The 56738-nt window shown below is 64.4% G+C and carries 54 protein-coding genes and 1 pseudogene (1 of these 55 running past the window's edge); 21 read left to right on the top strand and 34 right to left on the bottom strand.

From position 1 onward, the window contains the following. Positions 1 to 394, bottom strand: the 5' end (the start) of a protein-coding gene (locus ACM43_RS00295; RefSeq protein WP_271537267.1) for a pyridoxal-phosphate-dependent aminotransferase family protein. 809 nt of this gene lie to the left of the window's left edge; only the first 394 of its 1203 coding nucleotides appear in the window; it begins with the start codon at positions 392 to 394; its stop codon lies beyond the left edge, outside the window. Positions 395 to 527: 133 nt separating this feature from the next. Between ACM43_RS00295 and ACM43_RS00290 the strand changes: the two genes are divergently transcribed. From ACM43_RS00290 to ACM43_RS00280, 3 genes are all read left to right on the top strand, one after another. Continuing rightward, positions 528 to 1274: a GntR family transcriptional regulator gene (locus ACM43_RS00290; protein ID WP_271537265.1), complete on the top strand. Its 747-nt coding sequence runs from the start codon at positions 528 to 530 to the stop codon at positions 1272 to 1274. Positions 1275 to 1378: 104 nt separating this feature from the next. Next, a complete protein-coding gene (locus ACM43_RS00285; RefSeq protein ID WP_271537263.1) occupies positions 1379 to 4354 on the top strand; it encodes an FAD-binding and (Fe-S)-binding domain-containing protein in 2976 nt (991 codons plus the stop codon). Continuing rightward, positions 4347 to 4775 carry a GlcG/HbpS family heme-binding protein gene (locus tag ACM43_RS00280; RefSeq protein WP_157285577.1) on the top strand — a complete coding sequence of 143 codons (429 nt, stop codon included), beginning with the start codon at positions 4347 to 4349 and terminating at the stop codon, positions 4773 to 4775. Before ACM43_RS00285 ends, ACM43_RS00280 begins: the two co-directional genes overlap by 8 nt. A gap of 133 nt (positions 4776 to 4908) precedes the next feature. On the opposite strand, the gene ACM43_RS00275 is transcribed toward ACM43_RS00280, so the two are convergent. After that, on the bottom strand, positions 4909 to 5691 hold the full coding sequence (locus ACM43_RS00275) for an enoyl-CoA hydratase/isomerase family protein (protein ID WP_128266774.1): 783 nt from the start codon (positions 5689 to 5691) through the stop codon (positions 4909 to 4911). Between the two features lie 166 nt (positions 5692 to 5857). Between ACM43_RS00275 and ACM43_RS00270 the strand changes: the two genes are divergently transcribed. Beyond that, positions 5858 to 7237 carry a caspase family protein gene (locus ACM43_RS00270; protein WP_271537256.1) on the top strand — a complete coding sequence of 460 codons (1380 nt, stop codon included), beginning with the start codon at positions 5858 to 5860 and terminating at the stop codon, positions 7235 to 7237. Here ACM43_RS00270 and ACM43_RS00265 read toward each other — a convergent pair. The 8 genes from ACM43_RS00265 to ACM43_RS00230 form a co-directional block, all read right to left on the bottom strand. After that, entirely contained in the window at positions 7210 to 9336 is a 2127-nt protein-coding gene (locus ACM43_RS00265; RefSeq protein WP_271537254.1) for a molybdopterin oxidoreductase family protein, read from the bottom strand. The genes ACM43_RS00270 and ACM43_RS00265 overlap by 28 nt on opposite strands. 166 nt (positions 9337 to 9502) lie before the next feature. Then, positions 9503 to 10309 (bottom strand): SDR family NAD(P)-dependent oxidoreductase, encoded by an 807-nt coding sequence (locus ACM43_RS00260; protein ID WP_271537252.1) that lies wholly within the window; start codon positions 10307 to 10309, stop codon positions 9503 to 9505. Positions 10310 to 10332: 23 nt separating this feature from the next. Then, positions 10333 to 11625, bottom strand: coding sequence for a TRAP transporter large permease (locus tag ACM43_RS00255; RefSeq protein ID WP_271537250.1), 1293 nt, complete (start codon positions 11623 to 11625; stop codon positions 10333 to 10335). Continuing rightward, on the bottom strand, positions 11616 to 12167 hold the full coding sequence (locus ACM43_RS00250; protein WP_271537248.1) for a TRAP transporter small permease: 552 nt from the start codon (positions 12165 to 12167) through the stop codon (positions 11616 to 11618). Before ACM43_RS00250 ends, ACM43_RS00255 begins: the two co-directional genes overlap by 10 nt. Before the next feature lie 65 nt (positions 12168 to 12232). After that, positions 12233 to 13204 carry a TRAP transporter substrate-binding protein gene (locus ACM43_RS00245; protein WP_271537246.1) on the bottom strand — a complete coding sequence of 324 codons (972 nt, stop codon included), beginning with the start codon at positions 13202 to 13204 and terminating at the stop codon, positions 12233 to 12235. Between the two features lie 319 nt (positions 13205 to 13523). Further along, positions 13524 to 14252, bottom strand: coding sequence for a Crp/Fnr family transcriptional regulator (locus ACM43_RS00240; protein WP_271537244.1), 729 nt, complete (start codon positions 14250 to 14252; stop codon positions 13524 to 13526). Positions 14253 to 14555: 303 nt separating this feature from the next. Further along, on the bottom strand, positions 14556 to 14681 hold the full coding sequence (locus tag ACM43_RS00235; RefSeq protein WP_271537242.1) for a hypothetical protein: 126 nt from the start codon (positions 14679 to 14681) through the stop codon (positions 14556 to 14558). A gap of 95 nt (positions 14682 to 14776) precedes the next feature. Further along, positions 14777 to 15490, bottom strand: coding sequence for a helix-turn-helix domain-containing protein (locus ACM43_RS00230; RefSeq protein WP_271537240.1), 714 nt, complete (start codon positions 15488 to 15490; stop codon positions 14777 to 14779). 151 nt (positions 15491 to 15641) lie between these two features. Between ACM43_RS00230 and ACM43_RS00225 the strand changes: the two genes are divergently transcribed. Further along, positions 15642 to 15959, top strand: coding sequence for a c-type cytochrome (locus tag ACM43_RS00225; RefSeq protein ID WP_271537239.1), 318 nt, complete (start codon positions 15642 to 15644; stop codon positions 15957 to 15959). 7 nt (positions 15960 to 15966) lie between these two features. On the opposite strand, the gene ACM43_RS00220 is transcribed toward ACM43_RS00225, so the two are convergent. The 3 genes from ACM43_RS00220 to ACM43_RS00210 are packed head-to-tail and all read right to left on the bottom strand — an operon-like array spanning position 15967 to position 18980. Further along, the gene (locus ACM43_RS00220) at positions 15967 to 17070 is read right to left on the bottom strand and encodes an ABC-type transport auxiliary lipoprotein family protein (RefSeq protein WP_271537237.1); all 1104 of its coding nucleotides are present in this window, start codon (positions 17068 to 17070) and stop codon (positions 15967 to 15969) included. A gap of 3 nt (positions 17071 to 17073) precedes the next feature. Continuing rightward, the gene (locus tag ACM43_RS00215) at positions 17074 to 17841 is read right to left on the bottom strand and encodes an ABC transporter ATP-binding protein (protein ID WP_271537235.1); all 768 of its coding nucleotides are present in this window, start codon (positions 17839 to 17841) and stop codon (positions 17074 to 17076) included. A gap of 2 nt (positions 17842 to 17843) precedes the next feature. Further along, complete coding sequence (locus ACM43_RS00210; protein ID WP_271537233.1) at positions 17844 to 18980, bottom strand: ABC transporter permease; 1137 nt, start codon at positions 18978 to 18980, stop codon at positions 17844 to 17846. 167 nt (positions 18981 to 19147) lie between these two features. On the opposite strand from ACM43_RS00210, the gene ACM43_RS00205 reads away from it, so the two are divergent. Together ACM43_RS00205 and ACM43_RS00200 are read left to right on the top strand one after the other, a co-directional pair. Continuing rightward, entirely contained in the window at positions 19148 to 19423 is a 276-nt protein-coding gene (locus ACM43_RS00205; protein ID WP_271537231.1) for a hypothetical protein, read from the top strand. Continuing rightward, a complete protein-coding gene (locus ACM43_RS00200; RefSeq protein WP_271537229.1) occupies positions 19424 to 19912 on the top strand; it encodes a phage holin family protein in 489 nt (162 codons plus the stop codon). 570 nt (positions 19913 to 20482) lie between these two features. Here ACM43_RS00200 and ACM43_RS00195 read toward each other — a convergent pair. Beyond that, the gene (locus ACM43_RS00195; RefSeq protein ID WP_271537227.1) at positions 20483 to 23176 is read right to left on the bottom strand and encodes a bifunctional acetate--CoA ligase family protein/GNAT family N-acetyltransferase; all 2694 of its coding nucleotides are present in this window, start codon (positions 23174 to 23176) and stop codon (positions 20483 to 20485) included. Positions 23177 to 23209: 33 nt separating this feature from the next. On the opposite strand from ACM43_RS00195, the gene ACM43_RS00190 reads away from it, so the two are divergent. From ACM43_RS00190 to ACM43_RS00175, 4 genes are all read left to right on the top strand, one after another. Next, positions 23210 to 23437 carry a hypothetical protein gene (locus tag ACM43_RS00190; RefSeq protein WP_271537225.1) on the top strand — a complete coding sequence of 76 codons (228 nt, stop codon included), beginning with the start codon at positions 23210 to 23212 and terminating at the stop codon, positions 23435 to 23437. 186 nt (positions 23438 to 23623) lie between these two features. Further along, a complete protein-coding gene (locus ACM43_RS00185) occupies positions 23624 to 25162 on the top strand; it encodes a bifunctional aminoglycoside phosphotransferase/ATP-binding protein (RefSeq protein WP_271537474.1) in 1539 nt (512 codons plus the stop codon). Further along, positions 25162 to 26145 carry a CHAD domain-containing protein gene (locus ACM43_RS00180; RefSeq protein ID WP_271537222.1) on the top strand — a complete coding sequence of 328 codons (984 nt, stop codon included), beginning with the start codon at positions 25162 to 25164 and terminating at the stop codon, positions 26143 to 26145. Before ACM43_RS00185 ends, ACM43_RS00180 begins: the two co-directional genes overlap by 1 nt. A gap of 131 nt (positions 26146 to 26276) precedes the next feature. Next, on the top strand, positions 26277 to 27005 hold the full coding sequence (locus tag ACM43_RS00175) for a CBS domain-containing protein (protein WP_271537220.1): 729 nt from the start codon (positions 26277 to 26279) through the stop codon (positions 27003 to 27005). 12 nt (positions 27006 to 27017) lie between these two features. Here the strand turns inward: ACM43_RS00175 and ACM43_RS00170 are convergent, their stop codons facing one another. From ACM43_RS00170 to ACM43_RS00160, 3 genes are all read right to left on the bottom strand, one after another. Then, entirely contained in the window at positions 27018 to 27476 is a 459-nt protein-coding gene (locus ACM43_RS00170; RefSeq protein ID WP_404546166.1) for a RidA family protein, read from the bottom strand. 21 nt (positions 27477 to 27497) lie between these two features. Further along, positions 27498 to 29189, bottom strand: a complete 1692-nt coding sequence (locus ACM43_RS00165) for a benzoate-CoA ligase family protein (RefSeq protein WP_271537216.1) — start codon at positions 29187 to 29189, stop codon at positions 27498 to 27500. A gap of 144 nt (positions 29190 to 29333) precedes the next feature. Beyond that, on the bottom strand, positions 29334 to 29852 hold the full coding sequence (locus ACM43_RS00160) for a MarR family winged helix-turn-helix transcriptional regulator (protein WP_271537214.1): 519 nt from the start codon (positions 29850 to 29852) through the stop codon (positions 29334 to 29336). A 251-nt stretch (positions 29853 to 30103) separates the two neighbouring features. Here ACM43_RS00160 and ACM43_RS00155 point away from each other — a divergent pair, with 251 nt between their 5' ends. After that, the gene (locus ACM43_RS00155; protein ID WP_271537212.1) at positions 30104 to 31279 is read left to right on the top strand and encodes an ABC transporter substrate-binding protein; all 1176 of its coding nucleotides are present in this window, start codon (positions 30104 to 30106) and stop codon (positions 31277 to 31279) included. Between the two features lie 30 nt (positions 31280 to 31309). Next, positions 31310 to 31765, top strand: a complete 456-nt coding sequence (locus tag ACM43_RS00150; protein ID WP_271537210.1) for a cupin domain-containing protein — start codon at positions 31310 to 31312, stop codon at positions 31763 to 31765. A gap of 9 nt (positions 31766 to 31774) precedes the next feature. Here the strand turns inward: ACM43_RS00150 and ACM43_RS00145 are convergent, their stop codons facing one another. From ACM43_RS00145 to ACM43_RS00135, 3 genes are all read right to left on the bottom strand, one after another. Beyond that, the gene (locus tag ACM43_RS00145; RefSeq protein WP_271537208.1) at positions 31775 to 33025 is read right to left on the bottom strand and encodes a flavin-dependent oxidoreductase; all 1251 of its coding nucleotides are present in this window, start codon (positions 33023 to 33025) and stop codon (positions 31775 to 31777) included. Between the two features lie 295 nt (positions 33026 to 33320). Next, positions 33321 to 34157 (bottom strand): enoyl-CoA hydratase family protein, encoded by an 837-nt coding sequence (locus ACM43_RS00140; protein ID WP_036043936.1) that lies wholly within the window; start codon positions 34155 to 34157, stop codon positions 33321 to 33323. A gap of 41 nt (positions 34158 to 34198) precedes the next feature. Next, on the bottom strand, positions 34199 to 34960 hold the full coding sequence (locus ACM43_RS00135) for an SDR family NAD(P)-dependent oxidoreductase (RefSeq protein WP_271537206.1): 762 nt from the start codon (positions 34958 to 34960) through the stop codon (positions 34199 to 34201). Positions 34961 to 35171: 211 nt separating this feature from the next. Between ACM43_RS00135 and ACM43_RS00130 the strand changes: the two genes are divergently transcribed. From ACM43_RS00130 to ACM43_RS00110, 5 genes are read left to right on the top strand one after another with little or no spacing between them, the layout of a single operon-like run. Then, complete coding sequence (locus tag ACM43_RS00130; RefSeq protein ID WP_271537204.1) at positions 35172 to 35969, top strand: alpha/beta fold hydrolase; 798 nt, start codon at positions 35172 to 35174, stop codon at positions 35967 to 35969. Positions 35970 to 35981: 12 nt separating this feature from the next. Next, complete coding sequence (locus tag ACM43_RS00125) at positions 35982 to 37271, top strand: acyl-CoA dehydrogenase family protein (protein WP_271537202.1); 1290 nt, start codon at positions 35982 to 35984, stop codon at positions 37269 to 37271. Between the two features lie 2 nt (positions 37272 to 37273). Continuing rightward, the gene (locus ACM43_RS00120; RefSeq protein WP_271537200.1) at positions 37274 to 38809 is read left to right on the top strand and encodes a class I adenylate-forming enzyme family protein; all 1536 of its coding nucleotides are present in this window, start codon (positions 37274 to 37276) and stop codon (positions 38807 to 38809) included. Then, positions 38806 to 39894, top strand: coding sequence for an NAD/NADP-dependent octopine/nopaline dehydrogenase family protein (locus ACM43_RS00115; RefSeq protein WP_271537198.1), 1089 nt, complete (start codon positions 38806 to 38808; stop codon positions 39892 to 39894). Before ACM43_RS00120 ends, ACM43_RS00115 begins: the two co-directional genes overlap by 4 nt. 3 nt (positions 39895 to 39897) lie before the next feature. Continuing rightward, the gene (locus ACM43_RS00110; RefSeq protein WP_271537196.1) at positions 39898 to 40890 is read left to right on the top strand and encodes a 3-hydroxybutyryl-CoA dehydrogenase; all 993 of its coding nucleotides are present in this window, start codon (positions 39898 to 39900) and stop codon (positions 40888 to 40890) included. Here the strand turns inward: ACM43_RS00110 and ACM43_RS00105 are convergent. From ACM43_RS00105 to ACM43_RS00080, 6 genes are all read right to left on the bottom strand, one after another. Further along, positions 40887 to 41933 carry a peptidase M29 gene (locus ACM43_RS00105; RefSeq protein ID WP_271537194.1) on the bottom strand — a complete coding sequence of 349 codons (1047 nt, stop codon included), beginning with the start codon at positions 41931 to 41933 and terminating at the stop codon, positions 40887 to 40889. The genes ACM43_RS00110 and ACM43_RS00105 overlap by 4 nt on opposite strands. 32 nt (positions 41934 to 41965) lie before the next feature. Next, complete coding sequence (locus ACM43_RS00100) at positions 41966 to 42733, bottom strand: ABC transporter permease (protein ID WP_271537192.1); 768 nt, start codon at positions 42731 to 42733, stop codon at positions 41966 to 41968. Then, a complete protein-coding gene (locus ACM43_RS00095; protein WP_271537191.1) occupies positions 42730 to 43515 on the bottom strand; it encodes an ABC transporter permease in 786 nt (261 codons plus the stop codon). The genes ACM43_RS00100 and ACM43_RS00095 overlap by 4 nt, the downstream gene beginning before the upstream one ends. Further along, positions 43512 to 44357 (bottom strand): ABC transporter ATP-binding protein, encoded by an 846-nt coding sequence (locus ACM43_RS00090; protein WP_271537189.1) that lies wholly within the window; start codon positions 44355 to 44357, stop codon positions 43512 to 43514. The genes ACM43_RS00095 and ACM43_RS00090 overlap by 4 nt, the downstream gene beginning before the upstream one ends. A 94-nt stretch (positions 44358 to 44451) precedes the next feature. Continuing rightward, the gene (gene ilvD / locus ACM43_RS00085) at positions 44452 to 46146 is read right to left on the bottom strand and encodes a dihydroxy-acid dehydratase (RefSeq protein ID WP_271537472.1); all 1695 of its coding nucleotides are present in this window, start codon (positions 46144 to 46146) and stop codon (positions 44452 to 44454) included. Between the two features lie 73 nt (positions 46147 to 46219). Continuing rightward, positions 46220 to 47203, bottom strand: a complete 984-nt coding sequence (locus tag ACM43_RS00080; RefSeq protein ID WP_057028661.1) for an ABC transporter substrate-binding protein — start codon at positions 47201 to 47203, stop codon at positions 46220 to 46222. Positions 47204 to 47363: 160 nt separating this feature from the next. On the opposite strand from ACM43_RS00080, the gene ACM43_RS00075 reads away from it, so the two are divergent. Continuing rightward, the gene (locus tag ACM43_RS00075) at positions 47364 to 48272 is read left to right on the top strand and encodes an NAD(P)-dependent oxidoreductase (RefSeq protein WP_157285611.1); all 909 of its coding nucleotides are present in this window, start codon (positions 47364 to 47366) and stop codon (positions 48270 to 48272) included. Positions 48273 to 48280: 8 nt separating this feature from the next. Here ACM43_RS00075 and ACM43_RS00070 read toward each other — a convergent pair whose 3' ends face one another. The 6 genes and pseudogenes from ACM43_RS00070 to ACM43_RS00045 form a co-directional block, all read right to left on the bottom strand. After that, a complete protein-coding gene (locus tag ACM43_RS00070) occupies positions 48281 to 48844 on the bottom strand; it encodes a flavin reductase family protein (protein ID WP_271537183.1) in 564 nt (187 codons plus the stop codon). Positions 48845 to 48853: 9 nt separating this feature from the next. Then, positions 48854 to 50059, bottom strand: coding sequence for an acyl-CoA dehydrogenase family protein (locus ACM43_RS00065; protein ID WP_271537181.1), 1206 nt, complete (start codon positions 50057 to 50059; stop codon positions 48854 to 48856). A gap of 89 nt (positions 50060 to 50148) precedes the next feature. Beyond that, positions 50149 to 51417 (bottom strand): CaiB/BaiF CoA transferase family protein, encoded by a 1269-nt coding sequence (locus ACM43_RS00060; protein WP_271537179.1) that lies wholly within the window; start codon positions 51415 to 51417, stop codon positions 50149 to 50151. A gap of 213 nt (positions 51418 to 51630) precedes the next feature. Beyond that, positions 51631 to 52059, bottom strand: a complete 429-nt coding sequence (locus tag ACM43_RS00055; protein WP_271537470.1) for a GNAT family N-acetyltransferase — start codon at positions 52057 to 52059, stop codon at positions 51631 to 51633. 412 nt (positions 52060 to 52471) lie between these two features. Further along, positions 52472 to 53086, bottom strand: a pseudogene (locus tag ACM43_RS38540) (PBSX family phage terminase large subunit); the annotation flags it as partial. Between the two features lie 114 nt (positions 53087 to 53200). Beyond that, positions 53201 to 53587 (bottom strand): hypothetical protein, encoded by a 387-nt coding sequence (locus ACM43_RS00045; RefSeq protein ID WP_442869233.1) that lies wholly within the window; start codon positions 53585 to 53587, stop codon positions 53201 to 53203. Positions 53588 to 54152: 565 nt separating this feature from the next. Here ACM43_RS00045 and ACM43_RS00040 point away from each other — a divergent pair. Together ACM43_RS00040 and ACM43_RS00035 are read left to right on the top strand one after the other, a co-directional pair. Next, on the top strand, positions 54153 to 54362 hold the full coding sequence (locus ACM43_RS00040) for a hypothetical protein (RefSeq protein ID WP_271537175.1): 210 nt from the start codon (positions 54153 to 54155) through the stop codon (positions 54360 to 54362). A 187-nt stretch (positions 54363 to 54549) separates the two neighbouring features. After that, on the top strand, positions 54550 to 56085 hold the full coding sequence (locus tag ACM43_RS00035) for an FAD-dependent monooxygenase (protein ID WP_271537173.1): 1536 nt from the start codon (positions 54550 to 54552) through the stop codon (positions 56083 to 56085). A 91-nt stretch (positions 56086 to 56176) separates the two neighbouring features. On the opposite strand, the gene ACM43_RS00030 is transcribed toward ACM43_RS00035, so the two are convergent. Both ACM43_RS00030 and ACM43_RS00025 read right to left on the bottom strand, forming a co-directional pair. Next, positions 56177 to 56422: a hypothetical protein gene (locus ACM43_RS00030; RefSeq protein ID WP_271537171.1), complete on the bottom strand. Its 246-nt coding sequence runs from the start codon at positions 56420 to 56422 to the stop codon at positions 56177 to 56179. A gap of 120 nt (positions 56423 to 56542) precedes the next feature. Beyond that, on the bottom strand, positions 56543 to 56738 hold a 196-nt coding region (locus ACM43_RS00025; protein WP_271537169.1), incomplete at its 5' end, for a hypothetical protein.

Genomic DNA, 56738 nt, shown 5'->3' with positions numbered 1-56738 from the left:
TGCGCGCGGCGTCTTCGGAGAGCTTGGCCTCGATCACCGTGGGATCGGCGCCGCGGCGCCAGTCGCCCGGGACGAAATCGACCTCGATGCCGAAGCGGGCGGCCATCTGCCGCCACATCGTGGCGAAGTGGCCGGTCTCGACCATCAGCACCTTGTCGCCCGGCGACAGCGTGTTGACGATCGCGGCTTCCCAGGCGCCGGTCCCGGATGAAGGGAAGATCACGACCGGCCCCTTGGTCTGGAAGATCTTCTGGCTGCCTTCGAGTACCGTCCGGCCGAGTTCGCCGAATTCGGCGCTGCGGTGGTCGATGACGGGCATGTCCATCGCGCGCAGGACGCGCTCGGGGATCGGGCTCGGGCCCGGAATCTGCAGGAAATGGCGTCCCTGAGGCATGCAAAGCTCCCTTCCGGCGAGTTACGGCCGGCTCTTCCAGCTATTTTGCATTCATTTTTTGTCCCTTCAATCAAAATCTGGTATTCGATTTCGAACATCGACGCGACCAATCGGGCAAATTACCGTACTGCAAATGAAATCCACGATTCCCGACAATGGAGTTCCGATCACCCCGCTCGCCGGCAATGGCGATCGCCAGGAAAACCGTCACGAGGCCTCGCTGCATGGCGAGATCCTGCTGCGGCTGCGCGATTACGTGGTCGAAGGCAATATTCCCGAAGGTGCGCGCGTTCCCGAGCGGCAGCTTTGCGAGATGCTCGGCATCTCCCGCACGCCATTGCGCGAGGCGCTCAAGGTGCTCGCCGCCGAGGGCCTGATCGAGCTATTGCCCAACCGCGGCGCACGGGTGCGCCAGCTCAGCCAGCGCGATATCGAGGAACTGTTCGACGTCATGGCAGGCCTGGAAAGCCTGGCAGGGCGCCTCGCCTGCGAAGCCATAACGGATGCGGAAATCACGGCGATCGAGCAGCTGCACTACGAGATGTACGGCCATTACCTGCATCGCGACATGCACGGCTATTTCCAGGCCAACCAGCGCATCCACGAGAGCATCGTCGCGGCCGCGCGCAACGAGACGCTGAAGATCGCCTACGCCAATTTCGCCGGCCGGATCCGACGCGTCCGCTACTCCGCCAATTTCGCCCGCAAGCGGCAGCGCTGGGCGGAAGCCATGCGTGAGCACGAGGCCATTCTCGATGCATTGCGCCGCCGCGCCGGGAGCGAGCTTAGCGACATCCTGTTCCAGCATCTGCGCAACAAACGGACGGCAGCGATCGAGCACCTGACCGAGCCCCAAGAGGGCGCGCCGGCATCGCCTTGAGGGGCGCCCGGCTTGCCCATTTTGCATTCGCAATATAGTCGGTCAGGAACCACAATGAATATCCCAGCAAGGCTGAGCCTGGCCGGGTCAGTCCGGAATCAGGGATGACGAACGCCTCCTCGCTCGAACGGCGCCTGCGGTCGGAATTGACCGGCGACGTGCTGTTCGACGGCTTCAGCCGCGGCCGCTACGCCACCGACGCCTCGTTCTACCAGATCATGCCATCAGGCGTGGTCGTCCCCAAGACCATGGACGAGGCCCTGCGGGCGCTGGCGATCGCGCGCGACGAGGGGCTGAAGGTCACCCCGCGCGGCGGCGGCACCTCGCAATGCGGCCAGACCGTCAATGACGGCCTCGTGATCGATCTGTCCAAGCACCTCAACCGGATCCTGTCGCTCGACGTCGAAGGCCGCACCTGCGTGGTCGAGCCCGGCATCGTGCTCGACGACCTCAACCGTCAGCTCAAAAAGCACGGCCTGTGGTTTCCGGTTGACGTCTCCACGGCCTCCCGCGCCACCATCGGCGGCATGGCTGGCAACAATTCCTGCGGCGGCCGCTCGCTTCGCTACGGCACGATGCGCGACAACACGCTGTCGATGGAGGCATCGCTCGCCGACGGCACGCTGAGCCGTTTTGGCGAGGTCGCGCGCGATCTCTCCGACCTCGAGGCCGGCGACAGCACCCGCGCCCTGTTCCGCGACATGCTTGACCTCGGCACCCGCGAGGCCGACGAGATCGCCGCGCGCTTCCCAAAAGTGCAGCGCCGCGTCGGTGGCTACAATCTCGATGCGCTGGTGCCGCGCAATGCGCCGAACAACATGGCGCATCTGTTGGTCGGCTCGGAAGGCACCCTCGCCTTCACCACCAAGGTCGAGCTGAAGCTGTGGCCCGTGATCCGCAACAAGGCGCTCGGCGTCTGCCATTTCGGCAGCTTCTACGAGGCGATGGATGCGGCCCAGCACCTCGTCAAGCTCAAGCCGATTGCGGTCGAGCTGGTCGACCGCACCATGATCGCGCTCGGCCGCGATATCGCGATGTTCAGGTCAATCATCTCCGCGGCGATCAAGGGCGATCCGGACGCCGTGCTGGTGGTCGAATTCGCCGAAGAGGACCACTCGGATAATCTGGTGCGCCTCAAGCAGCTCAGCGAGCTGATGGGCGATCTCGGCTTCGGCTGGCACAACGACACGCGCAAATGGGGCGGCGTGGTCGAGATCACCGAACCCGCGCTGCAGAGCGGCATCGCCGATTTCCGCGCGGCCGGCCTCAACGTGATGATGTCGATGAAGCAGGAGGGCAAGCCGGTCTCCTTCGTCGAGGACTGCGCCGTGCCGCTGCCGCACCTCGCCGACTACACCGCGCGGCTGAACGAAGTGTTCGCCAAGCACGGCACCAGCGGCACGATGTATGCGCACGCCTCGGAAGGCTGCCTGCATGTGCGCCCCGTTCTGAACCTGAAGCTGGAGAAGGACGTCAAGGCGATGCGCGCCATCGCCGAAGAGGCCTTCGCCCTAGTGCGCGAGTACAAGGGCTCGCATTCCGGCGAGCACGGCGACGGGCTGGTGCGCTCCGAATTCCACGAGGCCATGTTCGGCGAGCGCCTCGTCGCCGACTTCAGGGAGGTGAAGCAGCGCTTCGATCCCGCCGGCGTGCTCAATCCCGGCAAGATCGTCGATGCGCCCAGGATGGACGACCGCTCGCTGTTCCGCTTCAAGCCGGACTATCGGGTCGGCGAGCTGAAGACGAAGCTCGACTGGTCCGCTTATCCCGGCGCCGGCAGCGGCTTCCAGGGCGCAGTCGAGATGTGCAACAACAACGGCGCCTGCCGCAAGCTGGAGGGCGGCGTGATGTGCCCGTCCTATCGCGCCACGCGCAACGAGAAGGACGTTACCCGCGGCCGCGCCACTACGCTGCGGCTTGCGATCTCCGGCCAGCTCGGCCCGGATGCGCTCTCTTCCGACGAGATGATGGAGACGCTCAAACTCTGCGTCTCCTGCAAGGCCTGCCGCCATGAATGTCCGACTGGCGTCGACATGGCCAAGATGAAGATCGAGGTGCTGGCCGCGCGCGCCGCTTCTCACGGCCTGACGCTGCGCGACCGGCTCGTCGGATATCTGCCGCGCTATGCCGGCCTTGCTTCGCGCTTCGCGCCGCTGGCGAATTTGCGAAACAGCAGCCCGCTGCTGCGAAGGCTGTTCGAGCGCTTCGCCGGCATCAGCGCACGCCGGACCCTCCCCGCCTTCCGCCGCGATGTGTTCGTGCCGCCCGCCGAAAGCATCGGCCCGGAGACCGGCCGCGAGGTCGTGCTGTTCGCCGATACCTTCAACTGCATCTATGAGCGCGAGAATCTGGACGCCGCTCTGCGCGTGCTCACGGCCGGCGGCTATCGCGTGCATCTGCCAAAACTTGCGAGCGGCAGCCGTCCGCTGTGCTGCGGCCGCACATTCCTGTCAGCCGGCCTCGTTGACGAAGCCAAGGTCGAGCTCGACCGGCTGGTCTCGGCCTTCGCGCCATACGCGGCGCGCGGCGTGCCGATCGTCGGCCTCGAGCCGAGCTGCCTCCTGACGCTGCGCGACGAGCTCGCTTCACTGCGCAAGGACGACGAGGCCAAGGCGATCGGCGCCCACGCGCTGACCTTCGAGGAGTTTCTGGTGCGCGAGGCCGAGGCCGGAAGGCTGCAACTGCCGCTCGGCATCGTCGCCGACAAGGCCGTGGTGCATGGCCATTGCCATCAAAAATCCTTCGGCGCCTTCAAACCGGTCGAGCAGGTGCTGCGCCTCGTCCCGGGGCTGAAGGTCGAGACCATCGAGTCGAGCTGCTGCGGCATGGCTGGCGCGTTCGGCTATGGCGCGGACACCTACGATGCGTCGATCGAGATGGCCGAGCTGTCGCTGCTGCCGGCCGTGCGACGCGCGGACCCGGATACGCTAGTCGTCGCCGATGGCACCTCCTGCCGGCACCAGATCCACGACGGCACCCAGCGCGAAGCGCTTCACGTCGCGCGCGTGCTGGCCATGAGCCTCGATCGCGCCAAATCCAACGCCACCTCTCCAGCTGCAAAGGAAACCAGCCATGGCTGACCTCACCCTCGACACCGCCCGAAAAATCCTCGACGCAGCCTTCGCGAAGGCCGGCGAGCTGAAGCTGAAGCCGCTGGTCGTCACCATCCTGGACGCGCGCGGCGTGCTCAAGCTCGCGGCGGCGCAGGACGGCACCAGCCTGATGCGCGCCGAGATCGCGCATGGCAAGGCCTATGGCGCGCTCGCCATGGGCATGGGCTCGCGCGCTTTGTTCCAGCGCGCGCAGGAGCAGGCCTATTTCGTCGATGCCGTGAACACGATCGCCAAGGGCGCACTGGTGCCGGTCCCCGGTGGCGTGTTGATCATGGACGGCGCGACCCTGCTCGGCGCGGTCGGCGTCTCCGGCGATACGTCCGACAATGACGAGGCCTGCGCGGTGGCGGGGATCCAAGCGGCGGGGCTGAAGGCGAACGCGGGGTGAGATCGTCATTCCGGGGCGCGCGCAGCGCGAGCCCGGAATCCATCGTGCAGCAGATCATATCGACAAATGGATTCCGGGCTCGCGCCAAATGGCGCGCCCCGGAATGACAGCAGAGAGCAGTGCCCCTGCCTCCTCACCTCCCCGTCCAGACCGGCTTCCTCTTCTCGCTGAACGCCTTCAACCCTTCCTTGGCGTCCTCGGTCATCGCGAGCAGCGCGATCTGGCTTTCGGTGTAGGCGATGCTCTCGTCGAACGACATCGAGGCGATCGCGCGCATGGCGTATTTGCCGCGGCGGATCGCGGTCGGGGATTTGTCGACGATGCGGCCGATCAGCCAGTCGACCTTGGCATCTAACTCGGCGGCGGGCACGACGTAGTTGAGCAGCCCCGCGGCCTGCGCGGCCCTGGCGTCGAACGGCTCGCCCGTAAGCGCCCATTCGTTGACGAGACGGGGCGGAGCGATGCGCTGGAGCAGGCTCAGCACCTGCATCGGGAACACGCCGACCTTCACCTCCGGCAGGCCAAAGACGACGTGATCGGCCGCAACCGCCATGTCGGTCATGCACAGAAGGCCCATGCCGCCGGCCATGCAGACGCCATTGAGGCGCGCAATCGCGGGCTTGGTGGCGTTCTGTGACAAACGTAACAGATCGGCATAGTCGACATTTGGTTTGGAATGATCCATCGCGAAAGCCGCGCCGGAATTCTGCAAGTCGGCGCCCGCGCAGAACGCCTTGTCGCCCGCGCCCGTCAGCACGATGACGCGGACGTCTTTGTCCTCATGCGCGTCGCGATAGGCTCTTGTGATCCCGGCGATGACCTCGCCGTTCAGCGCGTTGCGTTTCTCCGGCCGGTTGATGGTGATCCAGAACGCCTGCCCGCGCTTCTCGGTGATGACGGCTGTGGTGTCGGTCATGACATGCTCGCTCGCTTGGTCCCGTTTTGCAGCCATTTGCGGCAGGACCGGCGGCGCGCGCAAGGGCAATCTGCAGGGTCGCCTCACCATAGCGTGTGGGCGCAACTTCGCTTCGCGATTGAACTGGGGCTTGCGCGCGTTATCCTGACCGGAGATTTGATCACCGATGAGCCATTTCATGCGCGCCGCATTGATGTTGTTGCTGGCAGGATTGGTCGTGCTGAGCGGCGGTGCCGCATGCCATGCGGCCGACACCGCGAAGATCGCGCTGGTGATCGGCAACGCGAAATATCCCGACAATGAGTTCGTCCTGAGCGAGGTCGCCAACGATGCCCAGGACGTCGCCGAGGAATTGAAGCGCGGCGGCTTCGTCGTCGACAGGCAGAGCAATCTCACCGGCGATGCCATGCGGCAGGTGCTGGGCCGCTTCTACGACCGCATCGAGCGCGGCGCGGTGGCGCTGATCTTCTTCGACGGCTTTGCCATCCAGTCCAACCGTCAGACCTATCTGCTGCCGGTCGACGCCCAGATCTGGACCGAGCCGGACGTCTCGCGCGACGGCTTCGGCCTCGACACCATCCTCGCCGAGATGAACACGCGCGGTGCCGCCATCAAGATCGCGCTGATCGACGCCTCCCGCCGCAACCCGTTCGAGCGGCGCTTCCGCCGCCATTCGGCCGGCCTGGCACCGGCGATCGCACCGAGCAATACGCTGGTGCTCTACTCCGCTGCGCTCGGCGCGGTCACGGCGACCGGAAAGACCGATCGCAGCCTCTTTGTCGCCGAGCTGCTGCGCGAAATGCGCGCGCCGAACATCAGCGCCGAGCAGGCCCTGACCAACACCAAGAACGGCGTGGTTGCCGCCACCAACCGCGAGCAAGTGCCCTGGCTGTCCTCCTCGCTGACGACGGAGTTCTCGTTCGCAAGCCCGGCAACGCGGCCGCGGGACGACGCGGCCAAGCCTCAGGTGCAGACACCCGAGCCGCAAAAGCCGGTCTGCGAGGTACCGCAGGCGGAGCCCGCCCCGAATACGGACGAACTGGCACGAGATCCTGTCATCGCCGATCTCAGCCGAAAGATCACCGCCAACGCCAACGACGTCACCTCGCGCTACAAACGCGGCCAGGTCTACGCGATCAAGCGCGCCTATGCGCTCGCGATACAGGATTTCGACGCAGTGCTCCGCCGCGCGCCCAGGGACGCGGAAGCCCTGAACAACCGCTGCTGGAGCCGGGCTGCGACGGGCGACCCGCAAGGCGCGCTCGCCGACTGCAATCTGGCGCTCCAGATCAACCCGGGCTTGAGCGATGCACTCGACAGCCGCGGGCTCGTCAACCTCAAGCTCGGGCGCAATGCGGAGGCGATCAAGGATTATGCCGACGCGATCCAGCGCAATCCGCGCTCCTCGTCCTCGCTGTTCGGCCGCGGCATCGCTGCGCGCAGAAGCGGCGGCGACGGCGCCACCGATATCGCGCAGGCGAAGTCGATGAACCCGAACATTGCGAAGGAATTCGCAGGCTACGGCGTCACGGAGTGCACGCCTTGAGCTGAGGCCGCCTTCCTGATCCAAACCTTGTTGTCGTGGAACGCCGCGCCGCCGATCGGCGCGATGGTGTCCGCGCCGGTCAGCACGTTGATGCCACGGCCGCCGATATGGTTGCTGTTGGGATGGACGGATTCGGCGATCAGGACACCGCGCCGCACGCCCTCGAACAGCGTCGCGATCAGCGTGGTCTCGCCGCGGCTGTTGCCGAGCGTCACCGCATCGCCATCGGCGATGCCGAGCGCGGCGGCGTCGAGCGGGTGGATCATCACGCTGGCCCGGCCCTCGCGCGCCTGCGAGGACGGCGTCTCGTTGAAGGTGGTGTTGAGGAAGCTGCGCGAGGGGCTGGTCGCGAGCCGGAACGGGTGGGCCCGGTCGGCGTGCTCGATCACCGCCCAATGATCCGGCAGACCAGGCATTTTGTCGAAATCGCCCATCGTCTGCCCGAACGGCGGGTGCGCCCAATCGGCTTTAAAATGGAACTTGCCGTCGGCGTGAGCGAAGCCGTCGAGATAATGCGAGGTGCGGAAATCCGGCTGCAGGTCGCGCCAAATGTCGGCTTCGAGGCCGGCGATGTCGCCGTGATTGCTCAGCCTCAAGGTCGCGTCGATCAATTCGCGCGGGCTCATCTCGAAGCCCGGATGCCTGGCGCCCAGCCGCGGCGCCAGCGCCTGCAACACCTCGTGGTTGGAGCGGCATTCGCCCGGCGGGTCGATCAGCTTCGGCCCGACCGAGATGTGCTGATGGCCGCCGCCGTAGTAGAGATCGTCATGCTCCATGAACATGGTCGCCGGCAGCACGATGTCGGCGATCTGCGCCGTCTCGGTCATGAACTGCTCGTGCACCGCCACGAACAGATCCTCGCGCGCGAAGCCCCGCCGGACCAGCGCCTGCTCCGGCGCCACCGTCATCGGATTGGTGTTCTGGATCAGCATCGCCTTGACCGGACCCTTACCCTGCAGAGCTTCGGCATCGCCGGTGAGGATGCGTCCGATCTGCGACTGGTCGAGTGCGCGCGTCGACTTGTCGATGGCGTCGTGGCCTTCGATGATGGTTTCGTTGAAGTGCCACAGCGCGTAATTGTTGAAGAAGGCGCCGCCGCCTTCATACTGCCAAGCGCCGGTCACCGCGGGAATGCACAGCGCCGCATGCATCTGCGTCGCGCCATTGCGCGAGCGGGTGAAACCATAGCCAAGACGGAAGAAGGTCCGCTTGGTCTCGCCGACCGCCTTGGCGAAGGCCTCGATCTCCGACACCGGGACGCCGCAAATCGCCGAGGCCCATTCCGGCGTGCGTGATTTCAGATGTGCCTCGAGCTCGTCCGGGCAATCGGTGTACTTGTCCATGTAGGCACGGTCGGCATAGCCATCGCGGAACAGGACATGCATGACGGCGCAGGCGAAGGCGCCGTCGGTGCCGGGCCGCAGGATGATCCTGATGTCGGCCTGCTTCATGGTCTCGTTGTCGTAGATGTCGATCGCCGCGATTTTCGCGCCGCGCTCCTTGCGGGCGCGCGAGGCGTGCGTCATCACGTTGACCTGGGTATTGACGGGATTGGTGCCCCAGATCACGACGAGATCGGACAGCGCCATCTCGCGCGGGTCGACCCCGGCGATCTTGCCGGTGCCGATCGCAAAGCCGATGCGCGCAACATTGGCACAGATGGTCTGATAGAAGCGCGAATATTTCTTCACATGCGTGAGACGGTTGAGCCCGTCGCGCATCACGAGCCCCATCGTCCCCGCGTAGTAATAGGGCCAGATCGATTCCGCACCGAACTCGCGCTCGGCCGCATTGAATCGGTGCCCGATCTCGTCCAGCGCCTCGTCCCAGGAGATCCGCGCGAACTGACCTGAACCCTTGGGGCCGGTGCGGCGCAGCGGATAGATCAGCCGTTCGGGGTGATGGATGCGTTCGGCATAGCGGGCGACCTTGGCGCAGACGACGCCGGCGGTGTAGGTCTGCTTCTTCGAACCGCGGACGCGGCCGATGCTGCGGCCTTCGACCACCTCGACATCGAGGGCGCAGGCCGAGGGGCAATCATGCGGACAGGTCGAATGGCGGATCTCGATCTTCGGGCTGATCTTGGCGTGCTGGTTCATGTCCCAGTTCGTAACACCAAAATACCGGCCAGCCGAGCGCATTTATCCGGCAAGCTCCATGCGATTTGCTCAAGCCGCGCGCGCCGGAGCTTCCTGCTGCGGTTGCGAAGGAGGCTCGGCCAGTAAGCCGCCCGACGTGCAAGCGCAACCCGAGCTACAACCTTTGCTATTTGTGCAACTGGGTGAGACCGGTCGGCGGGCCGTCGACGGCAGTCCAGCCGCCGTCGACGAACAGCGTGCTGCCGCTGACATAGCTTGCGGCATCCGAGGCGAGATAGGCGACGGCGGTCGCGACCTCGTCGGCGCTGCTCCAGCGGTTGAACACGGTGTGGCCGGCATAGAGATTGTAGATGTCGGGGCGCTGCTTGAACGGGCCGGTCAGCGCGGTCTCAACGATGCTCGGGGCGATCGCGTTAACGCGAACGCCGGCGTGCCCGACCTCGGAGGCAAAGCCCTTCACCAGCAGGCCGATCGCCGCCTTGGTCGAGCCGTAGATGCCGAGGCCGGGCTCGATGGTCACCGCGCGAACCGAGGAGCAGGCGATGATGCTGCCGCCCTTCTGCGCAACCATGATGCGGCCGAAGGCCTGGAAGAAAAAGACCGTGCCCTTGACGTTGAGGGTGAAGACGCGGTCGAGATCCTCCTCGGTGTAGTCGAGGATGGTCTTGCGGATGTTGAGCCCGGGTGTCGTCACGGCGATGTCGAGCCGCGGAAACTTCTGCATCACGGTTTGGGCGAGCGCGTTGACGTCCGCGGCGCTTGCGGCGTCGCAATCAGCTGCTTCCGCCCAGCCGCCCTTGTCGCGAATGCCGGCGGCGGTCGCCTCCGCTGCGTCGAGCGCACGATCGGCGCAGACGACCCGCGCACCGAGACCGGCAAGCGCTTCGGCCGACGATTTGCCGATGCCGGATGCGGCGCCGAGAACGAGCGCGGTCTTGCCGGTGAGATCGAAGAGCTTGCGATAGTCCGTCACTGACAGAGTCTCCCCTGGTGCTGCTAGCCCTTGTAGCCCATCAAGAGGCGCGGCAGCCACAGCGAGAATGCAGGGACGTAGGTCACGAACATCAGTGCTGCGATCAACGCAGCATAGAACGGCAGGATGGTGCGCATCACCGCACCGACCGAGATGCCGCCGATGGCGCAGCCGACGAATTGCGTCGTTCCGACCGGCGGCGTGTTGAGCCCGAGGGCGCAATTGATCAGCATCAGCATGCCGAACTGCACCGGGTCCATGCCCGCCTTCATCGCGATCGGCAGGAAAATCGGGGTGCAGATCAGGATGGTGGCCGCCATGTCCATGAACGTGCCGAGCACGAACAGGATGATGTTGATGAGCAGGAAGATCACCCAGGGCTGCGTCGACAACTTGTTCATCATCGCGCCGGCGAGATCCGCCACCTCGTAAAGTCCAATCAGGTACTGGAACATGGTGGAGACGCCGATCAGCAGCAGCACCACCCCGGTCGTCTTCACCGCCTTGGCGGCGGCGCGCAGGAAGTTGCCCCAGGTCATGGTGCGATAGATGAAGAACGTCAGCAGGATCGAGTAGGTGACGGCGATGGCCGCCGATTCGGTTGCCGTGAAGACGCCGGACAGGATGCCGGCCAGGATAATGCCGACGATCAGAAGCCCCGGCAGCGCCGCCGCCAGCGAGCGGACCACCTCGGCCCAGCCCGGGAACTTGCCGGCGGGATAGCCGCGCTTCACCGCGACCGCGTAGGCGGCAACCAGCATGCAGACCATCAGCACCAGCGCCGGCAGCAGGCCGGCCGCAATGAGCGCGCCGATCGAGACCTTGCCGCCGGCCGCCAGCGCATAGATGATCATGTTGTGGCTGGTCGGCATCAAGGCGCCCACGAGCGAGGCATGGGTGGTGACGTTGACGGCGTAGTCGGTATCGTATCCCTCCTTCTTCATCATCGGGATCATCACCGCGCCCATCGCCGACACGTCGGCCACGGGCGAGCCCGAGACGCCGCCGAACAGCGTGCAGGCGACCACGTTCGACATGCCGAGCCCGCCGCGGATGTGCCCGACCAGATTCTTGGCGAGCTGCACGATCTTGTCGGCCACGCCGCCATGCAGCATCAGCTCACCGCTGAAGACGAAGAACGGAATTGCGAGGAAGGAGAAGATGTTCATCCCCGACATCATCTGCTGGAAGATGACGGCGACCGGCAGGCCTTCGTAGAGGATGGTGCAGATGGCCGACAGGCCGATCGCGAAGGCGACCGGTACGCCGAGGATCAGAAAGCCGAAGAAGGTAGCGCCGAGGATGATCAGTTCCATGAGGGGACGACCTCTTCGCCGCGCAGGAGAGCAATGATGTGCTCGATGGAAAACGAAACGATCAGGATGCCGGAGGCGAACAGCGGCACGTAGCGGATCACCTCGGGCAGGCCGAGATTGGGGATCTTCACGGTGCCGACCGACGCGCCGAGGATCCAGCCGTTATAGGCCATGGCGAGGCCGAACGCGGCGACCAGAACGTGGATCACGATCTCGATCTTCTCCCGCGCGTGATCGGGGAGCATGACCAGCAGGCTGTCCATGCCGATATGCCCGGCATCGCGTACGCCGACGGCGGCGCCGATCAGCGTGACATAGAGGATCAGGACCAGCGCCAGGTTCTCCGTCCAGGTCGGGCTGGAGTTGAGCACGTAACGTCCGAACACCTGGTAGAAGACGATGGCGACGATGACGAGCAGGCCTGTCACCGACAGGTACATGCCGAGGCGCGCAATGGGGGCATTGACCCGCGACAGCAAGCCGGTGGACGGGCGTGCTGCTACGGCCCCCTGCTCGTGACTTGCGACGTGTGGGTCTGTCATCCCGCGCCTCCCTGGAGGTCCGGTGCCGCCTCGCGGCAGCACCGGACCCCGATTCCCGAATTGTCCTACTTCGTGTCCTGGATACGCTTGACGAGGCTCTGCAGCTTCTCGTTCCCGGCGAACTTCTGGTAGACCGGCTTCATCGCATCGACGAACTCCGCCTTGTTGCCGATCGTGACCACCTGAACACCAGCGGCTTCGACGGTCTTGCGGGCGGCCTGCTCGCGCGCGTCCCAGAGCTTGCGCATGACGGGCACCGATTCCTTGGCGGCCTTGCGGACCATCGCCTGGTCCTCCTTGCTCAGCGTGTCCCAGACCTTTTTCGAGATCACGAGAACTTCGGGCGCGAGGGAGTGCTCGGTGATGTTGTAGAACTTGGCGGCTTCGAAGTGACGGGAGGATTCGTAGGACGGCCAGTTGTTCTCGGCAGCGTCGACGAGGCCGGTCTTGAGCGCGGTGTAGACCTCGCCATAGGGCATCGGCGTCGGGTTGGCCCCCAAGCTCTGGATCATGCCGACCCACAGGTCGGATTGCTGGACGCGGATCTTCAGGCCCTTCAGATCGGCCAGCGATTTGACCGGTCCCTTGACGGTATAGACCGAGCGCGCGCCGCTGTCGTAATAGGCAAGGCCGACCAGGCCCGCGGGCTCCATGGCCGCCAGGATCTCATCGCCGATCGGACCATCGAGGACGGTGCGCATGTGCTGCGTGTCCCGGAAAACGAAGGGCAGGCACAACGCGATGGTCTCGGGCACGAAATTGTTCAACGGCGATGCGTTGATCCGCATCATGTCGAGCGCGCCGATCTTGAGTTGCTCGATCGTGTCCTTCTCCGAACCCAGGGCGCCGTTCGGAAACACCTTCACGCCAAGCTTGCCGCCGCTCGCCGCCGCGAGTTGCTGGCCCATGAACTTGACCGCCTCGACGGTCGGATAATCGGCGGGGTGAACGTCAGCCGAGCGGAAATCGCGTGCAGTGGCCAGGGGTGCTGAGACCGCCAGTGCAACGGCTGTGATGATACCGGTGAGCGTCTTCATGTGGGCTTCCTCCTGGGTTGATTGGATTGATTATATCGTTGTCGGACCGGCTGCAGGCCGCCTTGGGTCGCTCCGCTTCAGGTGTGAAGTCAAGCGCCAATGTCGTCCCTAGGGCGGGCGGCATTCTCTGTCCAAGCCTAATCCGGCATCGATCGATGCAAGACTTGCATCGATCGATTTCTGGCGCAATTCGCACTATGGTGGGTATGGCGGGCTGGCTCGACGTCGCTGGCCCGTGATGTGACGCCTCCAAAGATCGAGCGGGCCTCCGCGGGCTGGACCTGCGCGGTCGCCCTCATCGACGATTAGGCCGACGGCGTCACTCGCCGCCGAGGCCGCTCTCGGCGAGCTCGCGCAGCGCGTCCGTATCGAGCACGACGATGGCGCCGTGCTCGAGGCGGACCCAGTTGCGGCCGGCCCAGGCGCGCAATTGCTTGTTGATGCTCTCGCGCGTCATCCCGACCATCTCGCTGATCTCCTGCTGCGTGATGGCGAGCGTGCCGCTGCCGGAAGCCAGCTTGCGCTCTTCGGTGAGACCGAGCAGCGCACTGGCAAGCCGGCCCGGCAAATTCTGCAGGATCACCTGCTCGACCTGCTGACTGGTCCAGCGCAGACGCGCGCACAGCAGCTCGATGAACTTCATCGCCAGCGCCGGCTGGCTCTTCACGAACGGCAGGAAGTCCCGGCGATCGATGACGTAGAGCTCGCAATTGGTGTTGGCGGTCGCATCCGCCGACCTGGGCGCGCCGTCGAGCACGGCGATCTCGCCGAAGATTTCTCCCGGGCCGATGAGATTGAGAATGGCGTTCCGCCCATCAGGCGATGAGGAGGAAATCTTGACTGTTCCCGCGATCACCGCGAAGAGATTGTTGCCGGGATCGCCCTTGGCCGCGATCGTCGCCCCACGCTTGACGGTGGTGTGCTTGGCGTAGCGGCAGAGTTGATCGAGCGCTTCCGGCTCCAGATCCGCGAAGATCGGGTGCTTGCGCAGGACCGATAGTTTGTTGCCCGCCGGTTGTCGGGGATCGCCGGTCTTGTCCTGAGGCACGCCGCGGGGCTCCTAAGACTACGAGGCACTGAGTTCCTGCGTAGTCAACGTTACCAGGCATTTCAACCGGAAAGCACGCGCGCGATTTGAGGCAAATGCCACGAAAAGGCCGGTAACGGGGAAGTCAGCAGCCAAAAGCTGCGGCGATGCGTCTTCTTCGACGCAGAGTTGCGGATTACGCAAACCGCGATTGCGTCGAGACGCTGCCGAGGGCCAGCGCCCGCCTGGGCGAACATCGACCCTGGCGCGCCGGACTCGGACCTAAACTTGGACTTGGACTTGGACTTGGACCTGCAGAAGGCTTCAATGCCTGGAATCCGGATCGCGCCGGGCCGCCCTGGTTTGCCGGTCAGCCCAGGCCAGAACTGCGGCGAACACGACAAAGATGGCGACGACGACAACGGTCACCAGCAACGTGTCAGCAGGCATCATCTCCTCCCGGATTTCTCTCCGGCGTTATTTTGCGGGGCATGGCCGCCGTCATTGATCGGGATCAAATTGCCGAGAGAGTCCCGGAGATGAGGTTAGGCTGCGGCCATAGCCGCGACACGGGCCGGATCGAGCAGGCTGATGCCGCCGTGAATGATCTCGATCACGCCGTGACGCTCAAGCTTGGTAAAGGTGCGGCTGACGGTCTCGATGGTCAGGCCGAGATAATCGGCGATGTCCTGACGGCTCATCGGAAGCGCGACCATGTCGGACGGACCGTTGAGCGCGACCAGCCGCTCGCGCCAGCCGAGCAGAAAGGTCGCGACCTTCTCGTCGGCCGAGCGTCGGCCGAGCAGGACCATATGATTGCGTGCCTGGCTCAACTCGCGAATGGCCAGCTCGTTGATCCGCCTGAGCAATTGCGGCCGGCTCTCGATGAAACGGCTGAAGGGCCCTTTTGGGAATTGGCAAACGTTCACCGCGCCGATCGCATCGGCCGAAAAATTGTGCCGGCCGGACAGATTCATCCCCAGAAAATCACCGGGCAAGGCAAAGCCGACGATCTGCCGCCGGCCGTCAGGCAGCAGCTTGTACAGCCGCATGACGCCTTCGAGGACGTTGTAGAACGAGGTCGTGATGTCCTCCTCGGAAAACACGGTCTCGCCCGAATCGAAATGGACGCGGCGGCCGAGATGCTCGAACTCCCGGAGTTCGGCTGCATCGAGCGACGAGCAGACCGCCGCTCCACGCACGGCACAATCGTCGCAATGATGTCCGTTCGGCTCACTCGTGACCACGGAAGGCTTCATCCATCGCTCCCCACGCCGGCCGCTCCCGACGTCAGGCCGAGTCCACCGCGCGGCTGCATTTTACTGCACCGTGCCGCAGCCGATTGACCCAGATCAAATTTGGCTGGCATCCCGCTCTTATTCTGCGTCCACGGTTCGACGGGATGATTCCATGCTGCAAAGCGCACTGCGTCACGGCCTGATTGGGCTGCTTCTGATCACGCCTGCGCTCGCGGCCCCGGCCGCCGAACAACGCGGCAAGGCTTTCGCCCGAGCAAATTGCGCACGCTGTCACGCGATCGACCGCGCCTCCAAGAGCCGACTGGAGATCGCGCCTCCGCTACGCAACCTGCATCGGCGCTATCCGGTCAACAGCCTTGGCGAGGCGCTGGCCGAGGGGATCTCCACCGGACATGCCGACATGCCAGCCTTCGCGCTCAGCCCGGACCAGATCCACGACCTGCTGTCCTATCTGAAGACGCTGGAATAGTCGCCGCTCACACCGCCTGCACGGTCCATCCGATCAGCTCCTTGGCGATGCGCGCGAAGGCGGCATCGAAGGCGGCGACAGAAGCGGCCGGTTCGACCTTGTCGAGCTTTTCGCTGGCCTCGATGAGCCGCGATGCGATCACCTTGCCATTCTTGTCGACGATCCGCGCCGACAGTCCGATCTCGGCCCGAGCCTCCCCATCCGTCGCGATCCGAAAGCGCCGGATGTCGAGCAGGAGCTGGTAGTCCGCCGCGCCGAGATCCGTCGTGCGCAGCGGGGCGTGGGCGATGTCGTAGTTCTCGAAACTGTCGATCAGGCGCGCCTGCACCAGTTTCGGAATGCTGTCAGCCCAGAGGAAGTCCGCAAAGCCCGGCCTGTCCCCGGCCGGCGCGAACAGCATGCGCTGGGTCTGCAGCATTGCCACTGCCGTCGGCTCTGGGATGGCCAGCGACGCCGACAGCGTCTTGCCGGCCGGCCCGGGATTTTGCGGCGTCCGCAGGTCGTAGGTGACCTTCGGCGCGGGCGTGCCGCCGCCGGTCATCTTCTCGAGGCCCGCCAGGATGCCGTCGATCTTGCCGGTGTTGCGCGCGAGCCCGTCGGAGAAGGTCTTGAAATTGGCAATGGTATCCTTCAGCGGGCCGGAATTGTCCTGAAGCACCGTGTCGACCCGCCGGAGCGCATCGCGCGCCGCCTGCGTCATGCTCTGGCCTGCGCCGGCCTCCGCGATCAAAGTCGGCAGCTCGCCGGACTTGGCGACGATCACGCCCCCCTCCAATGTCACCACGGGAACGCCGGTCAGGCCCTGGAATTCGAGGCCGACCTTGGTGTCGGCACGCACCGGCGTCGCCGTGGCAACCGAGATCGTCGCATTGACAAAGCGCGGATTATCAGGCGCGAGCCCGAGCTGGGTCACCTCTCCGACGCGAATGCCGTTGAACAGCACGCCCGCGCCGACGAGGAGGCCGGGCACCGGTCCCTGGAATTGCACGTGATAGTTCGTGCGAGGCCCAATGCCGCCGGTGTTGTTCAGCCAATAGACGAAGCCGAACACCGCGACGATCGCGGCCAGCACGAAACTGCCGATCAGCACATAGGGGGCGCGGGTTTCCATCTCTCATCTCATCTCGTGTTGCAGCATCTGCGAGCGCTTGCCGTGGAAATAGGCGCGCACCCAGGGATGCTCGGATTGCAGCAATTCGCGCATCGGGCCGATCGCCACGATCTTGCCGTCGGCGAGCGCGGCGACGCGGTCGCAGACCGTGGTCAGGCTCGCAAGGTCGTGGGTCACCATGAACACCGTGAGCTCCAGGGTCCTTTGCAGCGTCTTGATCAACGCGTCGAATTCGCCGGCGGCGATCGGGTCGAGGCCCGAGGTCGGCTCGTCCAGGAACAGGATCGGCGGATCGAGCGCGAGCGCGCGCGCCAGCGCCACCCGCTTGGTCATGCCGCCGGACAGCTCCGCCGGATATTTGTCGGCGTCCTCGGCACGCAGGCCGACCATTTCGAGCTTGGCGATCGCGATCTCGTCCATCAGCTCCTGCGACAGGACGAGATTTTCGCGCAAGGGAAACTGGACGTTCTGGCGCACCGTCAGCGAGGAGAACAGCGCGCCCTGCTGGAACAGGATGCCCCAGGCCATCGCTGCGCCGCGGCCGTGGCCGCCGGCGGGTTGTCCCATGACCTCGATGGTCCCGCTCCGGCGCGGGATGAGGCCGATGATGGTCCGCATCAAGACCGATTTGCCGCCGCCGGAGGCACCCACCAGCCCGAGGATCTCGCCGCGGCGGACGTCGAGCGACAGATGGTCGAGCACGGTCTGGCGACCGAAACCGACCACGAGATCGCGGACGCGGATCGCGAACTGGTCTTGCGATTCTTCCATCGTCACATTCCGATCGAGGCAAAGAAGATCGCGAACAGGCCGTCGAGCACGATCACCAGGAAGATCGATTTCACCACTGACGTCGTGGTCTGCCGCCCCAGCGACTCCGCGCTGCCCTTGACGCGCAATCCCTCGCTGCAGGCCACGATCCCGATCACCAGCGCCATGAACGGCGCCTTCAGGATGCCGACCTCGAAATGGGTAACAGAAATGGCCTCATGCAGGCGTGCGATGTAGATCGCCGGCCCCATGTCGCCGTAGAACTGCGCGACGAGCCCGCCGCCGTAGAGCGCGGCGATCGAGCCGATGAAAGTGAGTATGGGCAGCGCAATGACCAAGGCCGCAACGCGCGGCAGGATCAGGACGTCGACCGGATCGAGCCCCATGGTGGAAAGCGCGTCGATCTCCTCGCGCATCTTCATCGAGCCGAGCTCGGCGGTGTAGGCGCTTCCCGACCGTCCCGCGACCATGATGGCGACGATCAGCACGCCGAGCTCGCGCAGCACGAGGATGCCGACCATGTCGACCGTATACGATTCCGCGCCGAACCTGCGGAAGTGGAAAAAGCCCTGCTGTGCGATGATGGCGCCGATCAAAAACGTAATCAGCGTGACGATGGGGATCGCCTGCCATCCGATGCGGTAGAGCTGATATACCAGCGAGGTCAGCCGCAGCGAACGCGGCCGGCGCAGCACGCCGATGACGGCCATGAACAAGGCGCCGAGCATCTGGAGGAAGATCGTGATGTCCTCGCGCGCCCCGACCGTGGACTTGCCGAGATCGCCCAGCCGCGCCAGGACCGGATTGGGCGCGGCCGCCGAAGCCGGCGTGCGGCGGTTGACCTGGCGCACCTCGTCCATCAGCCCGGTGAAATGATCGGCGACGCCGACGAACTCGGCTGGCCTACCTGACGACGACACCCTGCGCGACAACTTCTCCAGGACCCAGGCGCCGAGCGTATCGAGCGCGCTGATGCCCGACATGTCCAGGGTTACGGCGCGCGAACGATCGACGTCGGCCCCGACCGAGCGGGACAAAGTCTCGAGCCTCACCACGTTCGCGGCGGTCCATGGCCCCTCGGGGCGCAATTTCAGCACGTCGCCGGACGGCGTCGCGCGCAGCAGCGGTTCGTGGTCCACGCTTTCCACCTCATCGGGACAATCGGTCCCCATCCAGCCGGTATTTCTAGGCCAGCATGTGGCGGCCGGCTTGACCTGTCTCAAGACGCTCCGCCTCTTGACGCAAATCAAGCGTGACCGCTGCGCCGGTCTTAGGCTCGTTTCAATTCAACGAGGGTGCCAGATCCATGTTCGATGCCAACAGGATGAGCGAAGAGTTGCGAACGCTGAAGGTCGACGTCGCGCGCTTGTTGAGCACCGCCGGCGAGGAGGTGTTCGAGAGCTCGAAAGATCGCGCCGAGGCGCTCGCCGATCAGATCAGGGCCGCGCTCGCCGAGCTCGGCGAGACCGTCGAACAGGAGCAGGAGCAGCTCCAGAGCCTGATTGCGGAGCGTCCGATTCCCTCGCTCGCCTCCGCCTTCGCGCTGGGCGTGGTCGTCGGCTTCATGCTGAGGAGACTCTAGGTGAATACCGAGAATGTCGTCAAAAATCTGCGCGTGCTGTGGCGCACCGACAGGATCATCGCCGACATCAGGCTGCGCCATCTGCTGATCGGCCTCGGCCTGCGCGCCTTCGCGGCGCTGATCGCCGCGTTCGGGCTCTTGATGCTGGAGCTGTCGGCCTATTTCGCGCTGGTGCAGATGTGGAGCGCGATCGCCGCGGCGGCCATCCTCGGCGCCGTCAATTTCGCCATCGCGGCCGCTCTATTCCTGATCGCCGGCCGGCCTCCGTCGGGCCGCGATATCGAGCTCGCCAACGAAATTCATGACGCGTCCATCGAAGCGCTCCAGCTCGAGGCACGTGCGCTCCAGGCCCAGGTGTCGGGCGCGGTGCATCATCCGCTGAGCACGATCGTGCCGACGCTGCTGCCGCTGATCGCAATCGTCGTGAAGAACTTGCGAACGGCGGCCAAGACGGCGCCCGATGCAGATTCGGCCAAGGCGCGCTCCTAGAGGAACGGCTTCGGCTCGAATCGAATGCCGCGGCGACTTGTTCAACTCTCGCGGCAGAGCAATCGCATGGAGCGATTTCTGCAATGGCCATCCTTCGAGACGCCCGCCGTCGGCGGGCCTCAGGATGAGGATCGAGGGCGCTACGCCAGACGCTGCCTCCCAGCAAAAATGCGAAAACAACCCCATGCACAGTAGACCGCCCCTGTCAGAACAAGGACTTGCGGGGATGGACGAGGTCTTTTCGGATTTGCGAAATAAATTCTGGCGCGTCGGGCAAAACAGTGGCATACTGGCGCCATCGCAACAGTCGCGAGCGTCAGGGCCTGCAAGGCTGCGCCCATCCCGACGCTGTTGCGCATAAACCCTTCATCCACATTTCGAAATTCGCATTCGCGCGCAGCGCGCCTGCGCCGCCCAGGAGGACACGGCACGTGACCACAGCTCTTTCGCATCCCATCACATCGCCGCTCGCGGCAAACGATCGCGGCGCCCCCGCCGCGAACCCGCACGTCAAACTCACCAGCGCCGCATCGCGGTCAGGCGTCCCGACCCGCAGGCCGGCGAACGGCATCAAAGCTTCAGCCTGACGTCGCAGATGTCTGGCTCGGCCGGGTCCGGCTTGACCTCGAAGCCGAGCTGCCGGCACATGTCGAGCATGACGGTGTTCTCCTGCAGCACGTCGCCCGATATGGTCTTCAATCCTTCCGACCGCGCGTAGTCGATGATCAACTGCATGAGGGCCCAGCCGAGCCCCCTGCCCTTGAGGTCGGACCGCAGCAGGATCGCGTATTCGCCGGTCTCGTAGATCGAGTCGGAATGGAGCCGAACCACGCCGACCATTTCGCCGGTGGCCTCGTCGAATGCGATGAAGGCCATCGCGCGCGCATAGTCGAGCTGGGTCAGGCGTGCGATGAATTCGTGGGTGAACTCCTTCATCGGGGCGAAGAAGCGCAGGCGAAGGTCGTGTGCCGTGACGTGGCGCAGGAATTCGTGGATGGTCGGCTCGTCCTCGGGGCGCATGGGCCGCACGAAGATGCGCCAGTCCTCCTTGAGCTTGAGGCGGCGCTCCCATTGCGACGGATAGGCGCGAACGGCGAAATTGGCCGGGCCGGAGCCGGCGAACTTCCGCTGCGGCGGTGCGATTGCGACGCGGGCATCCACCGCGGTCACGCCGGTTTCGTCGGCCAGCAGCGGATTGATGTCGAATTCGCGGATCTCGGGAATGTCGGCCGCCATCTGCGCCAGCTTGACCAGCACCATGGCGACGACGTCGTGCTTCACCGCCGGCACGTCCCGATAGGCCTTCAGCAGCCGCGACACGCGCGTGCGGTCGATCAGATCGCGGGCCAATTGCAGGTCGAGCGGCGGCAGCGCCAGCGCCTTGTCGTTGATGATCTCCACCGCCGTGCCGCCGCGGCCGAAAACCACCACCGTGCCGAAGGTCGGATCGTCGGCAAGGCCGAGGATCAGCTCGCGCGCCTTTGCCTTGACGACCATGGCCTGGACGATGACGCCGCCGATACGCGCCTCGGGCCGCAGCTTTCGCGCTCGCGCAAGTATGTCCGTCGCCGCTGCACGCACGGCCTCCGGCGTCGTCAGGTTGAGCACGACGCCGCCGACGTCGGATTTGTGGGTGATGTCACGCGACATGATCTTCAGCACGACGGTGCCGCCTTGGGCGAAGATGTCCTTTGCATAGGTCACCGCCTGCTCGACATCGGCTGCCGCAAAGGTCGGCACCATCGCGATATCGTAGGCTTCGAGCAGGTGCTTGATCTCGACAGGTTCGAGCCACTGGCGGCCGTCCGCGATCGCGGCTGTGACGATCTCTCTCGCCCCCCTGACATCCGGAACGAACGTATCGGGCATCGCGGGAGGCACCTGGGTCAGCTCCTCCACGACCTCCCGGTGCCGGACCAGATGCATGAAGCCGCGCACGGCGTCGTCCTCGGTCGGATAGTTCGGCACGCCGGCGCTGGAGAGTGCCTGGATGATGTGCTGATCGGCGCCCACCCAGGCCGCCAGCACGGGCTTTGCCCATCGCCGGTGCTGCTCGCGATACTTGGCCACGAGCTCCGTCACGGTCTTGGCGATCTCGACGGCCGATGCGATCGCGGTCTGCACGTTGAGGACGAGGACTGCGTCGTTGTCGCGATCGGCCAGCAGCTCCTCCAGCGCCGCTGCGTAACGCGCAGCGTCGGCGTCGCCCACGATGTCGACGGGGTTTGCACCGGACCAGGTCGGCGGCAGCGCCGCATCGAGCTTCCTGCGCGCATCAGTCGAGATGGTTGCCGGAATACCTCCGAGCTCGACCAATCGATCGACGGCGAGGACGCCGATGCCGCCACCGTTGGTGAGGATGGCGAGACGCTTTCCCGTCGGCGATTCCACGCGGCCGAGTGTCTCGGCACAGTCGAACAGCTCGCGCAGGTCGGACACCCGCAGCACGCCCGCGCGGCGGAACGCCGCGTCATAGACGGCGTCGGCACCGGCGAGCGCCCCGGTATGCGTGGCAGCGGCCTTCGCACCCTGCGCCATGCGGCCGGACTTCACCACGACGACGGGCTTCACGCGCGCGGCGGCCCGCGCCGCCGACATGAACTTGCGCGCGTCCTTGATCGCCTCGATGTAGAGCAGGATCGCGCGGGTCTTGTGATCCATCGCGAAATGGTCGAGCAGATCGGCAATGTCGACGTCGATCTGATCCCCGATCGAGACGATGCCGGAGAAGCCGACGCCGCGCTGCGCGGCCCAATCCACCATGCCGGCGGCAATGGCGCCCGATTGCGAGATCAGCGCGAGGTTGCCGGCCCCCGGCATGTGGGCGGCGAAACTGGCATTCAGGCTGACGCCGGGCATCATGATGCCGAGGCAGTTCGGCCCGATCAGCCGCATGCCGTGTTTGCGGGCGGCAGCGCTGGTCGCCTCGTGCAGCGATCCCGGTCCCTGGCCGAGCCCGGCTGAGACGATCAGTGCACCCGCAGATCCGCGACGGCCGGCCTGCTCGACGATGCCTGGAATCTCGCCCGCGGGCGCGGTGACGACGACGAGCTCGGGCACGAAGTCCAGCCTGTCCAGGCTCTTCACCGCCGCGAGGCCGCCGATCTCGGCGTGGCGCGGATTGACAAGGCCAAACCGCCCCTTGAATCCGGCCTTGCGAATGTTCTCCAGGACCGCGCGTCCAACGGACGCCGGACGCGCGCTCGCGCCGACGAGCGCGACCGAGCGCGGCGATAGCAGGTTGTTTAGGCGATAGATGGACATGAAAGCAAATGCGCTGGGTCAGCGGCGGTTCCGATGATTGACGATGCGGCCGAAGCAAGGAGCCTGGTACAAGATCATAACCCAGCACGGTGGCTGGCCAATGACGGCCATTGTCACATTGTCGATGCCATGGAAGTTCGAAAGACGTACCCGACGGGCATTGGAAGCTCCTCAGCCTTCAACATAGGCAAGCGCTTCATCGAAATACTTGATCCTCGTCAGCCGGGGAACTCGGTACTGGTCACCCGGGACGGGCGTTGACTGAGTCAAGGACTGGCCACTCGGTCGTTCTATGAGATAGTTCAGTCGGAGCGGTTCGCCCGGAGACAGACATGCGTGCGATAGTGTTGCCGGCCCCACGTGCGCGGCTCCAGATGGAAGAGCGGCCCGACCCGTCCTCGGCGCGGCCGTGCTGACGCCCTGATGGTGCTTTGAATGTCCGCTTCGATGAAGGATGACACGGCGGCTCAGGAGCGCATCTTTCGGATGCTGACCGACCATCCCGGCGTGACGCGCATCGACACGCATGCCGCCTCGGTGTTCCTGGACGAAAAGCGCGCGCTGAAGATCAAGCGCGCCGTCCGGTTTCCCTTCCTCGACTATTCGACGCTGGAGAAGCGCAAGGCGGCCTGCGAGGAGGAGATCCGGATCAACCGGCCCCTGGCGCCGCAGATCTATCATGGCGTTGTGGCGATCACGGAAGAGCCGGATGGATCGGTGAAGGTCGAGGGCGCCGGCCGGCCGATCGAATATGCGGTCGACATGTCGCGCTTCGACGAAAGCAGGACGTTGGATCATCTGGCCGAGGCGGGCCCGCTCGACGCGAAGCTTGCCTCGGCCGCCGCTGACGCCATCGCGGCTTCGCACCTGGCGGCGACACGTGCCGACGGAGAAGCATGGGTCTCCTCCATCCCGGGCCTGATCGACGGCAACACCAATGGTCTGCAGGCCGGCGGACACTTCAGCGCAGACGAGATCGAGCAACTCGGCAAGGCCTCGCACACGGCCTATCTGCGTATCCGTCCCCTGCTCGCAGAGCGCGGCCGCCGGGGCTTCGTGCGCCGCTGCCATGGTGATCTGCATCTGGCAAACATCGTCATGATCGGCGATCGGCCCGTGCTGTTCGACGCGATCGAGTTCGACGCACAGATGGCAACCGTCGACGTGCTCTACGATCTCGCATTCACGCTGATGGACCTGCTGCAGCATCATCAGCCGGGCGCGGCGAACATGGTCCTGAACCGCTATCTCGCCGCGACGCCGGCCGACAATCTCGACGGGCTCTCGACCCTGCCGCTGTTCATGTCGATCCGGGCGGCGATCCGCGCCCAAGTGACCTTGGCGCGACTCAAGCGGCCGCATTCCGACGGTCCCGGCATTCTCTACCTGGCACGACGTTACTTCGACCTCGCCGGCACGCTGATCCGTCCTCCCGCTCCGCGCCTGATTGCGGTCGGCGGGCTGTCCGGCACCGGAAAGACCGCCCTGGCGCACGCGCTCGCGCCGGTCGTGACACCGGAGCCAGGCGCCGTCGTGCTGCGCAGCGATCTCGTGCGCAAGCAGATGCTCAGGGTCGAGGATACCCATCGCCTGCCGCCTTCGGCCTATACGCCGGAGGTCACGGCCCGGGTCTACGACACGCTGGTGCAGCAGGCCCGGCGGGTGCTGGCGCAGGGCCATTCGGCGATCGTCGACGGCGTATTCGCGCGCGAGGACGAACGCGATGCGGTCGCGGCGCTGGCGCGCGAGTGCAACGTGACGTTGAACGGGCTGTTCCTGGTCGCAGACCTTGCAACCCGGCAAGCGCGCATCGGCAGCCGCCGGGGAGACGCATCGGACGCCACGCCGGAGGTTGCCGCGCTGCAAGAGCACTATAATATCGGCCATGTCGGCTGGGCGATCATCGATGCCTCCGGGACACAAGAGCAGACGCTTCAGAACTGCCGGAACGTCATCGCTGAGGGGCAAACAAGGCAAACTGATTGATGCGAAGGAAGTCGCGACCCACCACGCGCTCGACGGCAAATACGCATGCCAAGCCGGCAACGCGGCGCAATGTCCTGCCCGCCCGCCTCAGCCCCGGCATGGCCTGCGACACGGCCTTCCGCATTATCGCCCGCCGACACCTCGGCGCGGTGATCGCTCAGCACGACGGCACCTGCCGCGGCGATCCGGATGCGCTGCACCAGATCCGGATCGCACTCACCCATCTGCGGACTGCAATCCGCTTCTTCTCGCCCATGGTCGACGATGCCGTGCGACCGGAAGTCTGGGCCGAACTGAAATGGCTGAACAGCCAGCTCGGCATGGTGCGGGACCTCGACGTGGCCATCGAGCGGATCGTCGCAGAGAGTAGCGACGAGCTCGCCGTGGTCGCCGAGCTTCAGCGCTGGGACGAGAAACGCGCGGAGAGCCATCGGCTGCTGGCGCGTGCGCTGCAATCGGCGCGGTATCGCCGCCTGGTCGAGCAAACCTCAACGTGGATCGAAAGCGGCCCCTGGTCGACGCGCCGCAGCAAGGAAGCGATCCGGTTGCGCCGCTGCACCCTCGCCGACCATGCGACGGAGCGGCTGACCGAGTGGGAAACGACGCTGCTCAAGAAGGCCCGTAAGCTGAAGAAGCTCGATGTCGAGAAACGTCACAAGCTGCGGCTGCTCAACAAGCGGATGACCTACTCGGTCGAGTCGCTTGCGGATCTGTTCGCCGATGGCGTGGCGACGAAACAGAAGTCCATCCTCAAGCAATTGCGCAAGGCACAACGCTCGCTCGGTCAATTGAACGACGATGCACGCGGACAGGCGCTGGCGGCGTCATTGAATGGCGCCGGGATCGATGCCAGCAATCGCTTCCTCGATCGCAAGCGCGAGAAGAAACTGTTGCGGAAGGCGTCAACAGCCTATCGCAAATTGGACAAGGCGAAGCCCTTCCGCTCCTCGGATCTCGCGCCGAGATCGGAGCCGGAGGCTTAGGTGTGGCGGAGCCGTCTCACAAATGCTCAATCGGACGAACATGTTCATCCGATTGACCTGAGTCAAACCGCACCTTGGTACCCTGTTTAGGTTCATGCATCGAAATTCCAAAAAGCCAGCGGAGTTCGTCCATGCGCGCCCACCAGATCATGACCCGTTCGGTCATCTCGGTCACCCCCGACACCAGCATCGTCGAGGCGGCCAATATCATGCTGAAGCGACATGTGAGCGGCCTCACGGTGGTCGACGCTACCGGCAAGCTGGTGGGCGTGGTGTCGGAAGGAGATTTCATCCGCCGTAGCGAGATCGGCACCGGGCGCAAGCGCGGGCGCTGGCTGCGGTTCATCCTCGGTCCGGGCAAATCCGCCAGCGACTTCGTCCATGAGCACGGCCGCAAGATCTCGGAAGTGATGACCGACTCGCCCGTGACCATCACCGAGGATACGGCGCTTGCGGAGATCGTCGATCTCATGGAGCAAAACAACGTCAAGCGGCTGCCGGTGGTGCGCGACGACAAGGTTGTCGGGATCGTGTCCCGCGCCAACCTGTTACAGGCCGTGGCCGGGCTCGCCCGCGAAGTGCCGGATCCAACCGCCGATGACGACCACATTCGCAGCCGCATCATCGACACCATGGAGAAGAACGACTGGTGCCCGTTCGGGCTGAACGTCATCGTGCGCGACGGTCTCGTTCATCTCAGTGGCGTCATCACCGAAGAGCGGGCACGGCAGGCCGCGATCGTCGCCGCGGAGAACGTCGAGGGCGTGAAGAAGGTGCACGATCATCTCTGCTGGGTCGACACCATATCCGGCGTCTATCTCAACTCGCCTGAAGACGACGAGCTCGCCAAAGCGAGCTGATCGCGGTGCAGTTCAGCTCGGAATGACGGCGGTGGCTTCGATCTCGACGCGCGCCGCCTTCTCGACGAGGCGGACGACCTGAACCAGGGCCATCGCTGGATAGTGCGTTCCGAAGACGTCGCGGTAGATCTTGCCGAGCTCCTTCAGATTGGCCAGGTACTCGTCCATGTCGACGACGTACCAGGTCAGGCGCACGAGGTGCTCGGGCCGGGCACCGGCCTCGGCCAGGATCGCTGCGATGTTGTCCAGGGTCTGGCGCACCTGCGCAACGAAGCCATCGGCGAGACGCTCCTCGGCGTCCCAGCCGATCACCCCGCCGGTGACGACGATACGTCCTTCGGCAGCCATGCCGTTGGCATAACCCTTCGGCAGCGGCCAGCCTGACGGCTGCAGGATCTGCGCCCTTGTGCGCGTTCCATCTTCGGCTGCGGTCGGCAGCACCGCGAGTTGCGGGCTTTTCGGCGTCGTCACAGACAATTCTCTATCCTTCTCTCATTCCGCGGCGACGCCTGAGGACGTCACTGCAGCCTGCGCCAACTGCCGCAGGGCAAAGCGCTTCAGCTTGCCGGTCTCGGTCTTCGGCAATTGCGCGACGAACTCGATGGCGCGCGGATATTTGTACGGCGCGATCTCGCGTTTGACGTGCTCCTGCAACTCGGCCACCAGCTGAGCGTCAGGCGTCACGCCGGGTGAGGCAATGACATAAGCCTTGACGATCATGCCGCGCGCCTCGTCGGGCGCACCGACCACACCGCACTCGGCGACCGCCGGATGCGTGAGCAGCGCCGCTTCGACGTCAGTTCCTGCGATGTTGTAGCCGGCCGACACGATCATGTCGTCGGAGCGCGACTGGTACCAGAAATAGCCGTCGCCATCCATCAGATAGGTGTCGCCCGTGATGTTCCAGCCGTTCTGGACGTATTTCCGCTGCCGCTCGTCGGCCAGATAGCGGCAGCCGGTCGGCCCGCGCACGGCCAGACGGCCCATCGTTCCGGGCGGAACGTCGCGGCCCTCATCGTCGACGATCTTGGCTTCATAGCCCGGCACGGGCTTGCCGGTGGCGCCGGGGCGGATCTCGTCCTCGGTCGCGCTGATGAAGATGTGCAGCATCTCGGTCGAGCCGATGCCGTCCATCAGCTTGATCCCGGTCGCCTTGAGCCAGGCATCAAATGTCGGCTTGGGAAGGGTCTCGCCCGCGGAGACGCATTTGCGGAGCGAAGAAATGTCGCGGCCTGCGAGCTTGCCGAGCATGGCGCGGTATGCGGTCGGCGCCGTGAAACAGACCGTGGTCTTGTACTGCTCGATCGCATTCAGAATGTCGTCCGGCGTCGTCTTCTCCAGCACGACGAAGGAGGCGCCGATATGCATCGGAAACAGCACGCCGCCGAAGCCGAAGGTGAAGGCGAGCGGCGCCGAGCCGATGAAGCGATCGTTGTGCTCGGCGCGCAGAATGTTGCGCGCATAGCCGTCACAGACCGCGAGCATGTCGCGATGGAAATGCATGGTGCCCTTGGGATCGCCGGTCGTGCCCGAGGTGAACGCGATCAGGCAGATGTCGTCGGCGGCGGTATCGACCGCCTCGAACTCCGGACAGGCATCGGCGATCAGCGCTTCGAGCGAATCCGCCGCGCCATTGCCCCAATAGATGACCCGATCGAGGCCCGGTGCCGCAGCCTTCGCCTTCTCCATCTCCTCGGCGAGCTTTCCATCGCATAGCGCCAGCGTGATCTCGGCCTTCTGGATCGGATAGGACAGCTCCTTGGCGCGCAGCAGCGGCATCGTCGCCACGCAGATTCCGCCGGCCTTGATCACCGCGAGATAGGTCGCAACCATCATCGGATTGTTGGCCGAGCGCAGCAGCACACGCCCGCCGGTGACGAGGCCGAGCTTGCCAACCAGCACATTGGCGATGCGGTTCACCAGCGCCTGCAACTCGCGATAGGTGTAGCTGACGCCTGGGCTGACGACGCAAGGAGCATCGCCGTGGCCCTGCTCGACCCAGCGATCGAGGAAATAGCTGACGCAATTCAGTCGCGGCGGATAGTTCAGCTCCGGCCGCGTGAAGATGAATTCGGGCCAGAGCTCGCGCGGCGGCAGATGTTGCCGCGCGAACGTATCGACATGGGCCGTCGCAGCATTGCCGTCACACGAGCCCGACACTTGAATCTTGGCGGCGTTGGCCATCGCACGCTCCTTTCAGCATGGATTGCACCCGGCAGCACGATCTGGAAAACATTTTAGGCTTAAAACAATTCGGCGCAATAGGGGATTTTGGGCATCCCGTGCTTTTTCATGCGGCAAAGGGTGTCGGGTTGTCGCGCCCGCAGGCTACGGCCGGCGGCGGGCGGCCGATTTCTGCGCGGACGCCTTGGTCTTGGCGAGGAGGCGCATCAATTCGCGCACGTCCTTCGGGGAGAGATCGGCGAACAGATCGGCGATCCAGGTCTCGTGCTCGGCGGCCATCCTGCGGAACTCGGCACGCCCAAGCTTCGTCAGCCGGATCACCTGGACGCGGCGATCGGTGTCCGAGGTCCGCCGGTCGAGATGGCCTGATTCCACCAGGCGCTCCACGAGCCCGGTCACATTGCCGTTCGAGACCATCATGCGCTTGGAGACATCTGACAGGGTCATGCCGTCAGGCGCCTTGTCGAGCTGTGCCATCAGGTCGAAACGCGGCAACGTGACGTCGAACCGCTGCCGCAGCCGGCCGCGCACCTCGCCCTCGATCAGCGTCGTGCAGGTCAAGAGCCGCAGCCACAGCCGAAGCTCTTCGGCGTGGTCCTCCGGTGTTTCGACAACCTTGGTCTCGGAATCGAGCATGTCGATGCAGTCACTCACGGCCGGCATTGGCGCGGGCACGGATTCCCCAACGTTTTGAGCTTCAAATAAATCCGCGCCGGCCGCAAGTCCAAAGCTGCAACAATCGACCGCACGCCAGTTTCTTTAGGCTTCAAATAATTGGCGCGCAGCTTGCATGCACAACTGCCCGCAGGATGCGACGCATCGCGCTCGGCTTGCCGGGGCCGCCGTCATCGGCATAAGCTTTGGATTGAAGTACGTGGCTTGCAGCGCAAGCCAATCCTCACGAGGGACAGATCATGAAGACGCAAATGACCTTGGCTGCAGCTGCGATGCTACTCGGCACCGTGGTGACCCCTGCCCTCGCCCAGGAAAAGATCAAGATGGGTGTGATCGTGACCCTGTCGGGGCCCGCCGCAGCGCTGGGCCAGCAGGTTCGCGACGGCTTCGCGCTCGCCGTGAAGGATCTCGGCAGCAAGATGGGTGGCCGCGATGTCGAGGTCGTCGTCGTCGACGACGAGCTGAAGCCGGATGCTGCGGTGACCAAGGTGAAGGGCCTTCTGGAGCGTGAGAAAGTCGACTTCGTGGTCGGGCCGATATTCTCCAACATCCTTCAGGCCATCCACCGGCCGATCACGGAGTCGAAAACCTTCCTGATCAGCCCCAATGCCGGTCCGTCGACCTTCGCTGGCAAGGATTGCAACCCGTTCTTCTATGTGACCTCGTATCAGAACGATCAGGTGCACGAGATCCTCGGCAAGGTCGCGCAGGATCGCGGCTACAAGCGGATGTACCTGATGGTGCCGAACTATCAGGCAGGAAAAGACTCGGTGGCGGGATTCAAGCTCGACTACAAGGGCGAGATCGTCGAAGAGTCCTACATGCCGCTGAACACGCTGGATTTCCAGCCGGAGCTGTCCAAGATCTCCTCGCAGAAGCCCGATGCAGTGTTCACGTTCATGCCGGGCGGCCTCGGCGTCAATCTCGTCAAGCAATACCGCCAGGCGGGGCTCGCCGACACCATTCCGGTGCTCTCGGCCTTCACGGTCGATGAATCGACCCTGCCGGCGCAGCAGGATGCGGCGGTCGGCATGTTCGGCGGCGCGAACTGGGCGCCCAACCTCGACAATCCTCAGAACAAGAAGTTCGTTGCCGCCTACGAGGCCGCCTACAACAGCGTTCCCGGCACCTACGCCTTCCAGGCTTACGATGCCGCGATGCTGATCGACAGCGCCGTCAAGGCCGTGAAGGGCAATCTCTCCAACAAGGACGCCGTTGGCTCCGCCTTGAAGAAGGCCGACTTCACCTCGTTGCGCGGGGCTTTCAAGTTCAACAACAACAATTATCCGATCCAGGATTTCTACCTGACCAAGGTCGCCAAGCGTCCGGACGGCAAGTTCCAGACCGAGATCGTGCAGAAGGTCTTCGAGAATTACGGCGACCGCTATGCCAAGGACTGCAAGGCGGCGAACTAAGGCCGTGTATTGCGTTACGGGAGGACTGCAATGAAGAGCGAAATCACCGGCATCACGCGGGCCAATGAGGGAATCCAGGGCATTTCCTGGAACATCCTCGGCCAGACCTACGTGCCGAAGAGCTACGCCGAGAACAGCTTCTCCTGGCACGCGACGCTGCCGCCGGGCACCTTCGTGCCGCCGCACATTCACCCCGACCAGGATGAGTATCTCTACATGCTGGAGGGCAAGCTCGATTTCATGCTGGGCAATTCGGAGGCGCAGGCAAGTGCAGGCGACCTGATCCGCCTCGGCATGGGCGTGCCGCACGGCATCTTCAACAAGTCGGAGCAGACCGCCAAGGTGCTGTTCTGGGTCTCGCCGAGCCGCAAGCTGTTCGAGCTGTTCTGGGGCCTTCACAACATGAAGGAGCAGAAGCCCGAGGACGTCGTGGCGATGGCTGCCGAGTTCAACATCCACTTCCTGCCGCCGCCGCCCGGCGGCTAGCAGCCTGTCTTAAGCGCGGACCGCCGCGAGTCCCGGCACCGCGGCGAAGCCTGCCTTGGTGGCATAGCCGCGCACGATGGCCTCGCGCTGGGAATAGCTCAGGACGTTGTCGACATTGTCGAAGCCGTCGGGCGCGAGCTGCTCGACGGCGTCGATAACGCCCTCCGGCCCGCCGCGCCGGTTGGAGCGGACGATCTCGGCCGTCATCGGCAGACGCTTCTTCTCGTATTCGAGCAAGGCCTGACGCGGGTGTTCGGCGCGCACCAGCACATCCGCAAGACAGCGCGCGTCGAGAATGGCCTGCGAGGCGCCGTTCGACCCCACCGGATACATCGGATGCGCGGCATCGCCGAGCAGCGTGACCCTGCCCGATGACCAATAGGGCAAGGGATCGCGATCGCAGGTCGGATATTCGTAGAATTCGGGCGTTGCCGAGATCAGGCTCTTCACGTCGATATAGGGCACCGAGAAGCGCGCCACGTGCGGCATCAGCTCCTCGCGGCGGCCCGGCCGCGACCAGTCTTCCTTCCGCGGCGGCGGCGCGTTGCCCTCGCCCACCTTCACCAGCACCGCCCAATTGGTCAGGCGGCTCGCCGGGCTCGATCCTTCCGCGATCGGATAGATCACCACCTTGGCATTGAGACCGCCGGCCACGATCATCGATTTGCCGGTGAGAAACAGCGGCCAGTCACGCGCACCGCGCCACAGCATGAGGCCGTTCCAGCACGGCGGCCCTTCGTTCGGAAACAGCGTCTCGCGGACGCGCGAGTGAATGCCGTCGGCGCCGATCAGGATATCGCCGCGCGCGGTGTGGACATGGGCGCCGGCGCGATCGAAGAAGTAAGCGGTGACGCCGCCCTCGTCCTGCGAGAAGGCGCCGAGCCGGCAGCCGGTGTGAATCGCCTCTTGTCCGAGCCGCTCCTCGACGGCGCGATGGATAACGCCCTGAAGGCGGCCGCGATGGATCGAGAATTGCGGCACGTCATGGCCGGCGTCGATGCCGCGAGCTTCGCGCCAGACCTCCTGGCCATGGCGGTTGAGATAATAGAGCTGATCGGTGCGGATCGCGATCTCGTCGAGCTTCTGCAACAGGCCGAGGCCGGCCAGCTCGCGCATGGCATGCGGCAGCGTGTTGATGCCGACGCCGAGCTCGCGAATGGTGTCGGCCTGCTCGAAGATCTCGCAATCCAGGCCGCGCGAGCGGAACATCAAAGCCGTCGTGAGACCACCGATACCGCCACCGACGATAATCGCCTTCATCGCCCTAACTCCACTCGAACCGCAGGCAATGGGTTAACGTCGCACGGGCGGTCACTCCGCCGCAAGCGGCTTTGTCGCCTCCGCCTTGAGCTCGGGGGCTTAGCCTTAATTCTCAGCTCCTCAAGATCCTGCCGGTCGCGCACGCTGTTGCGGAACCCGAATACATGCGCATCGGCGACATCACCGCGCGATTGGCGAGCTTCATCTCACGCAGGCGGCAATGAAATTAGTTTAAGCCTAAAATAATCTCCCGCAAGTCCCCTCACTGGATTGGCTGCAGATAATTGCGACCGGCTCAGTCGCCCCTGAAGACCGGTTTGACCTTGTTGGCGAAAGCCTCGAAGGCTCGCTCGAAATCCGCCGTTGTCATGCACAGGGCTTGAGCCACGGCCTCTGCCTCGATCGCCTCCTCCACCGACATCGCCCATTCCATCGCCAGCATCCGCTTGGTCATGGTGTTGGCGAAGGTCGGGCCTTCCGCGACCTGCTTGGCCAGAACCTGCGCCTGGGGCAGCACCTGCTCCGGCGTGACGATACGGCTGAAGAAGCCCCAGCGCTCGCCCTCTTCCGCCGTCATGAACCGGCCGGTGTAGAGCAGCTCGGAGGCGCGGGACTGCCCGATGATGCGCGGCAGGATGGCGCAAGCACCCATGTCGCAACCGGCCAGCCCCACCTTGTTGAACAGGAACGCCACCTTGGCCCCGCTCGCCGCAAGGCGCATGTCGGATGCCATGGCAATGATCGCCCCGGCGCCGGCGCAGATACCTTCGACCGCGGCCACGATCGGCTGCGGACAGGCCCGCATCGCCTTGACGAGGTCGCCGGTCATGCGCGTGAATGCGGTCAGACCCTTGGTGTCCATCTTCACCAGCGGGCCGATGATCTCGAACACGTCGCCGCCGGACGAGAAATTGCCGCCGGCACCCGTGACGACGATGGACTTGACCGCGTCGTCGAAGGCGCAGGCGCGGAAGAAGTCGGTCAGTTCCCGATAGCTCTCGAACGTCAGCGGATTCTTTCGTTCGGGACGGTTGAGCGTGACCGTCGCAACGCCGTCGACCACGGCGAGCAGGAAGTGCTGCGGTGAGTAATCCGCAAGCGGCACGGTAACGGGATTGGCTGGTCTGCTCATGGGATCTCCTTGGCTTTCTTTTTCCGCACCTGCCAGGCAGGCTAGACTTCGCCACCGGCCACTGCGATCGCCTGTCCGGTGATCGCGCTCGCGCCCTCCCCGCACAGCCAGAGAACCGCGTCTGCGACCTCCTGAGGCGTGACCAGCCGTCCTTGCGGATTGTGCTTCGCGAGTTCGGCAATTGCCTGCTCGCGGGTCCGGCCCGTCTTCTTCATGATGTTGTCGATGCTCCCGGCGACGAGGTCGGTGTCGGTGAAGCCTGGGCACACCGCATTCACGGTGACGTTGCTTCCGGCCATCTCGAGAGCAAGCGAACGCACGAGGCCGATCACGGCGTGCTTGGCCGCTGCATACGCGCTGACATAGGCATAGCCCTTGAGCCCTGCGGTGGACGCCACCGCGACGATGCGGCCGTAGGGACGATCCTTCATGCCCGGCAGCACGGCCTGGACAGCATGTACGACGCCCATGAAATTGACATCCATCATCCGGCTGAAGAGCGCGCTGTCCGATTTCGCAAACGGCGCCGATTCAGCGCTACCCGCGTTGGCAACCAGGATGTCGATCGGCTTGCGCGCACTTGCCCCGGCGATGGCAGCTTTCAAAGACGCTTCGTTCGAGACGTCAGCGACAGCCGCAAAGTGCGCGGTGCCTGCATTAACCGCCTCGTCTAGAACCGCCGCGCTCCGGCCAAGCACGGTCACGGTCGCACCGGCGCCGACGAGAGCGGACGCGATCGCTCGGCCGATGCCGCGCCCACCACCGGTGACCAGCGCGTGCGGCGAATGCGGCAATCCGGACATACGCTGGCTCCCTCGGCTCTCGTGATCGCGCCTCCGATATATTTTAACCTTCAAGTTTTTGCAACGAAAGCGGCGCTCGATCGGCGAGCACGCCGCGCGGGAGACGGCCCGAAAATTGCTTTAAGTATAAAATTATCGCTTTCCATCCCCCACAGGCCTGTTAGCATCGAAGGGCCCAGCAGAAGGATGTCGCGTGTCGCAGCCTGTGCCAATGATAACAAAGGACGAACGCTTCGCCTACGAAGCGGCGGGTGATCCGGACGCAATACCGCTGATCTTCCTGCACGGCATCGGCGGCGCGGCGCGGGCCTGGCGGCGGGAGCTTGCGACATTTGGCGACCGCTTCCGCGCGATCGCATGGGACATGCCCGGTTATGGCAGATCGGCGCCGCTTGCCAGCGTCAGTATCGCTGCCCTGGCGGAGGCGCTGCAGCAATTCATCGCGCAACTCGGCGTCAGCAGGCCTGTTCTGGTCGGCCATTCCATCGGCGGCATGATTGTTCAGAAGTGGCTGGTTCAGTTCCCCAACCTGGCACGCGCAGTCGTGCTCGCGCAGACCAGCCCTGCCTTCGGGAAGGCGGACGGCGACTGGCAGAAATCGTTCATCGCGGCGCGGCTCGGGCCGCTTGATCGCGGCGAGACGATGAAGTCGCTGGCCCCCTCCCTGGTGAAGGAGCTCGTCGGCGACGATCCCGATCCGAACGGGATGGAGATCGCCCGCGAATGCATGGGGAGCGTGCCCGAAGCGAGCTATCGCGCCATGATGCTGGCTCTCATCGGCTTCGATCAACGCAGCACGCTCGGAAATATCTCCGTTCCGACGCTGTTGCTGTCCGGCTCAAAGGACAACAACGCGCCCGCGCCGATGATGGCAAGGACGGCGACCTATATCCCGGGGGCCGAATATGTCGAGCTGCCTGGCGTCGGCCATCTCGCCAATCTCGAACGCCCCGAGGCTTTCGACGAAGCTCTCGGCCGGTTCCTGAACTCTCTCGCGACCAAAGCCTAAGGTAACTGCGCGATGACCATGCAAGTCAGCAAGACGATTGGCGCGACCAACAGGGTCGCGCTGGATGCGCCGATCTTCGATCCCACTGCATTCCGCTTGAACGACGAGCAGGCCGGCATCATCACCCGCGCGAGAGAGATTGGCCAGACCGTGTTTGCCGGTCGCGCCGCCACTTACGATCGTGAGGCGACTTTCCCGACTGAAAATTACCGCGATTTGCATCGCGTCGGTCTACTCGGTATCGCCGTGCCAAAGAAGCACGGCGGCCTCGGCGCGAATTACCAGACCTATGCCTTGGCGGCGGCCGAGATCGGCCGCTATTGCGGCGCCACAGCGCTGACCTGGAACATGCATGTCTGCTCGACGCTGTGGTCGGGTCCCCTCGTCGACGATCTGGACATGGATGCGGAGACGCGCACCGAGCACGAGCGGCGGCGCGCGATCCATTACAAGCGCATCGTCGAGGATGGAGCGATCTACTCGCAGCCCTTCTCCGAAGGTGGAGCTGCCGCTGCCGGCGGGGTCGCATTCGGCACTGAAGCAAGGCCGGTCGAAGGCGGTTGGATCGTCAACGGCAAGAAGATCTTTGCATCGCTCTCGGGCCACGCCGACTATTACGGCGTGCTTTGCACCGAGATCGAGCAAGGCAAGAAGGCGTCGCGCCGCAACACGCTCTACCTGGCGATATCAGCCAAATCAGAAGGCGTCTCGGTCGTCGGCGACTGGGATCCGCTGGGCATGCGCGGCACGGTTTCGCGAACGCTGCTGTTCAAGGATGTGTTCGTTCCGGAAGATTCGGCGCTGATGCCGCGCGGCGTCTATTTCCAGGCAGCTCAGCGCTGGCCGCACATGTTCCTGACGCTGTCGCCGACCTATATGGGCCTGGCGCAAGCCGCCTACGACTTCACCGTGCGTTACCTGCGCGGCGAGGTCCCTGGCATGCCGCCGGTCAAGCGGCGGATGTATCCGACCAAGCAGATCGCGGTGGCGCAGATGCAGATCAAGCTGGAGCAGATCAAGGCAATCTGGTTCCAGGCCGTGACCGAGGCGCGCGCCAATCCTAGCAAGGAGCAGGTGCTGCGCGCCTATGCCGCGCAATATTCCGTGATGGAGGACGCCAATGAGCTCGCCGCGCTCGCGATCCGCACCTGCGGCGGCCAGGCCATGCTTCGCTCGCTGCCGCTGGAGCGAATCTATCGGGACAGCCGCTGCGGCTCGCTGATGCTGCCCTGGACCGCCGAGCTCTGCCTCGACCGGATCGGGCGCGAAGCGCTGTACGAGGCCGGTGAAACGGACGACTGACCGTGGACCTCTGTAGCCTGATCGAACGCAACGCGGCTTTCGCGCCAGACAAGACGGCCATTGCCTTCGAAGGCAAGCGGCTGAGTTACGCGGCATTCGCCGCACGGATCGAACGGACCGCGACTGCCTTGAAGGGGGAGCTCGGCGTCGGCCGCGGCGATCGCGTCGCGATTCTAAGCCTGAACCGGCCGGATTATCTGGTTCTGCTCTACGCCTGTGCGCGGCTCGGCGCGATGCTGGTGCCGCTGAACTGGCGCCTGGCCGTCGCCGAGCAGCTGTTCATTCTCGGAGATGCCGGCACCAAGGTCCTGGTGCTCGAGCAGGCGTTTTCCGGCGTGCTTGCCGAGCTGGGGCAGACCGCGGTGGGGACATCGGTCGTCGGCCTCGACTTCGCGCCGCCTCGCGGCACGTCGTTCGAAGATTTGCTGGCTCGCGGTGACGGCACGAGCCGAAATCCACACACCGACCTCTCCTGCCCACTGCTCATCGTCTACACGTCGGGCACGACGGGGCGACCAAAGGGCGCGGTGCTGCGCCAGGAGGCGCTGTTCTGGAACGGCGTCATGAGCCAGCACATGCACAACATGACATCCGAAGACCATGTGCTGACCGTGCTGCCGTTCTTTCACGTCGGTGGCCTCAACATCCAGACTACGCCCGCGCTCCAATTGGGCGCGACGGTCACGGTGCATGCGCGCTTCACGCCGGACGCCGCGCTTGCGGCTATCGAACGGGAACGGCCGACACTCACGGTGATGGTTCCTGCGATCCTTCAGGCGGTGAGCGAGCACGCTGCCTGGGCGACCGCTGATCTTTCCTCACTCAAGGCCGTCGCCACCGGCTCGACCATCGTACCGCCGCACCTGATCGAGCGCTTCGTCGCGCGCGACGTCCCGGTGCTTCAGGTCTATGGTTCGACCGAAACCTGCCCGATCGCCGTCTACACGCGGCTTGGCGGCGATCTTTCGCGCGCGGGATCGACCGGCCTTGCCGGGCTGTGCTGCGAGGCAAAGGTGATCGACCAGGCCGGGGCTGAACTGCCCGCGGGCACGCCGGGCGAGATCGCGGTGCGCGGCCCAAACGTGTTCTTCGAATATTGGGGCAACGAGGCTGCAACGCGCGAGGCGTTGCGCGACGGCTGGTATCGCACCGGCGATATCGGCCTGTGCGACGCCGACGGCTATTTCTGGATCCGCGACCGCAAGAAGAACCTGATCATTTCAGGCGGAGAAAACGTCTACCCGGCCGAGGTCGAGCGCGTCCTGCTCGAACATCCTGATGTCAGCGACTGCGCCGTGATCGGCCGGCCGGACCCGCGCTGGGACGAGGTGCCGATTGCCTATGTCATTGCGAGATCCGGCTGCCGGCTCGAGGCGGACGAATTGAAGGCGCATCTTCAAGCGCAACTCGCGCGCTACAAAATTCCGCGCGAGATCGTCTTCGTCACCGATCTGCCGCGGACGGCGCTGGGCAAGGTGCAGCATTTCCTGCTGAAGCAGCTTGATGCGCAGTCACGGGCGCAAGGAGAAGCATCTTGAAGATCGCAGTTCTGGGTGGGGGAAACGGCTCTTTCGCGGCCGCGGGCGATTTTGCGCTGTCGGGGCACGAGGTGCGGCTCTGGCGCCGCGATGCCGATAAGGTCGCAGCGCATCGCGCCGCCGGCTCGCGCATTCTGGTCAAGGATCACAACGGCCGTCATGACGTGAAGCTGGCGCTGGTCACGACCGAAATCGCGGACGCGGTCGACGGCACGGAGCTGATCCTGTGCCCCGCGCCCGCCTTCGCGCAAGCAGACATCGCCCGCCAGCTCGCGCCGCATCTGCGCGACGGTCAGGTCGTGTTTCTGCCGCCAGCGACGTTCGGCTCGATGATCTTCGCTCAGGCGGCCCGAGATGCCGGCAACAATGCCAAGGCCAGCTTTGCCGAAACCGGCACACTCCCGTGGCTGACCCGCAAGCACGGACCCTTCGAGGTCGCGATCACCATCCGTGCCAAGCGGCTCCCCGTCGGCGTGTTCCCGCTTGACCAGGCGCCCCACGCGCTCGCTGTGATCGGACGCGCTTTCCCAGACGCGATCGAGGCGTGCGGAGACGCGCTGTCGGGCGCCCTGATGAACGCAGGTCCGATCATTCACCCGCCGTTGATCGTGATGAACGCCGGGCCGATCGAACATTTCGAGCGCTGGGACATTCACAAGGAAGGTACGCAAGCCGCGATCCGCCGGGTCACTGACGCGCTCGACGCAGAACGCATCGCGGTGCGCGAGGCACTCGGCTACGGCGCGCCACATTTCCCGCTCGCTCACCATTACGCGAAGGAAGGCGAGATCTGGATGTATGGCCGCGGCTCGCACGACCGGCTGACCGATTCCGGCGATTGGCGCGAGCGGATCGTGCTGACAGAGCACCGTTACATGCGCGAAGATCTGCGGCTTGGGCTGTCGCTGCTGGTGTCCGTCGCGGGCCTCGCTGGCGTGGACACACCGCTGGCCAAAGCGCTTCTGTCAATCGGCGGCGCAATCTGCGGCGAAGATTTTGCCCGAGGTGGCCGAACGCTCCAGACGCTCGGGCTCGGCGATCTCAGCAAGGCTGAACTACAGACGCTGCTTCGCAATGGATTCTGATCGATGACCAATCGCATCAATATCGCCTGTCTCGGCGCTGGCCGCATGGGCCGGGGCATTGCCGTTGCCTTCGCGTATGCAGGGCACAGGGTCACGATGATCGATATCAAGGCGCGTTCCGCGGAGGACTTCACCAAGCTGGAAACGGACGCGCTTGGCGAAGTCAGGAAAACCTTCGCCAGCCTGTCGAAGCTGGGGCTCTTGGCCGAAGCGGATGTCGATCCACTTAGCGCGCGCGTCTCGGTGGTGGCGGCCGGCGGAAGCGCTGCAGCTCTGTCCGAGGCCGGCATCGTCTTCGAGGGCGTTCCTGAGGTGGTCGAGCTCAAGCGCGAAGTATTGGCGGCGGCGTCAAAGCGGGTCGGCCCTGAAACGATCATCGCGTCAACGACCTCGACCATCCTCGTCGACGATCTCTCGGGCGCGATCGTGAATCCGCGCCGCTTTCTCAATGTGCACTGGCTCAACCCGGCCTATCTCATCCCGCTGGTCGAGATTTCGCCCGGCAAGGCGACAGACCCGGCCGTCATCGGCGAGGTCAAGGCGCTGCTCGAAGGCATCGGGAAGGTGCCGGTGGTCTGTGCCGCCACACCGGGTTTCATCGTCCCCCGCATCCAGGCGCTGGCAATGAACGAGGCCGCGCGCATGGTCGAGGAAGGCGTCGCCAGCGCCGAAGAGATCGACAAGGCGATTCGCTACGGCTTCGGCTTCCGCTATGCCGTGCTCGGGCTGCTCGAATTCATCGATTGGGGCGGCGGCGATATCCTGTACTACGCCAGTCGTTACCTCGAAGGCGCGCTCGGCAGCGACCGCTATCGCGCGCCGGAGGTCATTTCCCGCAACATGCATGAGGGCCGGATCGGCCTGCGCACGGGCGCCGGCTTCCTGGATTACTCCGGGATGGACGTCGATGCTTATCGCGTGAAGCGGTTGCAGGCCATGGTCGACCTGCTCCGGCACTTCGACCTCGCCCGACCGCCCGTGCTCGATCGCGGCTAGCCGAAAACGTCCTGAAGCACGCCCTCGCGCACCACCGGGACGCCGTCGAGCTCGATAGTCGTTCCCATCATCGGCAGATCGAAATGCCCCGCCGTATAGCGCCCTGCAAATTCGTTCGCGCCGGTCGAGAACAGGAAGTTGCCGGAGACGGCCCGAATTTCGGTGCCGTTGGTGTCGCGCTGGTCGTACATGGATAGCGCTTCATAACGCGCACCAGGATTCATACCAAAGCCGACATGCGACACGGCATAGGCTTCGCGATCGCCCCAAGCGGCGAGATAGGCGCGCATCATCGCGGCATCCGTGCCTTCGCCTTCGAGTTCCACGACATAGTCGTCCTTCAGAGTCATCTTCACCGGCGAGGTCAGGTAGCGCTTGAAGGTCAGGTTGATGTCGCCGGGCGCCATCACCAGAGTGCCGTTGATGGTCCCGCTCTTGGGAAAGCTGACGACGATGCCGCCGGGCCAATGCGCGAGCGTGCCGGGCTTGTCGGTCCAGCCCCACACACCGACCGTCGACGCGCCGACCATATCGACATCGAGCGCCGTGCCGGCCTTCGAAGAGACACGCATGCGCTTCGTTCCGCGCAGCATTTTGGTTGCCACACGAACACGCTTTTCGAGCGCGGAATCCGGCACCATGCGCTCCAGCGCTTCGGGATGCTCGTTAGAGATCACCAGGATCCGCGCGCCGGCTTTGAGAATCTCCGGCGTCTCCACCGCATGCATCAGTCCTTCGATGGTGCAATCCACGACGAAGCCGGCCTGCTGAAGCGCCGTGATCACTGGACCAAGCTTTTGGATCGCCTCGCTCGCCCCGGAGGAGCGGACCGGAACGATATGCCGGTTACGCGGCGTCGGCATCACCACATGAAACGGCCGCGCGCCCATCCGCAGCAGGGCCAGCTCCGCGAGATGGACGTTCAACGCGCGTGACTGGGTCTCCGACAGGATCGCCGCGGTATCGCCGGCCTTGACGGCGCATCGCTCAAAGATCTCGCAAAACGCATCGATCCATTTTGCCTCGATACGATCAGCCAGCATGGTTCTCTCCCGGTCTTCAGGATTCTTGTTAGTTACGCTTCGGGGAAGCCCCGGAGCAAGTACGATCGCACGGCTCCCAGCAGGCCGTTCAATAGCAAGCCCAGCAGCGAGATCGTGATCAGCGGCACGAACATGTCCACGGCCTGGAAGGTTCTGGCCGCAGTCACGAGGGCGTGCCCCAGTCCGTCCGTCGACGTGATCATTTCGGCCAGAAACACCACGATGCAGGAAATGACAAGGCCAATCCGGCACCCGGTCAGGATCGACGGCATCGCTGCCGGCAGCACTACCTTGAAGAGGATTTCGTAGCGTGACGATCCCGCAGCCATGGCCGACCAGATCAGCTTCTGCTCGACGGTCGATGCACCGTAATAGGTCGACAGCAGGATCGGGAAAAGAGCATCGGCAGCCACCAATGTAATCTTCGAGCCATGACCAAATCCGAGCAGCAGCAGCAAGGCCGGATAGAGCGCGACCTTGGGCAAAGGCGCCAAGACGCGCACAATCGGCCGAACCAAGGCGTTGATCGCTGGACTAGCGGCGGCGGCGATGCCGATGCTGACACCGAGGACGACAGCAATCGCGAAGCCGGCAAACAGCCTGATCAGCGTCGCCGCGATCTCGTGCTGGAACGTCGAAGTCACGAGTTGCTGGAGCAGCCGGCCGAAGACGAAGCCTGGCGGCGGCAGCAGAACTGCGGGTGCAAAGCCGAAAGACACCAAGCCTTGCCACAGCGCGATCACCAGTGCGATCGGAGCAATCCCAAGAACGAAATTAGGGGAGAGAAGCCGCGACATCATGAGAAGCTCAGCGGCATGTCGAACTGTGGCTCGGACCAGCGCACGAGCCTGGCACGAATCCTTTCAAAAATCGCGTCGAGGCAGATTCCCATCGCTCCCACGATGATGATCATCGCAAAGACGGTTTCGTATTGGCCCATGTCGAGCGCATTGAACAGGATGTTCCCGGCACCGGACTGACGGGCAATCATCTCGCTGGTGATCATCGTGATCAGCGCCAGCACCAACCCCGTACGACACCCCGTCAGAATTTCAGGCAGGGCCGCCGGTAGCACGATCCGCACCAGACGCTGCACCGGCGAGAGCCCCATCGCAGCACCCGACCACAGCATCTTCTCTTCGACCGCCTTGGCGCCTTCGAAGCTGTGATAAATCACGGGCAGGCTGACGCCGAGGAAGATCACGAGCGTTTTCGTGATGTCGCCGACGCCGAGCCACAGCATGATGATCGGCATCAAGGCCGCCTTCGGCACGGGATAGATCACCATCAGGAGCGGATTGAAGAAGGCCGCAACTGCGGCGCTACGTCCCATCAAGAGGCCAAGCGGAATCGACACGAGCACGGCCGCGCCAAATCCCATCGCCATGCGCCGGAGCGAGGCCAGAATATTGATCAGGGATTCCTTGTCGCCAAGGATGTCCGGAATCGCTTTCATCGCTCCGATCGCGGTCGGAAAGCTGTCATTCTTCAGCGCCAGTGACGCGACCTGCCACACCACCAGCAATCCGATGCAGGCGAGCACCGGGGCAGCGCGCTTGGTCATGCCGGCCGCCGACATCATGCGGGCGCTCCGGCTTCGTCGCTCTCGTCGAACATGCGCTCGATATCGACGATGTACTTCTGGTAACGCGGATCGAGCAACAGCTCGTTGCGGCGGCGCGGTCGCGGCAGGTCGATGTCGATGACCTGCCGGATTCGCCCGGGCGATTTCGACATCATGACGACCTTGTCCGAGAGGAAGACGGCTTCGTCGACCGAATGGGTGACGAACAGCACCGTCTTGCGGTCACGCTCCCAGATGTTCAGAAGATCGTTCTGCAGGCGCGTCCTCGTGTGCGCGTCAAGCGCCCCGAACGGCTCGTCCATCAGCAGCACTTCGGGATGGTAGGCAAGTGTCCGCGCCAGCGCCACGCGCTGCTTCATGCCGCCCGACAGCTCCTTGGGATAGAAGTTCTCGTAGCCCTTGAGGCCGACCATCTCGATCAGCGCCCGGCTCTGCGCTTCGGCCTCGGTGACGCGAATTCCTTGCTGACGCGGCCCATACATCACGTTGCCGAGCACGGTCTTCCAGGGAAATAGCGCAAACTCCTGGAACACCGGTCCGCGATCCGGACCGGGCCCCGTGATCGCCTGCCCCTTCATCTTCGCCGCGCCGCTGGTTGGACTGACGAAGCCGCCGACAATGTAGAGCAGTGTCGACTTGCCGCAGCCGGACGGACCAAGGATGGAGACGAAAGCTCCCTCCTCGATCGTCAGCGAAATGTCCGAAAGCGCAACATGATCCTTGCGTGCCGAGGTCTGAAAAACCTGCGAGACGCGGTCGATCTCGATGATTGCGGAAGCCGGGTCTTGGTGCGTCACCGGTCTCACCCGTTCGCTCGATCTCGCAGACACTACCGTCATCCCGCCTTCCGTCCTACTCGCACGAAGCTTCAGCGGCACGAGCTTAGCAAGAAGCCTGCCAGACGGGCTGTCATTTTCGCACCCGTGCGGTGCGTCATTCGAACCACGGCCATTCTGCCGGGCCTTCATGCGTCACGGCTCCGCCTGGCGCCTGCCCAACCAGCCGCGCATATTTTGCCAGCGCACCTGCACGGTGGCGTGGCGGGCGCGGCTTCCAATCGCGTCGCCGCGCAGCGAGCTCCTGTTCTTCGAGCAGGACATCCATCCGCCGATTTGCCGCATCGATCCGGATCCTGTCACCATTCCGGACGAGCGCCAGCGGACCGCCAACGAATGCCTCGGGGGACACGTAGCCGATGCACATCCCGCGGGTCGCGCCGGAGAACCGGCCATCGGTGATCAGCGCCACTTTTTCACCCATGCCCTGCCCGTAGATCAGTGCGGTGACGCCAAGCATCTCACGCATGCCAGGTCCGCCGACTGGCCCTTCATTGCGGATCACGAGAACCTCGCCCGCCTTGTAACTGCGGTCACGAACGGCTGCGACGCAGGCTTCTTCATCCTCGAAAACACGCGCGACGCCTTCGAAGAATTGGCTCTTCAAGCCCGCCACCTTGATCACCGCCCCATCGGGACAGAGGTTACCCTTCAGCACCGCGACGCCACCGTCAGGCATGATCGGCGCACGAGCCGTGTGCACAACCTCTCCGTCGGGCGCGTTGGCCACACCGTACTCTTCGGCAAGTGTGCGGCCGGTGATCGACAAGCAGCCGCCATCGATATGACCGCTCTGGATCAGCTCGCGAATGATGACCGCAGCGCCGCCGATATCGTAGACATCCTTCGCCGTATACTTGCCTCCGGGGCGCAGATTGCCGATCAACGGCGTCCTGGCAAAGACCTCCCCCACATCATCGATGCTGAATGCAATTCCGGCCTCATTCGCGATCGCCGGCAGGTGCAGCGCGGCGTTGGTCGAGCCGCCCGTCGCTGCCACGATCGCCGCTCCGTTCTCCAGGGATTTCCGCGTCACGATGTCGCGCGGCAGCGGCCCGCCGCGGTCCAGCATCTCCATGATCAGTCGGCCGGCGCGTCGCGAAATCTGCGCACGCTCGGAATAGACACCGGGCACCATCGAGACGTTGGGAATGGTCAGCCCCATCGCCTCCGATACCATGCCCATGGTGTTCGCGGTGAACTGGCCGGCGCACGCACCGATCGTCGGCAGGCAGGCGCGCTCGATCCGCTCGAGCGTGGCGCCGTCGATCTCGCCAGTCATGAAGCTGCCGACAGCCTCATAGGAATCGAGCACCGTCAGCGTACGTCCATCCATGCGCCCGGGCAGCGAGCTGCCGCCATAGATGAAGATGGATGGCACGTTGCAGCGGACCATTCCCATCATCACGCCAGGAAGGGTCTTGTCGCACCCGCCGTATCCGATCAGCGCATCGTAGGCCAACCCATGGACCACGGCTTCGATCGAGTCGGCGATCAGCTCACGCGAGAACAGGGAGAACTTCATCCCCTCATGATTCATGCTGATGCCGTCGGACACCGAAACAGTCGAGAACTCACGCGGTGTACCGCCGGCCTCCTCGATCCCGGTCTTGGCTGCAGCTACCTGGAAGTCGTGGGTCATGTTGCAGGGCGTCTGCTCACCCTTCATGCTGACGATGCCCACCATCGGCTTCGCAATCGCAGCGTCGTCGAGCCCCATGGCGCGCATGAATGCACGATGCGGCGCTCGGTCGAGGCCGTCTGTGGTGACTCGGGATCGCAACTTCTTCATATATGCATCTTCTTCGTGCAGCGTCCCGGATGATCCGGAACGCCACGATGTTGGTTCGGCAATTCGCCCGCTTCTATTGCAGCGGCGCGACGATCGACGGATGCTTGAACTGTGCGACATCCAGCTTCGGCAGCATTCCTGTCTCTGCATAGATATCCAGCATCTTCTGGATCGCCGGGAAGTTCGGCGCAGCACCCGGATCGCGGCCGAAATCATTGTCCTTGAGCAGGTAGGTCTCAAGCACCGGGATGGGGGCTTTCAGCACTTCATTGACGACCTTGAGAGTCTCCTCGCGGTTCGCGAGTGCCTTCTTCATGCCCGAGGTAATATCGCGGACATAGGCCTTGACCAACTCAGGGTTCTTGTCGACGAAATCGGCACGGCAGGCTTCCAGGATGTGCACGATGTTCGGCATGGCCTGGGAGAGCGAGAACAGCTTCCTTGTGCCGCCCTTTGCCTCCGCGCGCGCAGCAAACGGCTGGTTCATATTGACCGCGTCGACGCGGCCTTGGCGCAGCGCGTCCTCGGAGACGGCAAAGCCGACCTCGACCAGCTTGATGTCCTTGGCCGGATCGACGCCATTCTGCTTCAAGAGCAGATTGAACGGCCCTTGCGTACCGCCACCGATCACGGAAATGCCGACGGTCTTGCCCTTGAGATCCGCGATTGACTTGATGGGCGAGTCATCCTTGACGGCCCAGTAAACCGAGAAGCCGCCGGGCATCTCGAAAACATGCTGCGCGACGATATAGGCCTTGAGATTGCCGCCGACGACCCCATTGGAGAGGGAGAGCGGCGCCTGCGTCGCGCAGTCCAGCGCACCTGCCGCCAGGGCCTGCGTCATCGGCGCGGTGCCCTGGAATTGGGTCCATTCGATGTTGTAGGTCTTGCCGAGATTGGGAAACTCTGCCGGCCTGCGCATCATCCAGTACTTGGACTCCTCCGCAGGGATGGTCCAGCCGACGCGGATCGTCTGCTGCCCCCATGACGGGCTTGCGCCCGCGCTCACGGCGGCTGCCGCCCCCAAAGCCAGGATCCACTTCGAAACGGTTCGCATCGTGCCACTCCGCTGCTCCGGCGCCGACTGGCGCCGCCAACCCGACCGCCTCAAATGTTTCATGGTTCAAACAATCAGGCAAGCCATGCGAGGTGGGCGATCTTGCCGGCAGGTAGGCTATGTATGGTAAAGCGGCGTCTGCGACAGAAGGAGGCAACCTATGGCTGACGACAGCAAGAACCGCACCGAGAAGCTCGGCTATCTCGGCCTCGGACTCATGGGAACGCCGATGACCCGACGCCTGCTGAAGGCCGGCTATCAGGTCGCTGTCTGGAATCGCTCGGAGGGCAAGGTGGCGCCGCTCGTCGAGGCTGGTGCCAAGCACGTGGTTACGCCCCGAGATCTGCTGGCGAGCTCGGATATCGTCTTCATGTGCGTGACGGATGCGGCGGCGGTGGAGGAGGTGATCTTCGGGCCCGAAGGTCTGGCAGCAGCCCTTGGCGCGGGCAAGCTTGTGGTCGACTTCTCGTCTATCCATCCCGACGCGGCGCGCGATCTCGCAACGCGATTGAAAGACGCGAACGGGACGGGCTGGATCGATGCGCCGGTGTCCGGGGGCACGAAGGGCGCCGAGGAAGGCACGCTCGCCATCATGGCGGGGGGAGAAGCTGGCGACATCGAGAGGGTGCGGCCCTATGTGCTGGCCATGGCGCGCAGGTTCACGCACATGGGCCCGGTCGGCGCCGGCCAGACCACAAAGCTGTGCAACCAGGTGATCGTCGGATGCGCGATGGCCGTGCTCGCGGAAGCAACCCGCCTTGCCGTGAACGCCGGAATTGACGCCAACCGATTGCCCGAAGCGCTCGCCGGCGGATTTGCGGATTCAATCCCGCTCCAGCTGTTCGTGCCACGAATGGTCAACGGCATTCACAGCCCGCCGCTCGGCCACATCGCCACGATGCTCAAGGATCTCGATACGGTCGCCGATGTTGCACAGGCAACCTCGACGCCGGTGCCGATGGCCGCGCTTGCCGGACAGCTTTTCAGGCTGGCGAAGGCCGCGCGAGGTGCGGACGCGGACGCGCTGGAGATCTACAAGCTTTCGGCGGCAGAGCGCAAAGCAGTATAGGGGGCGCGTTACGGCACGTTCTTGCGCTCATCGTCGGCTATGAAACGACCGAACGCCCCTCGCGCAAAGAGCAGCGGCTCCTTCGGATTGTAGGTATATGCCTCGACCGCGCCGAGAAAGATCACGTGGTCACCGCCATAATAGCGATTCACGGAGCGGCATTGAAAGTTGGCGACGCTCTCGGCTAGCACTGGCGCGTTGCCGAGGCCAGGGGTCCAGTCGACGCCTGTGAACTTGTCGTCCGACGATCTTGCAAATTTGTTTGCGAGCGCCTGCTGCGAAGCGCCGAGAACGTTGACGCTGAAATGGCTGGCGTTCTGGAAGACGGTCAGGCTCGAGGAATAGACGACGAGGCTCCACAGAACCAGCGGGGGATTCAGCGAGACCGAGGCGAAGGAATTGCATGTCAGCCCGTACGGCGTGCCGTCGGGCGCTGCCGCCGCGATGATCGTCACGCCCGTTGCATACGTCCCGAGCGCGTTGCGAAAGTCGCGAGGATCAATCTGCGAGCTGTCGCTCGCGAGCTCGTTGGCAGGATCCGGAGCGCGAGGCTGCTTCGGCAAGTCATTCATCGGCCGACCTCACAGCGTGAGATTCTCGGAGGGCAGGCCGAGGGCCACCCGTCCGTAGTTGGTCCCGGCCGCATCGAAGTTGAATGCGAGATGTGAGTTGATCGCGTGCGCATCGCGGAACTGCCGCTGTAACACGCCGCTCGTGAACAGCCCGCGCGCGCCGCTGGCCGCAAACAGCATCGAGACTGCGTCCGTGCACAAGTTCACGGAAAAGGATCCGTCGCGGCGGTATCTGGTCTTGGTCGCCATATCGGGAATATGGCCGCGCCGCGCGTCCTCCATGGCATCGAGACAAGCCGATCGCATGATCAGGCGCGCAGCGTCGATCTTGGCCGAGGCCTCGGCGATCTTGATCTGCGTGCTTTGAAAATCGCTCAGCTTGGCGCGGTTGTAGGTCGAAATACGATGACGCGCGACCTCCGTGTAATCGTCGAGGCACGCCTGCGCATTCCCCAGCGCGACACCGGAAAGGACGTAAGGAAATAGTGAGAAGACAGGCAGCGCATACAGAGGATTCGGATTGACCGTGCTTCCCGGCGTCGGGCCACCCGAGAGGTCCCCTACGGCGACCGTCATATGGTCAGGAACGAAAGCGTCGCTGACCTCCACATCGCACGACCCCGTCCCGCGCAATCCCGCGACATTCCAGGTGTCCAGTACCTTGTAGTCGCCGCTCGGTAGCAGGAATATCCGATACTCGATACCGTCCGCCTCATCGTCGGAATAGACCACGCTTGCCAGCATGTTCCATTCGCAGGAGGCAACACCCGAGGAGAACGGCCAGCTGCCGCGCAACTGGTATCCGCCCTCGACTTTCGTCGCGCGCCCGGCCGGAAAAATGAACGAGGATGCAATCAGCGTATCCGGATCGCGGCCCCAGACCAGATCCTGCGCCCGTCGCTCGAACATGCCGAGCATCCAATGATGGCTCGCCAGGTTGGCGAGATTCCAGGCGACCGACGCATCCGCCTGCCCGAGCAGTTCAGCGCAATCGACGAGAGCGACATAGTCGAGCTCAGCGCCACCAATCCGGGCCGGCTGGAGCATCCGGAACAAGCCGGCCTCATGAAGATCCGTCTCTGTTTCCGAAGGCAGATGCCGCAGCTCCTCCGTCCGTGCCGCCCGCTCCCGTAGTCGCGGAAGGAGGCTCCGGGCCTTCGCGATCATGGCCGCATAGACCTCACCGCCGGCTTGCAGACCTGCGGGCTGGGTCATGCTCGGCTCCTGGCCAGGCGCCATTCGTGTCCCTCGCTTTCACACATTTATGCGGCGGGACCTTCGCCAAATCAAGCCGAGCCAGTGCCTCAAGTCGACCTCGGAGGCTTGACCAACCCAAAAGCGCCCTTCTCGCCAAAATCCGCGATCCGACGTTCGTCGTAGCCGAGCATATCTTGCAGGATCTGCTTGGTGTGCTCGCCCAAAAGAGGTGCCGCGACGGGGTCGACCGCGCCTGTCAGGCTCATCGTAATCGGCGGCTCGATGTTGGGCACCCACTCGGCTGTCGGATGCGGAATCCGGTTCAAGCGATGGCGCTCGCGAGCCTCGGGGGCATTGAAGCCCTCCTCGACCGTCCGGAGATAGCCGACCGGGATATTGGCCAGCTTCATCTTCGCCATCCAGTTCTCGAGCGTATCGCTGGCGAAGACTTCGGCAATGGCTGCCCGCAGCAGCTCCTTGTTCTCCGAACGGGCTTTGCGCGTCGCAAACTGCGGATCGGTGATGAGATCGGGCCGATTCAGCACCTCGACCACAAGCCGGCGGTAGAGCCGGTCGTTGGCGCAGGCCATGTAGAGCGGCCCATCTGAGGCCTCGTAGACTCCGACGGTCGGAGACCCGCTCGGCGAATTGCCGAACCGGCCGGGATTTTCGCCGTTGATGAGATAGGCCATGCCGTAGAAACCGGTCATCCCCATCGCAACGTCGAACAGGGCGACTTCGACATGCTGCCCCCGGCCGAGCCGCTCCCGCGCCAGCAGCGCCAGCAGGATGGCATTGCAGGCGGACATCCCCGTCGCCATGTCGACGATGGGCGGGCCGGTGCGAACCGCCGGTCCATCGGCAAATCCGTTGAGCGACATGAAGCCGCTTTCCGCCTGGGTGATCGGATCGAAGCCTGGCCGGGAGGCAAACGGTCCGCTGCGTCCGTAGGCGGAGATCGAGCAATAGACCAGCCGCGGGTTCAGCGGCGCGACCGATTCATAGTCGAGCCCGAACTTCTTCATGACCCCGCTCGAAAAATTCTCCACGACCACATCTGCCTTGCGGATCAGGTCCAGCGCGATCTCGCGCGCCTCCGGCACGGCAAGATCGAGCGCGATGCCGCGCTTGTTGCGGTTCAGGCTGAGAAAGGCGGCGCTCTCACCTCCAATCTCCGCGTGCTCATAGGCGCGCGTGTCGTCGCCGCCATCGGGATTCTCGATCTTGATGACGTGCGCACCGTAGTCGGCGAGTGTCTGGGTGCAGGCCGGGCCAGCGACCACACGCGTGAAATCAACGACCAATAGACCATCGAGCGCGGTCGGCCCTCCCGTCCCTTGCGAGGAACGTAACGGCAATTGAGGCTTGGTGGGCATCGGTCGCGCTCTCCCTTACATCGGCTTATGGCCGCCGAATTTCCTGCAAGAGCAAGCTTAAAGCCCGGCGCTGCCGACTTCGCAAGTCCCACGCCGGCATCGCTTCAATACGCAAAAAGGACCCGGCAGCCCCCAGGCTGCCGGGTCCTCGGACGTTCCAGGCGCGTACTGGCCATTGGATAGACGGCGCGTTCCGTGCGGCGGCAAACCTGCTCAGTGCAGCCACTTCCGCCAATAGAGCGTATGCGCCCAGGCCCAAGGGGTCTCGGGCTCGAACAGCCGATAGCCCGCCTGAATGAAGTTGTTCGCTGATACCGGGTTGTCCGTCGTATCGGAGACAATGCTGTCCCATCCGATACGCCGCGCCCTCGCCTCCACCGCACGCATCAATCTGCGCTGAAGGCCGCGCCCCCAATGCCGTTGCAACACGCCAACTCTGGAGAAATAACCGGCGTTTCGAACGCGGGTCGAGGGCACAATTCCGGAGAAGGCGACTGCGTCCGCGTTGTGATAAGCCATCCACCACGCGCCGACGTCGAACGTGGGCATCGCCGCGGCATCGAAAAACGTGAGTCGATGCAGATCAGTTAAGCTTTCAGCAACGTCATCATCGGACGCATCGACGATACGAATTCTGTACATGAGCCACTCATTGGGCAGCAGATCTTGATCGGGCACGGAGCGACGTCAACGGTGCCATGAAGGCTCATTTACCCAGTACCACCTTGACGCCAAGCCAGACGGCACCCATCAGGCCAGTGGCAATCACTGTGATCACTGCCTTGAAGGTGTAGCTCTGGGCCTGCTCCACGCTCTTTCGCCACCTCCGCAGGTGCTGAAGATCGGCTCGCATCTCGCTGCCGACCCATTGCACGATCCACATCGTGAAGGCATCTGCGGCGGCGCCGGCGCCGCCGATGTCGATGAAGGCACGGAGCGGCAGCAGCGGATCTGCGGCAACTTTGCCGATCCGCCCCTGCGCGCGCGCTTCCGAGAGCAGCGAGGCAAAATAAGCACCCTCGAAGGCGCGTGCATAGTCTCCCTCCCAGATGTGATCGTAGCGCTCCGGATAGAGCTTCTGGTCGAGCAGCCGCTCCTCCTCGAGCACATCCGGAAACCAGGGATTGTCGCGCCAGTTCGCCTTCACGACCACGGCGCCGTCCGGCTGCCGCCCGCGCAGAAAATCGTCGATCGCATCGCTCTTGCGACGCGGATTCCAGCTCGACCAGAGCTCGGAGTCCTTGGCACGGATCGTCGGCCGCAGCAGCGCGAGGCTGCGTGCGCTCAAGGATTGCGCCTCGTCGATCCAGGCGATGCGAAACCCCTCCAGGGATTTGATCGAGTCGGCGGTGTGATCCTGAAGCCCGCGGAAGATAATGAGTCCGTCGCCGGGCGTCTCGATCTTGTCGCTGAATAACTTGAAGCCGTGCCCGAGCCCGAGGCTTGCGATCTTGCCTTCGATCAAGCGCTTCGACGATTGCGCCAGCGTGCGCTGCGCCTCGCGGATGCAGACCGCGAGCGTGCCGCGCTCGGCCTGGCAGGTCTCGACCAGGAGCTCGCCGAAGAAATGCGATTTGCCCGAGCCACGTCCGCCATAAACGCCCTTGTAGCGCGCAGGTTTCAGCAGCGGCTCGAAGATTTTTGCGGTCGGAATTTTCAGGATGGACACGAGATGCCCTCGTTCGCAAAGGCATCAAACGAAAAACCCGCGCCGGATTGCATCCGCGCGGGCAACACCAACTTCTGTCGATGATGCCATTCTGCCAGTGTTTTGCCCGACGGGTCAACGGTCAATCGAGGCGCGATTGCAGATTGGAAGCTCCGCCATCTCGAGCGTCGTGACGGCGTCACCGCTGTTCGAGCTCGGCGGATGCACGATGATGCGCTCGATCCGGTGAATCAATTCCAGCACGCCGTCCTCGCCGTTCTCGACTGGCTGTGCGGCCTTGCCCCAGCCGCGATCGAGGATGGCGTTGGCCGCCGAGACGCGCGCCGCGGGCGTTGCATCCTCGCTGCGCATGACGCCGACGAGCACCCTGATGGCGGTTCGGGTGTGGCTGCGCGCGAGCGAGCGGATTTCGGTCAGGTTACGCGCCCGCGTCGACTTCGCGCGCGCGGGCAAGCGGGCCGGCGCCGGCTCGTCCTCACCTGCGATGATGTCCTCGCTCACGCGAACGTCTCCCACAGCACGATGGCAACGAGGCCCGCGACGGCAAGCGATATCAGGTAGGCGGTCATCATCTCTCCTTGTCAAGAAAATGCGCGGCAGATCGCGCGAAGAGCGCGATCGTTTCGGGCGCGAACCCTATCTCCGGTCCCGGAGACCGCAGCGGCGCGGGCACGCGGCCCTGCGCCGCGGGCCGGCACGTTCGCGCGTGCACGGCCAGCAATGGGTTCGGACGACGGCGCGCCGATCGGCGCTCTCTCAACGCGTTATCAAGCGAGTGCGTGGCCGCAATGCGCCGCCGCCGTCCGATTGCGACATCGAGAACGAAAAAACCCGCGGCGGATTGTTCCGCGCGGGTGAACCAAGCTCGTCTCGATGATGGCATTATGCCGGTGTTTTGCCCGACGTGTCAAAACCTTCCGCTGAATTGAAAAAGCCCGCCGCGGATTGCGTCCCGCGCGGGCCAAAGCAAACTCGTTTCGATGATGCCATTCTGCCAGTGTTTTGCCCGACGTGTCAAACGAACGAATTCGCACAAGCCGCGTTGGACAATCAGGAGCGACCGGCCATGACCATCAAGACGACCTCACCCGGCACATCGCAAGACGAGACGTTGCGAGATCGTCCGGGCTCAAAGCCGCGCATCGACAAGGAACACTCCACGCAGATCGTCGAAGGCGCCGACGCGACGGCGGATGACGGCCGCGATCTCGCGCATGGCGAGGGCGGCAGCATCGATCTGCCCACACAACCCGGCGATTTGGCGAAGGACGATTAGCCCGCGGCACAAGCGGCGCGCATCTCGATGATGCCATTGTGCCGGTGTTTTGCCCGACGTGTCAACGCGCCGAACAGGCGAGAGCCTCATCTCCCACCTCGATATGTGGTGCGGAAGGGACTTGCTTCAAGCCCCCGGTGATCGCGTAAGACCCCTCGGCCTGAACATCCAGTCGAGGGGTCACGACATGCCTGTATCGCTTCCGACGTCCCGGCCGCACGGCCGAACGCGAGCAGAACGCGCAAGCACCGGCCATGATGTCATCATCGCCGGCGCCGGCCCGACCGGCCTGATGTTGGCCGCCGAGCTCGCGCTGGCTCAAATCGACGTCGCGATCGTCGAGCGGCGCGCGAGCCAGGACATCGCCGAGACGCGCGCCGGCGGACTTCACGCGCGCAGCATCGAGATCCTCTATCAGCGCGGCATTGTCGATCGCTTCCTGCGCGAAGGGCAAATCACCCAGCTCGCCGGCTTCGCCTGGACCAGGCTCGACATCGGCGATCTCCCCACCCGCCATCCCTACGGGCTCGCGCTGCGGCAGAACCAGATCGAGCGCCTGCTGGCCGAATGGGTCTCCGAGCTCGCGGTGCCGATCTATCGCAGCCGCGAGGTGACGGGCTTCGCGCAGGACGAGACCGGCCTCGACGTCACGCTGTCCGGCGGCGAGCGCCTGCGCGCGCTTTATCTCGTCGGCTGCGACGGCGGCCGCAGCGCGGTGCGCAAGAGCGCCGGCATCGACTTCCCCGGCTCAGAACCGACGCTGAGCAACCTCATGGCCGAGGTCGAGATGCGCGCGGCGCCGGCATTCGGCCTGCGTCACGACGCGCTCGGCTTCCACGGCCTCAGCAAGACCGAGAGCGGGCACGTGCTGGTCGTGCTGACGGAGGCGACGCTCGCGCGCACTGGCGAGCCCTCTTTAAGCGATCTCAGCGCGGCGCTCGAAGCCGTCTACGGCACCGATTTCGGCGTGCACAACCCCGCCTGGATCTCCCGCTTCACCGACGCGGCGCGGCAGGCGGCGTCCTATCGCAGGGGCCGCGTGCTGCTCGCCGGCGATGCCGCCCACATTCATCATTCCGTCGGCGGCCAGGGCCTCAACCTCGGTGTGCAGGACGCGGTCAATCTCGGCTGGAAGCTGGCGCAGGTGGTCAGGCGCATCTCGCCCGAGAGCCTGCTCGACACCTATCACAGCGAGCGCCATCCCGTCGCCGCGCGCGTGCTGAAGACCACCATGGCGCAGATCGCCCTGCTCCGCCGCGGCGACGACGGCCGCAAGGCCGCCCGCGAGGTGATCGCCGAGCTGCTCGCCATGGACGAGCCGCGGCAACGCTTCGGCGCGATGATGAGCGGGCTCGACATCGCTTACGATCTCGGCGAAGGCCCCGCGCTGCTCGGCCGCCGCATGCCCGATCTCGATCTCGTGGCGGGCGGGCGGCCGCTGCGACTGTTCACGCTGCTGCACGGCGCGCGCGGCGTGCTGCTCAATTTCGGCAAGCGCGGCAGCATCGACATCGCGCCCTGGGCGGATCGCCTGGAGTTCGTCGATGCCGATTACGACGGCGCCTGGCAGCTTCCGGTCATCGGAGCGGTCGCCGCGCCGAGCGCCGTGCTGGTGCGGCCCGATGGCCATGTGGCCTGGGTGGGCGACGAGAGCCAGAACGGACTTGTGGAGGCGCTGACGCGGTGGTTCGGGCCGGGTGGCGCGAAGGCGTACTACTCCTGAACCACGCCACTCTAGATCGCTTCAAAACATGGCGTCTAGTCCGAGCTCCACACAAGGAGAGGCCAGTTCGTTGCCTTTGGGGGCTCACCTGTCAGTCGCGATAGCCCTTGCACTTTGTCTCTTCTTTGTACTCACCGTGCTTGCCCCACTTCCGCTCGATCTTGCAGGGGCCGCGGTAATACTCCTGCTTGTATTCGCGGTCGTAGTTATAGGCGCGGTAAGGACCCCGATCGTAGCCCCATCGGCCTTTGCCGCTCTCATCCTTCCACGGGTCGGCGAGTGCTGGTGTCGCGATCAGGCCGAGAACAACTCCGATTATCGAAAGCGCGTGCTTCATGGCTGGACCCTTCAAATAGCTGCCCAGCGCCGGGCAACAAGGAAGGCGCTGGGCTTCCGGCGGTGCTAAGACGTCAACGTAGTGCCACTCAACACCGCCCGAACGCTCAAAACAACAGAGCTATTGTACGACACGAAGAAAATAGTAGCCGACGCCACCGATCACGAGAACCGTAGGCACGGCCCAAAGCAGTACGACTGGCATGGTTTCCTCCTCCTTTTTCTGCCCGCTAGTTAAACTGGGGAAAGAGGGTTCCGGTTCCGGGCCGAACAAGCGCCATCCACTCGCTCCGGGCAGCGCGGTGTCCACTCTGGGT

Origin of the sequence: Bradyrhizobium sp. CCBAU 45321 (genome assembly GCF_028128975.1) — a bacterium.
Taxonomy (GTDB): domain Bacteria; phylum Pseudomonadota; class Alphaproteobacteria; order Rhizobiales; family Xanthobacteraceae; genus Bradyrhizobium; species Bradyrhizobium yuanmingense.
The sequence above is the reverse complement of the archived record's forward strand: the minus strand, read 5'-3'. Positions and strand labels throughout refer to the sequence as shown.

Bases quoted from the DNA above. Each gene is read 5' to 3' on its own strand.
- ACM43_RS00055 (WP_271537470.1), bottom strand. From the start codon at position 52,059: ATGTACAGAATTCGTATCGTCGATGCGTCCGATGATGACGTTGCTGAA.
- ACM43_RS00145 (WP_271537208.1), bottom strand. From the start codon at position 33,025: ATGAAGGCGATTATCGTCGGTGGCGGTATCGGTGGTCTCACGACGGCT.
- ACM43_RS00070 (WP_271537183.1), bottom strand. From the start codon at position 48,844: ATGAATGACTTGCCGAAGCAGCCTCGCGCTCCGGATCCTGCCAACGAG.
- ACM43_RS00095 (WP_271537191.1), bottom strand. From the start codon at position 43,515: ATGATGTCGGCGGCCGGCATGACCAAGCGCGCTGCCCCGGTGCTCGCC.
- ACM43_RS00035 (WP_271537173.1), top strand. From the start codon at position 54,550: ATGCCTGTATCGCTTCCGACGTCCCGGCCGCACGGCCGAACGCGAGCA.
- ACM43_RS00180 (WP_271537222.1), top strand. From the start codon at position 25,162: ATGCGAAGGAAGTCGCGACCCACCACGCGCTCGACGGCAAATACGCAT.
- ACM43_RS00100 (WP_271537192.1), bottom strand. From the start codon at position 42,733: ATGATGTCGCGGCTTCTCTCCCCTAATTTCGTTCTTGGGATTGCTCCG.
- ACM43_RS00265 (WP_271537254.1), bottom strand. From the start codon at position 9,336: ATGAACCAGCACGCCAAGATCAGCCCGAAGATCGAGATCCGCCATTCG.
- ACM43_RS00235 (WP_271537242.1), bottom strand. From the start codon at position 14,681: ATGCCTGCTGACACGTTGCTGGTGACCGTTGTCGTCGTCGCCATCTTT.
- ACM43_RS00245 (WP_271537246.1), bottom strand. From the start codon at position 13,204: ATGAAGACGCTCACCGGTATCATCACAGCCGTTGCACTGGCGGTCTCA.
- ACM43_RS00215 (WP_271537235.1), bottom strand. From the start codon at position 17,841: ATGGAAGAATCGCAAGACCAGTTCGCGATCCGCGTCCGCGATCTCGTG.
- ACM43_RS00255 (WP_271537250.1), bottom strand. From the start codon at position 11,625: ATGGAACTGATCATCCTCGGCGCTACCTTCTTCGGCTTTCTGATCCTC.
- ACM43_RS00060 (WP_271537179.1), bottom strand. From the start codon at position 51,417: ATGCCCACCAAGCCTCAATTGCCGTTACGTTCCTCGCAAGGGACGGGA.
- ACM43_RS00175 (WP_271537220.1), top strand. From the start codon at position 26,277: ATGCGCGCCCACCAGATCATGACCCGTTCGGTCATCTCGGTCACCCCC.
- ACM43_RS00090 (WP_271537189.1), bottom strand. From the start codon at position 44,357: ATGACGGTAGTGTCTGCGAGATCGAGCGAACGGGTGAGACCGGTGACG.
- ACM43_RS00075 (WP_157285611.1), top strand. From the start codon at position 47,364: ATGGCTGACGACAGCAAGAACCGCACCGAGAAGCTCGGCTATCTCGGC.
- ACM43_RS00135 (WP_271537206.1), bottom strand. From the start codon at position 34,960: ATGTCCGGATTGCCGCATTCGCCGCACGCGCTGGTCACCGGTGGTGGG.
- ACM43_RS00280 (WP_157285577.1), top strand. From the start codon at position 4,347: ATGGCTGACCTCACCCTCGACACCGCCCGAAAAATCCTCGACGCAGCC.
- ACM43_RS00205 (WP_271537231.1), top strand. From the start codon at position 19,148: ATGTTCGATGCCAACAGGATGAGCGAAGAGTTGCGAACGCTGAAGGTC.
- ACM43_RS00150 (WP_271537210.1), top strand. From the start codon at position 31,310: ATGAAGAGCGAAATCACCGGCATCACGCGGGCCAATGAGGGAATCCAG.
- ACM43_RS00290 (WP_271537265.1), top strand. From the start codon at position 528: ATGAAATCCACGATTCCCGACAATGGAGTTCCGATCACCCCGCTCGCC.
- ACM43_RS00285 (WP_271537263.1), top strand. From the start codon at position 1,379: ATGACGAACGCCTCCTCGCTCGAACGGCGCCTGCGGTCGGAATTGACC.
- ACM43_RS00250 (WP_271537248.1), bottom strand. From the start codon at position 12,167: ATGACAGACCCACACGTCGCAAGTCACGAGCAGGGGGCCGTAGCAGCA.
- ilvD (WP_271537472.1), bottom strand. From the start codon at position 46,146: ATGAAGAAGTTGCGATCCCGAGTCACCACAGACGGCCTCGACCGAGCG.
- ACM43_RS00030 (WP_271537171.1), bottom strand. From the start codon at position 56,422: ATGAAGCACGCGCTTTCGATAATCGGAGTTGTTCTCGGCCTGATCGCG.
- ACM43_RS00195 (WP_271537227.1), bottom strand. From the start codon at position 23,176: ATGTCCATCTATCGCCTAAACAACCTGCTATCGCCGCGCTCGGTCGCG.
- ACM43_RS00155 (WP_271537212.1), top strand. From the start codon at position 30,104: ATGAAGACGCAAATGACCTTGGCTGCAGCTGCGATGCTACTCGGCACC.
- ACM43_RS00220 (WP_271537237.1), bottom strand. From the start codon at position 17,070: ATGGAAACCCGCGCCCCCTATGTGCTGATCGGCAGTTTCGTGCTGGCC.
- ACM43_RS00185 (WP_271537474.1), top strand. From the start codon at position 23,624: ATGAAGGATGACACGGCGGCTCAGGAGCGCATCTTTCGGATGCTGACC.
- ACM43_RS00275 (WP_128266774.1), bottom strand. From the start codon at position 5,691: ATGACCGACACCACAGCCGTCATCACCGAGAAGCGCGGGCAGGCGTTC.
- ACM43_RS00230 (WP_271537240.1), bottom strand. From the start codon at position 15,490: ATGAAGCCTTCCGTGGTCACGAGTGAGCCGAACGGACATCATTGCGAC.
- ACM43_RS00040 (WP_271537175.1), top strand. From the start codon at position 54,153: ATGACCATCAAGACGACCTCACCCGGCACATCGCAAGACGAGACGTTG.
- ACM43_RS00165 (WP_271537216.1), bottom strand. From the start codon at position 29,189: ATGGCCAACGCCGCCAAGATTCAAGTGTCGGGCTCGTGTGACGGCAAT.
- ACM43_RS00110 (WP_271537196.1), top strand. From the start codon at position 39,898: ATGACCAATCGCATCAATATCGCCTGTCTCGGCGCTGGCCGCATGGGC.
- ACM43_RS00190 (WP_271537225.1), top strand. From the start codon at position 23,210: ATGATTGACGATGCGGCCGAAGCAAGGAGCCTGGTACAAGATCATAAC.
- ACM43_RS00140 (WP_036043936.1), bottom strand. From the start codon at position 34,157: ATGAGCAGACCAGCCAATCCCGTTACCGTGCCGCTTGCGGATTACTCA.
- ACM43_RS00225 (WP_271537239.1), top strand. From the start codon at position 15,642: ATGCTGCAAAGCGCACTGCGTCACGGCCTGATTGGGCTGCTTCTGATC.
- ACM43_RS00105 (WP_271537194.1), bottom strand. From the start codon at position 41,933: ATGCTGGCTGATCGTATCGAGGCAAAATGGATCGATGCGTTTTGCGAG.
- ACM43_RS00270 (WP_271537256.1), top strand. From the start codon at position 5,858: ATGAGCCATTTCATGCGCGCCGCATTGATGTTGTTGCTGGCAGGATTG.
- ACM43_RS00125 (WP_271537202.1), top strand. From the start codon at position 35,982: ATGACCATGCAAGTCAGCAAGACGATTGGCGCGACCAACAGGGTCGCG.
- ACM43_RS00160 (WP_271537214.1), bottom strand. From the start codon at position 29,852: ATGCCGGCCGTGAGTGACTGCATCGACATGCTCGATTCCGAGACCAAG.
- ACM43_RS00130 (WP_271537204.1), top strand. From the start codon at position 35,172: ATGATAACAAAGGACGAACGCTTCGCCTACGAAGCGGCGGGTGATCCG.
- ACM43_RS00080 (WP_057028661.1), bottom strand. From the start codon at position 47,203: ATGCGAACCGTTTCGAAGTGGATCCTGGCTTTGGGGGCGGCAGCCGCC.
- ACM43_RS00065 (WP_271537181.1), bottom strand. From the start codon at position 50,059: ATGACCCAGCCCGCAGGTCTGCAAGCCGGCGGTGAGGTCTATGCGGCC.